This window comes from Stenotrophomonas sp. STEN023, from assembly GCF_056760135.1.
Genome location: NZ_JBRREF010000025.1, coordinates 1 through 57,671, shown reverse-complemented (window position 1 = coordinate 57,671; position 57,671 = coordinate 1). Strand labels below are relative to the sequence as shown.

General features: G+C 63.3%; 40 protein-coding genes (1 of these 40 running past the window's edge). 16 read left to right on the top strand and 24 right to left on the bottom strand.

Annotated features, from left to right (window positions below):
- The 4 genes from ACVOLV_RS09580 to ACVOLV_RS09565 all read right to left on the bottom strand — a co-directional run.
- Positions 1–785: the start of a hybrid sensor histidine kinase/response regulator gene (locus ACVOLV_RS09580; protein ID WP_481554181.1), read on the bottom strand. It extends 2,557 nt beyond the left edge of the window; the window shows 785 of its 3,342 coding nt (coding positions 1–785); its start codon is at positions 783–785; its stop codon lies off the left edge, out of view.
- A 69-nt stretch (positions 786–854) separates the two neighbouring features.
- Entirely contained in the window at positions 855–1,340 is a 486-nt protein-coding gene (locus ACVOLV_RS09575; RefSeq protein ID WP_481554180.1) for a MaoC family dehydratase, read from the bottom strand.
- On the bottom strand, positions 1,337–2,215 hold the full coding sequence (locus ACVOLV_RS09570; RefSeq protein WP_481554179.1) for an alpha/beta fold hydrolase: 879 nt from the start codon (positions 2,213–2,215) through the stop codon (positions 1,337–1,339). The genes ACVOLV_RS09575 and ACVOLV_RS09570 overlap by 4 nt, the downstream gene beginning before the upstream one ends.
- An 11-nt stretch (positions 2,216–2,226) precedes the next feature.
- The gene (locus ACVOLV_RS09565; RefSeq protein WP_481554178.1) at positions 2,227–4,428 is read right to left on the bottom strand and encodes a TonB-dependent receptor; all 2,202 of its coding nucleotides are present in this window, start codon (positions 4,426–4,428) and stop codon (positions 2,227–2,229) included.
- Positions 4,429–4,583: 155 nt separating this feature from the next.
- On the opposite strand from ACVOLV_RS09565, the gene ACVOLV_RS09560 reads away from it, so the two are divergent.
- From ACVOLV_RS09560 to ACVOLV_RS09550, 3 genes are all read left to right on the top strand, one after another.
- On the top strand, positions 4,584–5,987 hold the full coding sequence (locus ACVOLV_RS09560) for a GntP family permease (RefSeq protein WP_481554177.1): 1,404 nt from the start codon (positions 4,584–4,586) through the stop codon (positions 5,985–5,987).
- A gap of 84 nt (positions 5,988–6,071) precedes the next feature.
- The gene (locus tag ACVOLV_RS09555; protein ID WP_481554176.1) at positions 6,072–7,073 is read left to right on the top strand and encodes an extracellular catalytic domain type 1 short-chain-length polyhydroxyalkanoate depolymerase; all 1,002 of its coding nucleotides are present in this window, start codon (positions 6,072–6,074) and stop codon (positions 7,071–7,073) included.
- 207 nt (positions 7,074–7,280) lie between these two features.
- Positions 7,281–9,626 (top strand): TonB-dependent receptor, encoded by a 2,346-nt coding sequence (locus ACVOLV_RS09550; RefSeq protein ID WP_481554175.1) that lies wholly within the window; start codon positions 7,281–7,283, stop codon positions 9,624–9,626.
- 262 nt (positions 9,627–9,888) lie between these two features.
- Here ACVOLV_RS09550 and ACVOLV_RS09545 read toward each other — a convergent pair whose 3' ends face one another.
- Complete coding sequence (locus ACVOLV_RS09545) at positions 9,889–10,251, bottom strand: GFA family protein (RefSeq protein ID WP_481554174.1); 363 nt, start codon at positions 10,249–10,251, stop codon at positions 9,889–9,891.
- 81 nt (positions 10,252–10,332) lie between these two features.
- Between ACVOLV_RS09545 and ACVOLV_RS09540 the strand changes: the two genes are divergently transcribed.
- A complete protein-coding gene (locus ACVOLV_RS09540; protein WP_481554173.1) occupies positions 10,333–10,764 on the top strand; it encodes a hypothetical protein in 432 nt (143 codons plus the stop codon).
- An 84-nt stretch (positions 10,765–10,848) separates the two neighbouring features.
- On the opposite strand, the gene ACVOLV_RS09535 is transcribed toward ACVOLV_RS09540, so the two are convergent.
- The 7 genes from ACVOLV_RS09535 to ACVOLV_RS09505 form a co-directional block, all read right to left on the bottom strand.
- Positions 10,849–11,241 carry a glyoxalase superfamily protein gene (locus ACVOLV_RS09535; protein ID WP_481554172.1) on the bottom strand — a complete coding sequence of 131 codons (393 nt, stop codon included), beginning with the start codon at positions 11,239–11,241 and terminating at the stop codon, positions 10,849–10,851.
- Between the two features lie 85 nt (positions 11,242–11,326).
- On the bottom strand, positions 11,327–11,686 hold the full coding sequence (locus ACVOLV_RS09530; protein ID WP_481554171.1) for a 5-carboxymethyl-2-hydroxymuconate Delta-isomerase: 360 nt from the start codon (positions 11,684–11,686) through the stop codon (positions 11,327–11,329).
- 13 nt (positions 11,687–11,699) lie between these two features.
- Complete coding sequence (locus ACVOLV_RS09525) at positions 11,700–12,491, bottom strand: hypothetical protein (protein WP_481554170.1); 792 nt, start codon at positions 12,489–12,491, stop codon at positions 11,700–11,702.
- A gap of 119 nt (positions 12,492–12,610) precedes the next feature.
- Positions 12,611–13,081: a GFA family protein gene (locus ACVOLV_RS09520; RefSeq protein WP_481554169.1), complete on the bottom strand. Its 471-nt coding sequence runs from the start codon at positions 13,079–13,081 to the stop codon at positions 12,611–12,613.
- 20 nt (positions 13,082–13,101) lie between these two features.
- Positions 13,102–13,977, bottom strand: coding sequence for a PhzF family phenazine biosynthesis protein (locus ACVOLV_RS09515; protein WP_481554168.1), 876 nt, complete (start codon positions 13,975–13,977; stop codon positions 13,102–13,104).
- A gap of 317 nt (positions 13,978–14,294) precedes the next feature.
- The gene (locus tag ACVOLV_RS09510) at positions 14,295–15,155 is read right to left on the bottom strand and encodes a PhzF family phenazine biosynthesis protein (RefSeq protein WP_481554167.1); all 861 of its coding nucleotides are present in this window, start codon (positions 15,153–15,155) and stop codon (positions 14,295–14,297) included.
- A gap of 32 nt (positions 15,156–15,187) precedes the next feature.
- On the bottom strand, positions 15,188–16,057 hold the full coding sequence (locus ACVOLV_RS09505) for a PhzF family phenazine biosynthesis protein (RefSeq protein ID WP_481554166.1): 870 nt from the start codon (positions 16,055–16,057) through the stop codon (positions 15,188–15,190).
- 263 nt (positions 16,058–16,320) lie between these two features.
- Between ACVOLV_RS09505 and ACVOLV_RS09500 the strand changes: the two genes are divergently transcribed.
- From ACVOLV_RS09500 to murD, 3 genes are all read left to right on the top strand, one after another.
- Complete coding sequence (locus ACVOLV_RS09500; RefSeq protein WP_481554165.1) at positions 16,321–18,930, top strand: bifunctional aspartate kinase/diaminopimelate decarboxylase; 2,610 nt, start codon at positions 16,321–16,323, stop codon at positions 18,928–18,930.
- Positions 18,931–19,006: 76 nt separating this feature from the next.
- A complete protein-coding gene (gene murL, locus ACVOLV_RS09495; protein ID WP_481554164.1) occupies positions 19,007–20,392 on the top strand; it encodes a UDP-N-acetyl-alpha-D-muramoyl-L-alanyl-L-glutamate epimerase in 1,386 nt (461 codons plus the stop codon).
- The gene (murD, locus tag ACVOLV_RS09490; protein ID WP_481554163.1) at positions 20,373–21,812 is read left to right on the top strand and encodes a UDP-N-acetylmuramoyl-L-alanine--D-glutamate ligase; all 1,440 of its coding nucleotides are present in this window, start codon (positions 20,373–20,375) and stop codon (positions 21,810–21,812) included. Before murL ends, murD begins: the two co-directional genes overlap by 20 nt.
- A 60-nt stretch (positions 21,813–21,872) precedes the next feature.
- On the opposite strand, the gene ACVOLV_RS09485 is transcribed toward murD, so the two are convergent.
- Entirely contained in the window at positions 21,873–22,466 is a 594-nt protein-coding gene (locus ACVOLV_RS09485; RefSeq protein ID WP_481554162.1) for an SMI1/KNR4 family protein, read from the bottom strand.
- 334 nt (positions 22,467–22,800) lie between these two features.
- Entirely contained in the window at positions 22,801–24,051 is a 1,251-nt protein-coding gene (locus tag ACVOLV_RS09480; protein ID WP_481554161.1) for a hypothetical protein, read from the bottom strand.
- 192 nt (positions 24,052–24,243) lie between these two features.
- Between ACVOLV_RS09480 and ACVOLV_RS09475 the strand changes: the two genes are divergently transcribed.
- Entirely contained in the window at positions 24,244–25,041 is a 798-nt protein-coding gene (locus tag ACVOLV_RS09475) for a dienelactone hydrolase family protein (protein ID WP_481554160.1), read from the top strand.
- Between the two features lie 228 nt (positions 25,042–25,269).
- Here ACVOLV_RS09475 and ACVOLV_RS09470 read toward each other — a convergent pair whose 3' ends face one another.
- Both ACVOLV_RS09470 and ACVOLV_RS09465 read right to left on the bottom strand, forming a co-directional pair.
- Positions 25,270–25,524 carry a helix-hairpin-helix domain-containing protein gene (locus ACVOLV_RS09470; protein ID WP_481554159.1) on the bottom strand — a complete coding sequence of 85 codons (255 nt, stop codon included), beginning with the start codon at positions 25,522–25,524 and terminating at the stop codon, positions 25,270–25,272.
- Positions 25,525–25,529: 5 nt separating this feature from the next.
- Entirely contained in the window at positions 25,530–26,528 is a 999-nt protein-coding gene (locus ACVOLV_RS09465) for a polyprenyl synthetase family protein (RefSeq protein ID WP_282270849.1), read from the bottom strand.
- Positions 26,529–26,732: 204 nt separating this feature from the next.
- Between ACVOLV_RS09465 and ACVOLV_RS09460 the strand changes: the two genes are divergently transcribed.
- Positions 26,733–28,346, top strand: a complete 1,614-nt coding sequence (locus ACVOLV_RS09460) for an alpha-glucosidase (RefSeq protein ID WP_481554158.1) — start codon at positions 26,733–26,735, stop codon at positions 28,344–28,346.
- Positions 28,347–28,827: 481 nt separating this feature from the next.
- Here ACVOLV_RS09460 and ACVOLV_RS09455 read toward each other — a convergent pair whose 3' ends face one another.
- The 3 genes from ACVOLV_RS09455 to ACVOLV_RS09445 all read right to left on the bottom strand — a co-directional run bounded on the left by ACVOLV_RS09455 (position 28,828) and on the right by ACVOLV_RS09445 (position 34,984).
- Positions 28,828–29,559, bottom strand: coding sequence for a DUF6348 family protein (locus ACVOLV_RS09455; protein WP_481554157.1), 732 nt, complete (start codon positions 29,557–29,559; stop codon positions 28,828–28,830).
- Positions 29,560–29,727: 168 nt separating this feature from the next.
- Positions 29,728–32,496: a TonB-dependent receptor gene (locus ACVOLV_RS09450; RefSeq protein ID WP_481554156.1), complete on the bottom strand. Its 2,769-nt coding sequence runs from the start codon at positions 32,494–32,496 to the stop codon at positions 29,728–29,730.
- 421 nt (positions 32,497–32,917) lie between these two features.
- On the bottom strand, positions 32,918–34,984 hold the full coding sequence (locus ACVOLV_RS09445; protein WP_481554155.1) for a glycoside hydrolase family 97 protein: 2,067 nt from the start codon (positions 34,982–34,984) through the stop codon (positions 32,918–32,920).
- Positions 34,985–35,194: 210 nt separating this feature from the next.
- Here ACVOLV_RS09445 and ACVOLV_RS09440 point away from each other — a divergent pair, with 210 nt between their 5' ends.
- From ACVOLV_RS09440 to ACVOLV_RS09430, 3 genes are all read left to right on the top strand, one after another.
- Entirely contained in the window at positions 35,195–36,676 is a 1,482-nt protein-coding gene (locus ACVOLV_RS09440; protein WP_481554154.1) for an MFS transporter, read from the top strand.
- A complete protein-coding gene (locus tag ACVOLV_RS09435) occupies positions 36,676–38,391 on the top strand; it encodes an alpha-amylase family glycosyl hydrolase (protein ID WP_481554153.1) in 1,716 nt (571 codons plus the stop codon). The genes ACVOLV_RS09440 and ACVOLV_RS09435 overlap by 1 nt, the downstream gene beginning before the upstream one ends.
- A gap of 291 nt (positions 38,392–38,682) precedes the next feature.
- Entirely contained in the window at positions 38,683–39,063 is a 381-nt protein-coding gene (locus ACVOLV_RS09430; protein WP_481516101.1) for an SseB family protein, read from the top strand.
- 32 nt (positions 39,064–39,095) lie between these two features.
- On the opposite strand, the gene ACVOLV_RS09425 is transcribed toward ACVOLV_RS09430, so the two are convergent.
- A complete protein-coding gene (locus ACVOLV_RS09425) occupies positions 39,096–40,127 on the bottom strand; it encodes a LacI family DNA-binding transcriptional regulator (protein ID WP_481554152.1) in 1,032 nt (343 codons plus the stop codon).
- Positions 40,128–40,402: 275 nt separating this feature from the next.
- On the opposite strand from ACVOLV_RS09425, the gene ACVOLV_RS09420 reads away from it, so the two are divergent.
- Positions 40,403–40,954 carry a single-stranded DNA-binding protein gene (locus ACVOLV_RS09420; protein WP_481554151.1) on the top strand — a complete coding sequence of 184 codons (552 nt, stop codon included), beginning with the start codon at positions 40,403–40,405 and terminating at the stop codon, positions 40,952–40,954.
- A 311-nt stretch (positions 40,955–41,265) separates the two neighbouring features.
- Here the strand turns inward: ACVOLV_RS09420 and ACVOLV_RS09415 are convergent, their stop codons facing one another.
- Genes ACVOLV_RS09415 through ACVOLV_RS09400 form a run of 4 tightly spaced genes read right to left on the bottom strand, consistent with a single transcriptional unit; the run spans position 41,266 to position 45,586 of the window.
- Positions 41,266–42,132, bottom strand: coding sequence for a sugar phosphate isomerase/epimerase family protein (locus ACVOLV_RS09415; protein WP_481554150.1), 867 nt, complete (start codon positions 42,130–42,132; stop codon positions 41,266–41,268).
- A 19-nt stretch (positions 42,133–42,151) separates the two neighbouring features.
- Positions 42,152–43,276 carry a Gfo/Idh/MocA family protein gene (locus tag ACVOLV_RS09410; RefSeq protein ID WP_481554149.1) on the bottom strand — a complete coding sequence of 375 codons (1,125 nt, stop codon included), beginning with the start codon at positions 43,274–43,276 and terminating at the stop codon, positions 42,152–42,154.
- Positions 43,277–43,288: 12 nt separating this feature from the next.
- Entirely contained in the window at positions 43,289–44,506 is a 1,218-nt protein-coding gene (locus ACVOLV_RS09405; RefSeq protein WP_481554148.1) for a nucleoside permease, read from the bottom strand.
- Positions 44,507–44,533: 27 nt separating this feature from the next.
- On the bottom strand, positions 44,534–45,586 hold the full coding sequence (locus ACVOLV_RS09400; protein ID WP_481554147.1) for a sugar phosphate isomerase/epimerase family protein: 1,053 nt from the start codon (positions 45,584–45,586) through the stop codon (positions 44,534–44,536).
- A 94-nt stretch (positions 45,587–45,680) separates the two neighbouring features.
- Between ACVOLV_RS09400 and ACVOLV_RS09395 the strand changes: the two genes are divergently transcribed.
- The 3 genes from ACVOLV_RS09395 to ACVOLV_RS09385 all read left to right on the top strand — a co-directional run.
- Positions 45,681–46,697 (top strand): LacI family DNA-binding transcriptional regulator, encoded by a 1,017-nt coding sequence (locus ACVOLV_RS09395; RefSeq protein ID WP_481554146.1) that lies wholly within the window; start codon positions 45,681–45,683, stop codon positions 46,695–46,697.
- Between the two features lie 553 nt (positions 46,698–47,250).
- Positions 47,251–48,948: a ShlB/FhaC/HecB family hemolysin secretion/activation protein gene (locus ACVOLV_RS09390; RefSeq protein WP_481554185.1), complete on the top strand. Its 1,698-nt coding sequence runs from the start codon at positions 47,251–47,253 to the stop codon at positions 48,946–48,948.
- Between the two features lie 102 nt (positions 48,949–49,050).
- Positions 49,051–57,671: two-partner secretion domain-containing protein (locus ACVOLV_RS09385; RefSeq protein ID WP_481554145.1), on the top strand; the 8,621-nt coding region annotated here is incomplete at its 3' end.

The window sequence follows — 57,671 nt, the reverse complement described above, 5'->3', positions numbered from 1 at the left end:
CGCAGCTCGACCACGCCGACATGGAACTGATGGGGCAGGGTGAACGCCGCCATCGCGCCCAGCGCGACCATGGTCAGGAAATCGGGGATCACCGCCGGCGGCGGCAGATGCGCCATCTTCTCCAGCAGGGGCGTGCCGGCGCGCTGCACCGAGATTGCCGCATACAGGCCAATCGCCAGCAGAGCGGCGAGTTTGAGCAGCGACTCCAGGCCCAGCGCTACCACGATGCCGCGGTTGTGCTCGGTAGCCGAGGCCTTGCGTGCGCCGAACAGCATGGTGAACGCGGCCATCGTCAGTGCGAACCAGAACGACATGTCCAGCTGCCAGCCGCTGGCGGCGAACGTGTCGCCGAGCAGCGCGCTGAGCCCCTGGCTCACGGCCTTAAGCTGCAGCGCGATATAGGGAATGATGCCGAACAGCGCGACCAGGGTGATGGTCACGCCCAGCCCCTGATCGGTGCGCAGTCGTGCAACCACCAGGTCGGCGATGGTGGCGCTGTTGTGCTGTTTGGCCAGCCTGCCCAGGCGAGCGAGGAAGGGCAGGCCAAAGGCGAAGATCAGCGCCATGCCGATCAAGGTCGGCGGGATCGGGAAGCCCCATTGCACGCCCTGCGAGGCGGCCCCGTAATACGTCCACGCGGTGCAGTGCACGGCCAGTGACAGCGCATAGATGGCTGGCCAGATCCTGCCGAGGCGGTGACCCTGGCGCTCGCCCCACAGGGCGACGCCGAACAGCAGCACGGTCCACGCGATGCAGGCGAACAGGACGATGGAGGGCGTCAACATCGCTCCAGTGTAGAGAGATCCGTGGCCGGGGTGCTGGATGCCGGCCATTGCTGGCCGGGAGGGTTGGCGTCAGGGTGCGATCACGATGAGTGACAGCTGCTCGGCGGCCAGTGCCACCTCGCCGCCGGGCTGCAGCTCAACGCTCTTGTGCTGGGTCAGCAGCCATTGCCCGGGCTGGCGCGGTTCCAGTGAAACCAAGCGTGAGCGCACGCGAATGTCAGAGCCACTGGGCACCGGTGCGAGAAAGCGGACCTTGTTCAAACCGTAATTCAGCACGTGGGCGATGCCGGGAAAGCCGACCAGGGCGGCCACGTCTTCTTCGACGGTAAGCGAGAGCAGCAGGAAGCCGTGGGCGATGGTCTGCCCGCCCGGCAATCCAGTCTTCGCACGGACCGGATCGACGTGGATCCAGTTGTGGTCACCGGTGGCCTCGGCGAAGGCATCGATGCGTGATTGCGCGATGTGGGTGGACTTGCCAAGGCGCTCGCTTGCGGCCCATTGCTGCATTGCCTGCAGGGCTTCTGGCAATTCCCCGGTCTTGTCACCTGCGCTCATCGCAGCCGTCCAAGCAGGGCCAGGATCGCATCACGCGCCTCGGGCTCGGACAAGGTCGGTGCATGGCCGACATCCGGTACTTCGACCAGGCTTGCGGTGGGCGAGCTTGCGGCCATCTGCCGCGCTACGTCGGCAGGAAGAATGTCCGACAGCGCACCACGCACCACCAGCACCGGCACGCGCGCGGTCAGACCACGCACAGCCCGCCACAGCACCGGCCGCAACAGCCACAGCACCCACGGTCGGGTGGTGCGGATGATGGCCGGGTCATAGTCCAGCTCGAGCAGGCCGTCGTCGCGCTGACGGAAGCTGCGCGAGGCCATCGCCCGCCAGTCCTCGGCGGTGAAGCGTGGGAAGGACGCCTTGCCGATGGATTCGGCGTAGGCCGCTGCCTGCTCCAGATCCATCGGTGGCAGCGGCTTGCCGGCGTACTTGCCGATCCGCGCCAGGGCTTCGCGTGGCACTTTGGGGCCGGCGTCGTTGAGCACCGCTGCGGCGATCAGCTCCGGTGCGCGCGAGGCCAGGGTGATGGTGACCAGCACACCCAGCGAGGTGCCGATGAACACCGCCTTGGCGATGTTCTGCGAACGCAGCAGCGTCACCATGTCGTCGGCGTAGGTGCGCGGGTTGTAGCTGGTCGGGTCGGACGCTCGTGCCGAACCCGCACGGCCACGCAGGTCGACCGCGAGCACACGCCAGCCGACCGCGGTCAGCGTTTGCGCCAGTGCATCGAAGTCAGCGGCATTGCGGGTCAAGCCGGGAATGCAGACCACCGTGCCGCGGGGCGATTGCCTCGCGGCCGGTGCATGGTCGCGCGCGTGCAGGCGCAGGCCATCGTTGCTGTTCCAGTACAGATCATCGTATGACCGGGTCATGCAGGTGTTTCCTAGAAATCGTAGCGGACGCTGAGGCTGTACTGGCGCGGCGGGCCATAGAAGCCGATCAGGGTGCCGACCGCCGGGATGTTGTAGCCGGTGGTGCGGTATTCCTTGTCGGCCAGGTTGGTGCCCTGCAGCGAGAAGGTCCAGGCGTCGTTGAGCTTCCAGATCACGCCGGCATTGACCAGCCCGTAGCCATCCTGGCGGATCACCGGGCTCAGGTCGGTGGTTGGCCACACTTCGCTCTGGTAGCTATAGCCCACGCGTGCGGACAGGTTGCTGCCATTGGCCAGCTCGGTGCGGTACTCCACGTTCAGCGCACCCGAGAAGTCCGGTGCATTGGTGAACTTCATCTTGTCGGCGACGTTGACGCCACGGTCCATGTACTCGTCGTACTTGGTGTCCAGCCAGGCCAGGTTGCCGGAGATCAGCCAGTGCGCGGTGGGCAGGTACTGGTATTCGATCTCCAGACCGTTGACGGTGCCCTTGCCGGCATTGGTGAAGTCGCCGAAGAAGGCATCGTTGACGCCGTCGCCATTGGTGTCGATGCCGGTGAACACCGACAGCTGGATGTCCTTGTACTTGTTGTGGAAGGCCGACAGGTTCAGGAACAGGCGCGAATCGAGGAAGCCCATCTTGCTGCCGATCTCGAAGCTGTCGACGGTCTCGTCATCGAACGGCTCGGCCGAGCGTGGCACGGCCACGGCATTGGCGCGGATGTTGTAGCCGCCGGACTTGAAGCCACGGGTTGCCAGGCCATAGACCATGATGTCCGGGGTGATCTGGTAATCCAGCGATACCTTCGGCGAGACGTTCTTGAAGTTGGTGGTCTTGTCGAAGTCGGCAGCGACTGCGATCGGGCGGCTGAAGGTCGCGTCGGAGTAGAAGCGGTTCAACACGATCGCGCGCTTGTCCTCGTCGGTGTAGCGGGCACCGACATCGAGCTTGAGCTTGTTGGTCAGGTCGAAGGTCCAATCCGCGTACAGCGCGATGCTGTCGGTCAGCACCTTGCCGCGGGTATCGCCGAACTGCAGGTTGAAGAAGTTGTTGCGGATCTGGCCGCCGGCTTCGCCGCTGAACTGGTACAGGCCAACCACGCCGCGCACGCGTCCACCGGCGTCGTAGTTGAACTGCACCTCGTTGCTGACCTGGCTGTCCTCGTAGAAGCCGCCGACGTCGGCCAGCTTGACCGGCGTGGTGTCGAAGTCGATGTTGGAGTGGCTGTCCGACTCGCGCTTGGCGACCACATACTTCAGTGCAATGTCGTCGTTCGGACGCCAGTTCACCGTAGCCGAGGCGCCCTTGGTTTCGACGCTGTTGAGGTTCTGCATGCCCGAGCGGATGTCGTAGCGGTCATCCATCGGCGGGTAAGCCGGGGTGAACGGGTTGCGCGCCAGCATCTTCGAGCCACGCATGCCGGACTGATCGTCAATCCAGTCCAGTGCGAACTGCACATCGAAGTCATCACCTGCATAGGCACCCAGGTTCAAGCGCGCGGCATTGATCTGCTTGTCGCTGATCGGCTGGCCGTTGTAGGTGTTCTCGCCGAAGCCATCGCGGTTCATGCTGGCCACCGCGATGCGCCCGCGCAGGCCACTGTCGGCGCCGCCGAGCGGGCCGCCGATCGCCGCCTTGGCATCCAGTTGGTTGTAATTGCCGGCGGTGATCTGGGCATAGCCCTCGACCTGCGTGGGCAGGCCGCGCGAGATGTACTTGATCGCGCCGCCAATGGTGTTCTTGCCGTACAGCGTGCCCTGCGGGCCGCGCAGTACTTCGATGCGCGAGACGTCGAATACGTCCAGCAGTGCACCCTGCGGGCGCGCGATGTAGACGTCATCCAGGTAGATGCCAACGCCCGGGTCCGCACCCCAGGTGGGATCGGACTGGCCGACGCCGCGGATATAAGCGGTGACCGTGCTGCTGGCGCCGCGCGCCGCATAGATGGTCAGGTTCGGCACCTGCGCGTCGAGGTCGGCGATGTCCTGCACGTTCAACTTGTCCAGCGCCTCGGAGGTGAAGGCGGTGACCGCGACCGGCACTTCCTGCAGGGTTTCCTCGCGCTTGCGCGCGGTGACGGTGATGCTGTCCAGGTTGGTGGCCGAAGCGGCCTTGTTGCCCGCTGCCGGTGCTGCTGGTTGTGCTTCCTGTGCCAATACCGGCCCGGAGGCCAACAGTGCGCCGATCATCAGGCTCAAACAATTCCGCTTCATTCGGTCCTCCCCAGGCAAGTACGTTGTAGATGGCCGTATGCCACCCTCGGAGCCAAGGCTAGCGGGGTGGCTGTGTACCAGCGAGTGGACCTAGGTCCAGTCGGCAGCGGCGATCAGATCAGGATACTGAGCGCCTCATCATTCGGAAGCGCCGTATGTCGTTACTGATCGTACTTGCAGCGCTGGGCTTCCTCATGCTGGTGGCCTACCGCGGTTACAGCGTGATCCTGTTCGCGCCGATTGCCGCACTCGGGGCGGTGCTGCTGACCGACCCGTCACTGGTGGCGCCGATGTTCACCGGCTTGTTCATGGACAAGATGGTCGGCTTCCTGAAGCTGTACTTCCCGGTGTTCCTGCTGGGTGCGGTGTTCGGCAAGCTGATCGAGTTGTCGGGCTTTTCCAAGTCGATTGTCGGTGCGGCAATCCGCTTGTTCGGCCCGCAGCGGGCAATGCTGTCGATCGTACTGGTGTCGGGCCTGCTCACTTACGGCGGGGTGTCGTTGTTCGTGGTGGTGTTCGCGGTCTATCCGTTTGCCGCCGAGATGTTCCGCCAGAGCAATATTCCCAAGCGGCTGATTCCGGCGACGCTGGCGGTGGGCGGTTTCAGCTTCACCATGGATGCGTTGCCGGGCACGCCGCAGATCCAGAACATCATCCCGACCACGTTCTTCGGCACCGACACCTGGGCCGCGCCGGTGCTCGGCGTGCTTGGCAGCATCTTCGTGCTTGCGGTGGGCATGGCCTACCTGGAATGGCGCCGTCGCGTTGCCGTGCGCAATGGCGAGGGCTATGGCGACCCGGCAACCCTGGTCAACGAGCCGGTGCCGTTCACCGGCACCAATCTCGCGCATGCCGGCATCGCGGTATTGCCGCTGCTGCTGGTGTTCGTCTCGAACAAGCTGTTCACCCTGGGCATCCCGCACTGGTATGGCGCCGAGCACAGCTTCGTGCCGTCCATCCTCGGCAAGTCCGCGCCGGTGGTGCAGGAAGTGCCGAAGATCGCTGCGATCTGGGCAGTGGAGGGCGCGCTGCTGGTTGGCATCCTGTCGGTGATGGTATTGGCCTGGCGCCCGGTTGTGACCCAGTTTGCCGATGGCACCAAGACCGCGATCAGCGGCGCCTTGCTGGCGGCCATGAACACCGCTTCCGAATACGGGTTTGGCGCAGTCATTGCCGCATTGCCGGGCTTCATGGTGGTGGCCAATGCGCTGGGCTCGATCAAGGACCCGCTGCTGCACGAAGCCGTGACGGTTACCGGTCTGGCCGGCGTCACCGGCTCGGCCTCCGGCGGCATGAGCATCGCGCTGGCGGCAATGTCGGAGACCTTCATCGAAAACGCGCAGGCGGCCGGTATCCCGATGGAAGTGCTGCACCGGGTTGCGTCGATGGCCTCAGGCGGCATGGACAGCCTGCCGCACAACGGCGCCGTCATCACCTTGCTGATGGTGACCGGGCTGACCCATCGCCAGGCCTACAAGGACATTTTCGCCGTGACCATCATCAAGACCCTGGCGGTGTTCGTGGTGATCGGCATCTATTACGCCACTGGTTGGGTTTGACGGCGGCGTCGCAACACCCTGGCGGCTGGCCCGCGAGGATTTCCGGTACGACTTCATCCACGACTCACGCATGAGGATCTGGCTATGAAATCTGGAATCGTTTCAATCAAGGCAGTTCTACTGCTGCTGTGCAGCTGGCTGGCGGCGGGCAGCGCGTTTGCGCAAAGCGCTGCAGGCCATTGGGATTTCGGTGTGTACGGCAACCTTTTCGGCGCCCGCGAGTACCAGGTATGGGTGCCGGCAGGCTATGAAGCGAGCAAGCCGTTGCCGGTGCTGCTGGTACTGCATGGCTGCGTCAACGGGCCCAACCTGATGGGCGAAGCCTCGGGCTTCAATGATGTTGCCGACGTCGAAGGTTTCATCGTGGTCTATCCGCGGCAGAACGTTACCTCCAACCCGACGCGCTGCTGGAACTGGCAGCTGCCGATCAACCAGGCGCGTGGCAGTGGTGAGGCTTCGATCCTGGCCGGCATCGTCGATGCGGTGAAGGCCGGCTACGCCGTTGATCCGCGCCGGGTCTATGTCACCGGCATTTCCGCGGGCGGTGCGATGACCTCGATCATGCTGGCCTGCTACTCGGATGTGTTCGCAGCAGGCGCCATTCACTCGGGTGGCATGTACAAGGGCGCGACCACCGTATCCGGCAGCGCCTACGCGCTACTGGCGGGCAGCATCTATTCGCCGGAAAGCAATGGCAAGCTGGCCTGGCAGTGCTCGGGCTCGCCGTCGCCGCGGCCGTTGCCGGTGCTGGTGTTCCATGGCAGCGCCGATGTCACGGTCAACCCGGTGAACGGCCAGCAGGCGGTGCGTCAGTTCCTGCAGACCAACGACCTGGCCGATGACGGGCTGGACAATGACTCGGTCAAGTACGTGCCGACCAGCACGGTTGCCGGGCAGGTGCCCGGTGGGCGCGCGTATACGGTCAAGAACTACACCTATGGTGGCAAGACCCTGGTCCAGGACTATCTGGTGCATGGCATGGGCCATGCGTGGAGCGGCAGCACCTCCGGCTTGCCGTTCACCGATCCGCAGGGGCCGGATGCAACCCTGATCACCTGGTTGTTCCTGAAGGATCAACTGCGCTGAGCGCTTGCAGCGCAGGAATTGATTGAAGTGTGTCGTCGCCAGCGTGGGGGCCGATTGCTCCCGCGCTGGCGTTCTGCTTCATGGACTTCCAAATCGCCAATGCCATCGAATTGCAACCTTGTGCGGTGATGATCTGCGCGCCTCATGCCGCGCAGTCGGCCCGGTCCGGGCCGAGCGCAATCATCAACAGCCAACCAAGGCCATTCCATGCAGCGTCACCGCACCACTTCTGCAGTTACCCGCGTTACCCATGACTTTCCGCGTCGCTCGCTGCTGGCCCAGGCCTGCGCATTGCTGATCCTGCCGCTGGCCGCGCAGACCGCGCTGGCCCAGGATGCCGCGCCGGCCGAGGCGCGCAGCGCTGCCACGGCGCTGGACACCATCACCGTCACCGCCGAGCGCCGCGAGCAGAACCTGCAGGACGTGCCGGTGTCGGTGGGCGTGGTGCAGGGCGAAGCCCTGCGCAGCTATACCGAAGGTGCCGACGATACGCTGCTGGCGCTGTCCGGCCGCGTGCCCAGCTTCTATGCCGAAACCACCACCGGGCGCATCTTCCCGCGCTTCTACATCCGTGGACTGGGCAATATCGATTTCTACCTCGGTGCCTCGCAGCCGGTCTCCATCATCCAGGACGACGTGGTGCTGGAGCATGTGGTGCTCAAGTCCAACCCGGTCTATGACGTGGACCAGGTGGAAGTGCTGCGCGGCCCGCAGGGCTCGCTGTTCGGCCGCAATACCACCGCCGGCATCGTCAAGTTCGATACCGCCAAGCCGAGCCAGGACCCGAGCGGTCGAGTCAACGTAAGCTACGGCAGCTACAACACCGTCGCCATCGACGGCGGCATGGGCGGCGCGATCAACGACGTGCTGTCCTATCGCATATCGACCCTGTACCAGCACCGTGACGATTGGGTGGACAACACCTATCGCGGCCCCAGCGCCGATGGCACGGTGACGCCGAAGAACGACACGATGGGCGGCTACGACGACCGCAACCTGCGCCTGCAGCTGCTGTACAAGCCGAACGAGCAGTTCTCCTTGCTCGGCTCCGTGCATACCCGCGACTATGAAGGCACCTCCACCTTGTTCCTGCGCAATGCGCTGGTGAAGGGCAGCAATCGCACCGACGCGCCGCGCGACAAGGTCGCCTTCGACGAGGCCGACAACAACCCGCAGGCCTACAAGACCCATGGCGGCTCGCTGAAGGCGACCTATGACTTCGGCAACACCACGCTGACCTCGATCAGCGCCTACGAAACCACCTCCGGTTACAGCCGTGGTGATACCGACGGCGGTGCCGCGGCGAACTATCCGGTCAATGGCCTGCCCAATGGTTATGGCCAGTCGATGGGCCAGGTGCAGGACCTGGACCAGTTCACCCAGGAGCTGCGTCTGGCCTCCAATGCCACCGATCCGCTGTCGTGGCAGGTTGGCGCCTTCTACTTCGATGGCCGTGATACCACCGATTTCTACCAGCGCGCCTGGTTCCTCAACACGCCGGCCCGCAACCCGAACAACTGGGTGCGCCTGCGCAACATCAATACCTCGTGGGCAGGCTTTGGCCAGGTGAGCTGGAAGGCCACCGATGCGCTGACCTTGACCGCGGGTGTCCGCGCGACCAAGGACGAGAAGAGCACGCGTCTGCTCAAGACTGCCGATACCGCCGCTGGTCTGGTGACCTACAAGGGCCGCCACAACGTCGAGATGTCGGACACCCAGCCGAGCTGGGACCTGAGCGCCATGTATGAAGTCAGCCCCGAACTGAGTCTGTACGCACGCGTGGCACGCGGCTTCCGTGGCCCGACCATCCAGGGCCGCTCGGCGGTATTCAATGCCGACTTCACCACTGCCGATTCGGAAACCATCCTGTCCTGGGAAGCCGGCATCAAGAGCAGCCTGTTCGACAACCGCCTGCGCCTGAACGTCAGTGGCTTTACCTATACGGTCAACGACATCCAGCTCAACGGTAATGACTCCAACGGCAACGGCGTACTGTTCAATGCCGACAAGGCGCGCGCCTACGGTCTGGAAGCCGACATGGATTGGCGCCCGATCCCGAACCTGTCGCTGACCGCCGGCCTGAGCCTGCTGCACAGCGAGATCCAGGACAAGCGCGTCTATGCACAGGTCTGTGCGTTGAATGGTGTGGTGGTGTGTACGGTCAACGACCCGACCATCAAGATCGGCAGCAATGTCTACGCCCAGATCGACGGCAACCCGCTGCCGAATGCACCCAAGTACAACCTGAACCTGGCCGCGCGTTACGACATTCCGGTGGGTGATGATGGCGCAGTGTTCTTCGCCACCGATTGGAACAAGCAGGGCGAGACCCAGTTCGTGCTGTACGACAGCAAGGAGTTCTACTCCAAGGGTAATTTCGAAGGTGGCCTGCGCGTTGGCTATACCGGCGGCTACGGCGCCTGGGAAGTGGCGGCGTTCGCCCGCAACATCACCAACGAGAAGAACCTCAAGGGTGTGATCGAGAACTACATGGCGGCCGTTTACAACGACCCGCGCATCATTGGTGTTTCGTTCAACTACAACTGGCGCTGAGCCGCTTTAGCTTTGCTTGGAGCCCCTCTCCCGCGAGCGGGAGAGGGGTTGGGGTGAGGGGGCGGCGCGTAGTGCCGTGTCTTTTCGTTTCGCGTTGCTTCGGTACGTAGCAGGCAAAGCAGAAGCTACAAGCCAAGAACTGCCCTCATCCGCTCCTGCGGCGCACCTTCTCCCGCATGCGGGAGAAGGGAAAAGGCCAGGGCCAAAGCCAAAGCCAAAGCCAAAGCCAAAGCCGAAGCCGAAGCCGGCTCCGGATGCCTGATCAGGCCATCCCCGCACCCACCGTCGCCCGGACCGGAATCCCCGCCGGATCAAACTCCTCCAGGCAGAACACGTTCACCCCAAAGTAGTCCGGGGTGACCCGCTTGCGGTGGAATGGATAGTTGCCACAGGTGCCGCAGAAGTAGTGATGCGCGGTCAGGGTGTGAAATTGATACTCGACCAAAGCCTCCTGTCCGGACAGCAGCTCGAACGCGGACTCATGCACCTTCACCATCAACGCGTTCTTGCGCCTGCAGATCGAGCAGTCGCAGGTGGTCAGCTCCGGGAAGTCGGTTTCAATACGGAAGCTGACAGCGCCGCAATGGCAGCTGCCCTGGTAAGTCTGCAGGGGGCGGTGGGACACACGGATCTCCAAAAGGAAGGCGAGCGACAAGGCAAGGCTTGGATCATACTCAGCCCATCATCAGACGGGTGGGAGAGGGTGATGCGCGCATTCCTGAGAGGCTTGCTGGCGGTGGTGCTGGGCTTGATAGCCGGCAGCGCGGTCAACATGGGGCTGATCGTGCTTGGCGGGCAACTGGTGCCGCCACCAGCTGGCATGGATCTCACCACCACTGAAGGCTTGCAGGCAGCGATGCCCTTGCTGGAGCCGCGACACTTCCTGTTTCCATTCCTGGCCCACGCGCTGGGCACATTGGCAGGTGCGCTGCTGGCAACCTGGATTGTCGGACGGGTCAGCAAGATCCCGGCTTTGCTGATCGGCCTGCTGTTCCTGGCGGGCGGCATCGCCAGCTGCTTCATGCTGCCCGCGCCACGCTGGTTCGAAGTGCTGGACGTGCTGCTGGCCTACATCCCATTCGCCTGGTTTGGATACGCAGTAGCGAGGAAGCCGGCTGTGGTTGTGGGAGCTGCGTAAGCCGCGAAGCTGAAGCGCCATCCGCAGCCGCTTTGTGTGCAATCGCAGGCGATGGTCTGGCGGGCCCGGTACGAGCTTCACGGCTTACGCCGTTCCCACAGGCCCCTCGGTTTGCGGCAGCGCCTGCCCGAAACACAGCACGTTCCCGGCCGGATCAACAACGCTGAAATCGCGCATGCCATACGGCCGGTCAGCAATGGCAACGGTGATGATCACGCCTGCGGCTTGCAACTGCGCGTGATAGCTGTCGATTCCATCGATATGCAGGTACAACCGGCTGATACCACCGGGCTTGGCATCGGCGCGGCTGGCGATCGTCAGCTCAACCTCATCGCGACACACAGCCGCCAATTCGGCAGGTTCGCCCCATTCCCATGCCTGTGCGAAGCCAAGCTTCCCGATGTAGAAAGCCAGAGTCCCAGGCAGATCGTTGGTGCCCAGAAAGGGTGATACAGCGTGGAAACGGGTTGCGTTCATGATGGTGATCCAGTTGATGGAACGGTGGCCGCGACCTCAGGCGTAGACGGCTGACAAAATCGGATCGACAGGACGTGCAAGGGCTTCAACCGCCGCGTATCGTCTTTGCGTAGCTGTCACGGTCAATGTCGACAATCTCAACGCTGATCTGCGTTGTCGGTTGTGAGGCGTCGATTGCCGTTTCCAACGACGCCAGCAGAGTGGTGGCGATATCGCGTTTGACTTCGGCACTGCGACCACTGAGTACTGCCAGCCGCGCAGCCACAAAGCCGCGGGGGCTGTCTTTGGTGCCAACGGCAAAGCAATCAAATGGCAGGGCGCGGGACTTGATGTCCGCTTCCTCGAATTGGCCAGTGCCGAGCAGCGCGTGATTGACGGCACGCAGCAGCGCCGGGGTGATGGCGGCGCTGAGATTGCTGCTGAATTCGATGGTCAGGTGAGGCATGGCGAGCTCGTTGTCAGGGATGCGTGGATGGCAGCAGCGCATTGATGCGCTGGATCATCGCATCAGGGTAGTCGATATGGGTTGGTGTATCGGCGAGCGGCGCACCGGCGTCGGCATTGCGCAGGCCTGCATCAAGCCCGCTCTTGGGCAGATAGATCGGCGCTTCCACCGAGAAGCCGTGCTCAGGCAGCCGGTCGTGGATTGCACGATAGATATGGATCGCATCAAGCAGGGTCAGCGCCGGGCCAGGATGCATGCCGTCAGCATCATACCACTGCAGGTCGGGTGCAGCGGCCGAGGCAGTGCGCAGCGCTTCGGAGATCGCTACGTAAGGAATGCCGGCCTGCTGCGCAGCCGCCGCCTCCTTGGCAATCAGACGGGCGGAAGCCGCCGGCTGCGATTGGTAGCTGCCAAGCAGTAGTACGCGCGCCCCGGCGTCGCTACCGGCTTTTGCGAGCGCCTTGATTGCCGCCTGCGACTTTGCGCACGCCGATTGGTCCGGCCAGCACAGCAGGGCGCCGCCTTGTTCCTGCAGGATCAGAAGCTGCGGTTGATGTTCGCTCAGTGCGCGTTGTACTGAGCCATCGGTAACCCGCTGGTCGAGGACGGCGCCGCCTTTGACGATCATCTGGCTGTGTACTGGATGACCATTGGCGGTGCTCAGTGCCGCGTACGTGGCGGGCAGGTTGCCCACGTAGATCAGGCTGTTGCCGACGAACAGCGCCTTTGTCGACTGCGGAGCGGGTTCAGCGGTGCAGCCGGTGGACGCAAACAACAGCATCAGCAGCAAGATCCATCTGCGCATCTCTGGGCCTTTTGTTATTGGCTGGCAATTGAAGGCGGTGTGACCCCGGTTGCCCGCGAATGGTTCCCTTTCCGAGCTGCTGTGCGATGTTGCGGGTATTCGTGCCGCATCGCAGGCAATCAAACAGCCGCAGTTGGGATGGGGCAGCTCGCTGCCTGGTGAAGCGGACCGTCCCAACCCTCGCTGTACTTCGGCAGCGCATCGGCAATATCGAGCACACGGTGCGCATAGAAAATATGCAATGTAGGTGCGTGCTCTTCGGGGAGATGGCCGCCATGCGCCTGAGCGATCAGGTTGGTGCGGATCACCGCCATATCCAGCCGGTTGCTGCCGTACAACGTTTGCCCGCAGCTGTTGCAGTAGTGCCGTCGCATCTGCAGGTGCGGATGCTGGTGGGTACAGAGCAGAGCGTGACCTTTGACGATGCTCAAGGCTTCGCTGGGCCAGGCATTGGCAGACAGTACGGGCAGTCCGTAGAACTGCTGGCACGCGCGGCAATGGCAGTACGCGCGCGCTGCGGGTGCACCCTCCACGCGTACGCTGACCTGGCCACAATCACATTCAATATCGAACGGCTGCTTGTGCTGCACGGGCGTTTCCTCTCGATGGTTTACCAATCAATGCTGCCGCGGATCACCGTTTGCACCTGGCCGCCGGACCAGACATCACCGTGCTCGTCGATGTGCAGTTCCAGCAGCGCATCGTGGCCGACTTCGCGGCCCTGACTGGCGGTGTAGCGCTTGTTGCTGCCTGGCAGGGCATTGCGTTCGTCCAGCCAGGCGGCCAGCACCGCATTGGCGGCACCGGAGGCCGCATCTTCGAATCGGCGGCCATTGCCGACGAAGGCGCGGACTACCAGCTGGTAGCCGTCGCCAGCGGCGCGTGCATAGGCGAATACGCCCATCGCACCGGTGGCTTCCGCGAGCGTGGCGATTGCATCCCAGTCAGGGCTGAGCGCACGAAGTGTTGATTCATCGGCGACCTCAACTACCCACCAACGGCGGCCGCCGTCCATCAATGCCGGTGGCAGTTTGCCCAACGGCCAGCCGGCGATGGCTGGTTGCAGGCGCGGATCGTCTGCGGTGACGACTTCGGCCACCGAAGCGCGCGGGGTGCGAATGGCGATGGTGCGGATGCCGTTGTGCTCGCTTATCTGCAGTGGCAGCTGGCCGGCGATGCCGTCCTGCACCAACTGCCCGTCAATCGCCGCCGCCACGCCGCTTTCAAGCACGGCATGCGCGCTGCCGACGCTGGGGTGGCCGGCGAACGGCACTTCCTTCTGCGGCGCGAACATGCGGATGCCGTAGCTGCTGCCGGGTTTGGTCGGGGCGAAGATGAAAGTGGTTTCTGGCAGGCGGGTCCAGCGGGCGATGGCCTGCATGGCGGCATCGTCCAGACCATCGGCATCGAGTACCACGGCCAGTGGATTGCCGGTGCCGGGGCGCGGGGCGAAGACGTCGAGTTGCAGGAAGCGGCGGGTGGTCATGGGAGAGTCCGAGTGCTGTGAGGCTGTTGCTGCAGCTGCAGCTGCAGCCGTGGCTGTGGCTGTTGCTGTTGCTTTGGCTTTGGCTGTGGCTTTGGCAGTTGCAGTTGGCTTTTGCTTCAGCCCCTCTCCCGCTTGCGGGAGAGGGGTTGGGGTGAGGGGAGGCGGACGAAGTCCGCTTGCTTGGTGTTTTTGGGTGGTTGCTGTCGGCAAAGGCAACGACAAAGGCGTGCGTGCTTCGCACGCTTCCCCTCATCCGCCCCTTCGGGGCACCTTCTCCCGCGAGCGGGAGAAGGGAATAGCGGGCATGGCTTGCGCTGTCACCACTCAATCTGCCCAGCAATAACCTGCTGCACCTCACCACCAATCCAGATGTTGGAGTCCGCATCCACTTCCACCCGCACCTCGCCATTGCGGCCGAGCTCGCGGCCCTGGCTGGCCAGGTACTGCTGGAAGGGTTTGATCCGGCCCTGCGCCAACAACTGCGCGGCAACCAGTGCGTTGGCGCTGCCGGTGACCGGGTCTTCGTTGACCCCAACGCCGGGTGCAAAGGCGCGCACCACATACTGGTAGCCCACATCCGGTCGGTCGGCAGGTGCATACACCGCCAGCTTGCCGCGGCCCGGCATGGCGCCAATGGCAGCCAGCTCCGGCTTGTAGCGGCGCAGGGCGGCCTCGCTGCCGGCTTCCAGCAACCACCAGTCCGGGCCGTTGTTCCAGAGTTCCGGGCTGTGGCCGGGCTTGGCCAGCGCTGCCAGGCCTTCGGGCAGGGCAGCGAGGGTGGTATCGCGGCGCTCCGCCTGCGGACTGCGCACATGGATCTGGCGGAACCAACGGCCGCCCTGTACCCGTACTGGCAGCAGACCGGCTTTGCATTGCTGGATCAGCCCGCCGTTGTCGTCGGGTGTGGCCAGACCCAGTTCCACCGCGGCCCAGGCGGCGCCCACGCTGGGATGGCCGGCGAAGGGCAGCTCACCCTTGGGGGTGAAAATGCGGATGTGGTAACTGGCGCCTTCGTCCGGCGGCAGGAAGAAAATGGTCTCGGACAGATTCAGCCAGGCGGCGATGGCCTGCAGGGCGGCATCATCCAGACCTTCGCTGTCGACGATGACACCCAGCGGGTTGCCGGTGCCCGGGCGGGCTGCGAACACGTCCAACTGCAGATAACGGCGTACAGACATTGCGAATCGGTTCCAGACGACGGCTGGGCAGCTTACCAGTGCATCAGACCGGCGATAACCGGCTGCACCTGACCGCCGATCCAGACCGTGTCTTGCGCGTCGATTGAGATGTGGACGCGGCCATCGCGCCCGACTTCACGGCCCTGGCTGACCACGTAGCGGCCATCAGTGCCCGGCAATTGCCCTCGCTGCTGCAACCACGCAGCGATAAGCGCATTGGCGCTGCCGGTGACGGGATCCTCGGGGACGTCGGCTGCATCGGCCGGGCAGAACGCCCGGGTCACCAGCGCGTGGTCGGGGCCGGCGTCGGCAGCGAACACCGCGACGCCGGTCGCGCCGGTGGCAATGCTCCAGTCGCGGATCGCGGGCATGTCTGGAACCAGTGCACGGAGGCTGGCGGCATCGCGGGCAGGCAACAGCCACCAGCAAGGGCCGTTGTCCCAGAGCTCCGGGGTACAGCCGGCGGCCATCAACGCCTGTAGCTGTTCCGGTATAGCGCCTGACGCGGTTGAATGCTGCTGGGCCGGTGGACTGGCCAACAGGATGGTGGGCGCGTCTTCCGGTCCGCTTACCTGTACCGGCAGCAGGCCTGCAGCGCATTGTTGTATCAGCCGCCCGGCTTGTGGTCGCGCCAGCCCTGAGGTGACTGCTGCCCACGCCGCGCCGACGCTGGGGTGGCCGGCAAAGGGGAGCTCGCTGCTCGGGGTGAAGATGCGGATGCGGTAGCTGGCGCCCGCGTCCGGCGGCAGGAAGAAGACCGTCTCGGAGAGGTTCAGCCAGGCGGCGAGGGCCTGCATGGCGGCGGTATCCAGGCCTTCGCTGTCGAGGATGACGCCGAGCGGGTTGCCGCTGCCGGGGCGGGCGGCGAAGACGTCCAGTTGCAGGTAACGGCGTTGGCGCATGGGTTTTCGGGTGGAGCAGGGCCGCTCAGCTTAGGCATGAGCGTGCGGAATGTCGTCATTGCCAATCCCCGATCCGCTCCCCCCATTCACCCAAAGATGACCCGAATCGTTGCAAATGCTACTTTCTCCGCCCCGGGAAGGGAGGCCGGGTGGCGATGGTATCGCCGGTAACTCAGCCGTCCCGGCACAGCGGCCTTGGCATAGAATCGGTAGTTCCGCCCGCATTGCCGGGTCTTTCTCCCACTAGTGAATCCACAAAGCCAATGTCTGCTTCCCCAATCGCTGATCGCTGGATCGTCCTCAAGTTCGGTGGCACCTCGGTGTCGCGTCGTCATCGCTGGAACACGATCGGTCAGTTGGCGAAAAAACGTGCGGACGAGACCGGCGGCAGGGTGCTGGTGGTGGTGTCGGCCTTGTCAGGCGTCACCAACGAGCTGACCGCGATTGCCGACGGCGCTGCCGACAGCCGCGAGCGCGTGGCCGCGCTGGTCACTCGCCACAATGAATTCCTCGCCGAGCTGGAGCTGGGCGCCGAAGTCCTGGCTGAACGCCTTGCCGCGCTGCAGGCGCTGCTGGACGACCCGCGCGCTGCCAGCCGTCCGCTGGACTGGCAGGCCGAAGTGCTGGGCCAGGGCGAACTGCTGTCCTCCAGCGTCGGTGCCGCCTACCTGCGCAGCAACGGCCTGGACTTCGGCTGGATGGATGCCCGTGAGTGGCTGGACGCACTGCCGCCCGCACCCAACCAGACCGAGTGGTCGCAGCGGTTGTCGGTGAACTGCCAGTGGCAGGGCGGCGGCGACTTCAAGCAGCGCTTCTCGGCGCAGCCGACCCGCATGCTGATCAGCCAGGGCTTCATCGCCCGTCATGGCGACGGTGGCACCGCCATCCTCGGCCGTGGTGGCTCGGACACCTCGGCCGCTTATTTCGGTGCGCTGCTCGGCGCCAGTCGCGTCGAAATCTGGACCGACGTGCCGGGCATGTTCAGCGCCAATCCCAAGGACGTGCCCGACGCACGCCTGCTGACCCGCCTGGATTATTACGAAGCGCAGGAAATCGCTACCACCGGCGCCAAGGTGCTGCACCCGCGCTCGATCAAGCCCTGCCGCGATGCCGGCGTGCCGATGGCCATCCTCGATACCGAGCGTCCGCATATGCCAGGTACCAGCATCGACGGCGCCGCCGAGCCGGTGCCGGGCGTCAAGGCGATCAGCCGTCGCAATGGCATCGTGCTGATCTCGATGGAAGGCATCGGCATGTGGCAGCAGGTCGGCTTCCTGTCCGACGTGTTCAACCTGTTCAAGAAGCACGGCCTGTCGGTGGACCTGATCGGTTCGGCCGAAACCAACGTCACCGTGTCGCTGGACCCGTCCGAGAACCTGGTCAACACCGACGTGCTGGCTGCGCTGTCGGCCGACCTGTCGCAGATCTGCAAGGTCAAGGTGATCGTGCCGTGCGCGGCCATCACCCTGGTCGGTCGCGGCATGCGCTCGCTGCTGTACAAGCTCTCCGACGTGTGGGCTACGTTCGGCAAGGAGCGCGTGCACATGATTTCGCAGTCCTCCAACGACTTGAACCTGACCTTCGTGATCGACGAGGCCGATGCGGATGGCTTGTTGCCGATCCTGCACGCCGAGCTGATCGACAGCGGTGCGATGCCGGTTTACGAAGAGCAGGTGTTCGGCCCGCGCTGGCGTGAAATCATCGGCAGCATCCGTCCGCGGCAGACGCCGTGGTGGCAGGCGCCGGCCAAGCAGAAGAAGCTGCTGGAGCTGGCTGCGCAGGGCACGCCGGCCTATATCTACGATCTGGACAAGGTGCGCGAGCGGGCCCGTCAGTTGAAGGCGATTCCGGCGATCGACCGCCGTTTCTACGCGATCAAGGCCAACTCGCATCCTGAGATCCTGCGCACGCTTGCTGCTGAAGGTTTCGGCCTGGAATGTGTATCGCAGGGCGAAGTGGAGCTGGTGTTCGCCTCGGTGCCGGGTATCACCCCGGAGCGCGTGCTGTTCACCCCGAGCTTCGCGCCGATCACCGAGTATCAAGCGGTGCTGGCACTGGGCGTCAATGTCACCGTCGATAACGTCGAGCTGCTGAAGCATTGGCCGGAAGTATTCCGTGGCCGCTCGCTGTGGCTGCGTATCGACCTGGGCCACGGCGATGGCCACCACAAGAAGGTGAACACCGGCGGCAAGGATTCCAAGTTCGGCCTGTCGGCGCTGCGCGTGGATGAGTTCATTGCCGCCGCGCGCGCGCTGGATATCCGCATCACCGGTGTGCATGCGCATCTGGGCAGCGGCATCGAGAACAGCGGCCACTGGAAGCAGATGGTCGATGAGATGGCCGGCTTCGCGCGCCGCATCGGCAGCGTTGAAATCCTCGATATCGGCGGCGGTCTGCCGGTGCCGTACAGCGACGACGACGAGCCCTTCGATCTGGACGCCTGGGCCGCTGGCCTGGCCGACATCAAGGCCGTGCACCCGGCCTTCCAGCTGGCGATCGAGCCCGGCCGTTTCATGGTGGCCGAGTCTGGCGTGCTGCTGACCCACGCCACCCAGGTGGTGGAGAAGGATGGCGTGCGCCGCGTTGGCCTGGATGCCGGCATGAACGCCTTGCTGCGCCCCGCGCTGTACGACGCCTGGCACGACATCGCCAACCTGTCGCGCCTGGATGCCGAGCGCGATGTTGATTTCAGCGTGGTCGGCCCGATCTGCGAATCCAGCGATGTGTTCGCCGAGCGGGTGAAGCTGCCGGCGGCGACCGCACCGGGCGATGTGATGGTCATCGCCGATGCTGGCGCTTATGGTTTCAGCATGGCCAGTACCTATAACCAACGCGCCTTGCCGCGCGAGGACGTCATTGATGAAGTGCAATGACGTCTGCTTTTTGCGAAAACCTTTGTCGTCCGTTGCGCGCTGATGCGCCACGGCCAGTTTGATTTCCGGATACGCCATGACAGCTTTTGATAAAGACCAGGTTTCCCGTTTCCGCTTCGTCCGCTGCGATTTCGCCGCGGACACCGGTGTGGCGCGGCTGGTATACGCCTTCGACGACGGTCCGGAATTGACCGAGACCGTCACCGTGCCGGGCGCGCCGTTCCAGTTGGACGACGAACGCGCAGCCGCGGTGCAACGCGCCCTGCAGCTGCTGCACCTGATTGCAGGTGTCAGCTACTACAAGGCAGCGGTGCCGGCGCAGGTAAGCATCGACAGCTACGCCATCGACGCGGCCACCGCCGCGTTGGTGGAAACGGTGTACTTCAACGGCCTGGGCGAATTCGCCTACCGCAACGGCCTGAACCTGCGCGACCGGTTCAAGCTCCCAGCTTCGCTCCCCTCGCCCGTTTACGGGAGAGGGGCTGGGGGTGAGGGCGCTTCTGCTCCCGAACTTGGCCTGGCCCACCACGCCCTGGTAGCCATCGGCGGCGGCAAGGACTCCCTGGTCAGCATCGAAGCCCTGCGCAACGCCGGTGTCGCCGAAACCGTCACCTGGATCGGCGGTTCGCAGCTGATCCGTGCCTGCGCCGAGCGCACCGGCCTGCCGACCCTCAACATCGGCCGCACGCTGGCACCGGAGCTGTTCGAGCTCAATCGCCAGGGCGCGTGGAACGGCCATATCCCGGTCACTGCGGTGAACTCGGCGATCATGGTGCTGGCCGCCGTCGTGCAGGGCGTGGATCAAGTGGTGTTCTCCAACGAGCGCTCGGCCAGCTACGGCAGCCAGATCGCCGGTACCGGTGAAGTGAACCACCAGTGGTCCAAGGGCTGGGCCTTCGAGAAGGCGTTCGGCGAATACGTGCAGCGGCACATTGCCGCCGACCTGAACTATTACTCGTTGCTGCGTCCGCTGTCGGAGCTGGCGGTTGCCCGTCAGTTCGCCAAGACCGATTTCTACGACGCGCATTTCTCCAGCTGCAACCGTAACTTCCACATCCTCGGCGAGCGTCCGGTGAACCGCTGGTGCGGCGTCTGCCCGAAGTGCCACTTCGTGTTCCTGGTGCTGGCCCCGTTCATGCCGAAGATCCGGCTGGTGCGCATCTTCGGTCGCAACCTGCTGGACGATATGGAACAGGCTGGCGGCTACGACGCGCTGCTGGAGTTCCAGGACCACAAACCGTTCGAGTGCGTGGGCGAGGGCAAGGAGTCGCGCGCGGCCATGGCGACCTTGGCATCGCGTCCGGACTGGAAGGAAGACGTGCTGGTCAAGCGCTTCTCCACCCTGATCCAGCCGACCCTGTCGGCGGACGAGCTGCAGATTGAACCGTTGCTGGTATTTGATGGCGAGCACCGCATCCCGGCAGCACTGTGGGAGCGTCTGCGTGCGAATTTCGCAGCTTGAGGGCAAGCGGGTCGCGCTGTGGGGTTGGGGGCGTGAGGGCCGTGCGGCCTATCACGCGCTGCGTGATCGGGAATGGGGAATCGTCAGCGGTGACTCGCAGGAGCGGTTTCCTGCGCGTTTGACGGTGCTTTGTTCTGCTGCTGAAGCAGAGGAAATTCTTGCGCTTGGCGACGCACACCTGCGCGTTGAAACCGAGCTCAGTGGTGAGCTGCTGGCTTCGTTCGACGTGGTGATCAAGTCACCGGGTATCAGTCCGTACAAGCCCGAGGCGCAGCATGCACTTGCCCAGGGCACGCAGTTCATCGGCGGCACCTCGCTGTGGTTCAGCGAGCACGCCGATGCCGATGGCGCGCTGCCGAACACGGTCTGCGTGACCGGCACCAAGGGCAAGAGCACCACCACCTCGCTGCTGGCCCATCTGCTGCGTGCGGCCGGGCATCGCACCGGCCTGATCGGCAATATCGGTCTGCCGCTGCTGGAGGCCCTGGACCCAAAACCGGCGCCGGACTACTGGGCGGTGGAACTGTCCAGCTACCAGACCGGTGAAGTCGCCCGCAGCGGTACGCGGCCGGACATCGCCATCGTGCTGAACATCTTCCCTGAGCATCTGGACTGGCACGGCAGCGAGCAGCGCTACATTGACGACAAGCTGTCGTTGGTGACCGGCGGGCATCCGCGCGTGGCGGTGCTCAACGCTGCTGACGAACACCTGCGCGCGCTGCAGTTGCCGCATAGCCAGATCGTCTGGTTCAACCAGCCCGAAGGCTGGCACATGGTTGGTGAGGTTGTGCATCGCGGTACGCAGGCGGTGTTTGATACCTCGAACACGCCGCTGCCGGGCCGCCACAACCGCGGCAATCTGTGCGCGGTGTTGGCTGCACTGGAAGCCCTCGGACTGGACGCGGTTGCCTTGGCGCCTGCGGTGCAGAGTTTCCGACCCTTGCCGAATCGCCTGCAGTTGCTGGGCGAACGCGATGGCCTGGGTTGGGTGAATGATTCGATCAGCACCACGCCGCATGCATCGCTGGCCGCCTTGGATTGCTTCGCCGGCCAGCGCATTGCGCTGCTGGTTGGCGGACATGACCGCGGCGTGGATTGGCAGGACTTCGCCGAACACATGCGCGACAACGCGCCGGTCGAGATCGTGACCATGGGCAACAACGGTCCGCGCATCAATACGCTGCTCGCACCGCTCGCCGAGGCTGGCGTTTTTGGCTTGCACGCCGCGACCGATCTGCCGCATGCCGTGGAACTGGCGCGTGCCGCGTTGGGCGGGCAGGGCGGGGTAGTACTGCTGTCGCCGGGCGCGCCCAGCTTTGGTGCCTACAAGGACTATGTGGCGCGTGGGCGACACTTCGCCGAGCTGGCCGGGTTTGATCCGGACAGCATCAGTGCGATTCCGGGTATCGGCATCCTGTAAGGCCTTGGCCGAGGCCGAAGTGGCGCTGACTGTCAGTCGGCGCCACCCATTACCTGCAGATCACTCTTCTTCGTCGGTGAAAGCGTAACCGCCGTCGATCAGCTGCTGCAGGTAGACATCGAAGCTGGGCGCGATCACCGCATAGCTGTCCGGGTCGTGCAGGTAGCGCACGACCTGGCCACTGATGCCGCCATCGGCAGGGTCGAAATCCAGGTACAGCATCGAGGTGCCGCCGTTGTTCATGCAGTGCGAGAAGCACAGGCGCCTGCCCATCGGCACGTCGGCATCGATGCCGGCACCAAGAATCTCCGGCTCATCGTCCAGCCATTCTTCGTAGATGGAACGGATACTGTCGTCCCATTGCGCGCTGTCCTCGAAGATCTGCTGTACCGACCGCAGGTAGTAGGGGTAGCTGCCGTCGCCTACGTCGGAGCCAAGCATCAGTACGTTGACCTCACCTCGCGGGTAGTCCCGGTAGTGGCTGCCATCCACCCGCGCCAGCAGCTCCAGCAGGCTTGCTGGAACCTGTGGCCATTGCAGTTGCAGACGTTGCAGGTCGTACTGGCTTGCACCTTCTACCCAGCGCCACATCGGGGCATCGTCTGCTGGCAGGCGCGGCACAAGGCCGGAAAGGAAGGTGTCGACAAGGCTCATGGGGCAGTGGCTGCGTGGGGGATGCCTATCCAAGCACACCTTGGTAACGCAGCCAATAAGTGATGGGCCAAGGCAGGCGCGCTGCCTTTGTGACTCTGTCCGTTCTCTCCGCAGGAACACAGCTGCGCGTGAGTTGAGTGGCTTGCAGTGTCGAAGCTTCCGGGACAGTAGCGATAACAGCAGGCCTTCTGGAATGGCCGTATGTATCGCGCCAGGGCAGGGCTCTGGTCAGCTCTTGTGGATGACGGCATCGGCGGCGGATCACCATCGAACCAATTGGTCCGATGGTGATCGATATGCAGCTTTCAGATTGAGAGCGACAAGCTCGCGAACATCAGCGCACCACTTTCAGTGCAGTGATCCGATTTACGCTGCGGCCACGCTCCGAAGTGGATTCCAGTGGGATTGCCAGGCCAAGATCCTCGATATAGGCCTCGATGCTTTGGCGGCCACCGTGGTTGCACGAAAGCCTGATGGCATCGCCGGGAAGAGAGGGGAAGACTTCAGTTGCAGGATAACGCGCGCCGATAGTGCAGCTGGCCGCGGTTTCATTGGTCTTTTCCCGCGGCTTGAGCGGGGCATAACGGGTGGTTGTGTTGAAGCGAAGTATCTGCCCTTCATTCCAGCCGGTCGGGACTACAGGCGCTAGGGAATCGGTAAGCAATACGCGTCCAGCAAATGAACCTTCCATCTTCGATTTCAGTTGAATGAGGTTGGCTTTCATGAGGCGCTGAACGGTGAAGTTCCTGCTGTATATCTCCGTCCTATGTATCAAGCCATGCTGGGCCACAAGCTCGACGGTCACGGTTGACGGCTTTTGCTCAGCCACGGAGGTATAGGTGTAAGTAAGGCGGTCGAAATGCGGCGCAAGTAGTGGTGTGTCGAGGGCATCGACAATATGGGGGGGCACGGCAACTTCATCAAACCCAAGCTCCTGTGCGGAGACGGGATGGTCAGCGACGGGGATGTCCGGGCGGATGCTCGCCAGTACTTTTGCGTCAACAGCCCCCTGCAGCGAGCAACTGATACGCGTCTGGTTCGAGCCATGAGGCTCCAGCAGAAACACCCGCTCAAGCTTGCGGGTGCCTGGGATTGTCCCGGAGGGTGTGAGTGAGGCTGACCACTTCCCGTCTTCCCACACTTCCGCACGTGCGTGTAGCGATCCCATCTTTCGAAGTGCTTCCGGATGATCGAGAAGCGGAGCGAATTGTCTGGCGACCTGATCAGGTGTCCCTTCGGCGATGAAGCCCCAGTACAGGTATCGGCCCATCTTCTCCATATCGGTGATTTCGTCGAAGTAGGACGAAAGGACCACCCCACCCACAGTTGGTGGATCCTTCAACAAAACCGAGTTCTTCGAATCTTCGTACCGGTCGGGTACCGGGATCCATGTGGCACTGGCTGAGCTGGATAGCGATACGTGCCGCTCCCAAGTGGCAGCGTTGGTCTGCAGACTTTTGAAAAAGCCTGCATCGCAACGCGAAAACGCGCTGATACTGTCCTCGATCGAGGTCTCTGTTGCTTGGGCCAGTGGGGCTGACAGCAGTGCCGCGACACACAGCAGGCTCGGTGTGAACTTCTTCATTGAGTACGATCTTCCTTGCAGATACTCGTTCTTAGTGTTGTTTGCCCCAATGGGGCCAGTAGGCACGCATTGTCCTGTTTCTTGGGGGGCTGGAGCCAGCGTTTGCAGGAAGGGCAGGGAGTGCGCCACGTTTCGACGAGCAAGCCGGCTTTTGGCCTTAGACTCACCCCAAACCAAAACCGGAGCAGTCCCATGCGAGCAGCGCGGAAATTGCAGTTGGCGGTCCTGGCACTTTGCATGACAACAGCCCTGCCGGCCTTCGCAAAGATGCAGCAACGCCCCGTTGAATGGCAGCTGGAAGGCATCACCTACAGTGGCGTTCTGGTTTATGACGATGAAGGTGAGGCACGCCGCCCCGGGGTGGTGATGGTGCCGAACTGGCGTGGCGTCAACGCTTCAGCTGTCGCCAAGGCCGAGCAGATTGCCGGCGATGACTATGTGGTGCTGGTTGCCGATGTTTACGGCAAGAGCGTGCGCCCCACGGACAACGATGCCGCCGCTGTGGCTTCCAAGCCCTTGCGTGAGGACAGGGCAGTGCTGCGCGCCCGCGCGGCTGCGGCGCTGGATGCCTTGAAGGCACAGGCTGGCAAGGTGCCGCTGGATGCATCGCAGATCGCCGCCGTGGGTTTCTGCTTCGGCGGCACCACAGTGCTGGAAATGGCCCGTGCCGGCATGCCTTTGGCGGGCGTGGTGAGCCTGCATGGCGGCTTGTCGACCCCGGCCCCGGCAGCAGCCGGCAGCGGCAAAGTGCCGATCCTGGTGCTCAACGGCGCGGCTGATCGTGGCATCACCGCCGAGGACATCGCCAGTTTTGGCAGCGAGATGGATGCGGCCAAGGCCGACTGGCAATTCGTCAATTTCAGCGGCGCGGTGCATTGCTTCGCCGAGTCCGACGCCAACAGCCCGCCGGGCTGCCTGTACGACCCGCGTGCAGCCAAGCGCGCCTGGAAGATGATGGACAACTTCCTGGAAGAGCGGCTGGGGGAATAACCGCACGGTAGTGCCGAGCCATGCTCGGCAGGGGCTTCAGCAGCAGCCCCAAAACCGTAGTGCCGAGCCATGCTCGGCAGAGGCTCCACAAGCAATCCACCACGTTTGTAGGAGCGGCGTAAGCCGCGAAGCTGACTATCTGTCAGATCGCGGCAAATACTGTCCGCACGGGATGCGTTGCTGGTAGTTCGCGTTCGGCGGCGCCGGGAACAACTATGGCTTCGCGGCTTACGCCGCTCCCACAGACTTGGCCGCCGCGATCGCCCCACTGATCGCCGCCCGCGCCTGCGGGCTGTTGCGCCAGCAGCTGCTGCCCAGCATCGCTGATGCCTGGCTCAGCACATCACCGGCTTCGGCCTCAGCCAGCTGCTGCAGGGAATGAAACCCCAACTGCTCCAGGCGCGAAACCACGGTGGCACCCACGCCTTTCACCGCCAACAGCACAGCGCGTTCGTCCTCGTTGAACTGCTGCAGGCCTGCCATCGCGATCAGTGGCTGCGTTCGATGGCGTAACGGGCCAGGCCGCGCAGGGCGGCAACGGCGTCGGTTTCCGGCAGGCCATCCAGCGCCTGCTCGGCGGCGTTGGCATATTCAACGGCGCGCTTGCGGCTGTATTCCAGGCCGCCAGTGGCGTGGATCGCAGCCAATACTTCCGGCATCGCGCTGGCATCGCCGTCCTGCACGATCTCACGCAGGCGATTGCGGACTACTTCGTCCGAGTGCGCCATCGCGTGGATCAGTGGCAAGGTGGCCTTGCCCTCGGCCAGGTCGTCGCCCAGGTTCTTGCCCAGCTCGTCGGCATTGGCGGAGTAATCCAGCACATCGTCGGCGATCTGGAAGGCATAGCCCAGGTGCATGCCGTAGTCGTAGAGCTTCTGCTGCACGGCCTCGTCGGCGCCGGTGGCCAGCGCGCCCAGGCGGGTGCCGGCGGCGAACAGCACCGCGGTCTTGCGCTCGATCACGCGCAGGTAGGCGGCTTCGTCGGTATCCGGGTTATGCACGTGCAGCAGCTGCAGCACTTCGCCTTCGGCGATGCGGTTGGTGGTGTCGGCCAGGATTTGCATCACTGCCATGCGCTCCAGCTCGACCATCAGCTGGAAGCTGCGCGAGTACAGGAAGTCACCGACCAGCACGCTGGGGGCATTGCCCCACAAGGCGTTGGCGGTGCTGCGGCCACGGCGCAGGTCGGATTCGTCGACCACGTCGTCGTGCAGCAGGGTGGAGGTGTGGATGAACTCGATGATCGCCGCCAGTTGGTGGTGCTCGGGACCGGCGCCGCCGACCGCATGGCCGGCCAGCATCACCAGCATCGGCCGCAGGCGCTTGCCGCCCGCCGAGACGATGTGGTCGGCGATCTGGTTGATCAGCACCACGTCCGAGGACAGGCGGCGGCGGATCAGGGCATCGACGGCAGCCATGTCCGCTGCGGCAAGGGTCTGGATGGCAGGCAGGCCCAGCGCGGGGCGGATATGTTCAGCGATGCTCATAGGAAGACTTCAGGGGGTACCCTGGGGATTATAGGCGGTGTGGGCGCAGGCGGCCCGTCGGGGCCGAAAACCGAACAGAACCGGGCCTTTGCGCAGTGAATACGTATGCAAGCAACACCGCCGGCAAAGCACCAACGCTAAGCTGGCCGGCATACATTTCGCGGCCCTGAAACAGGGGCTCTGAGGCCCGTAGGGGGGCGTTCGATGTCCAAGACTCCATGGTGGCGCGGTGCCGTCATCTACCAGATTTACCCGCGCAGCTACCTGGACACCAATGGCGACGGCGTCGGCGACCTGCCGGGCATCATCGATCGCCTGGAGTACGTGGCCTCGCTGGGCGTGGATGCGATCTGGGTGTCGCCGTTCTTCAAGTCGCCGATGGCCGATTTCGGCTATGACATCGCCGACTACCGCGATGTGGACCCGCTGTTCGGCAACCTGGCCGATTTCGACCGCCTGCTGGCCAAGGCGCATGCGCTGGGCCTGAAGGTGATGATCGACCAGGTGTTCAGCCATACCTCGATTGACCATGCCTGGTTCAAGGAAAGCCGCGAGAGCCGCGACAACCCCAAGGCCGATTGGTATGTGTGGGCCGATGCGCGCGACGACGGCAGCCCGCCGAACAACTGGCTGTCGATCTTCGGCGGCGTGGCCTGGCAGTGGGAGCCGCGGCGTCGGCAGTATTTCCTGCACAACTTCCTGGCCTCGCAGCCGGACCTGGATTTTCATAATCCGGCGGTGCAGCAGGCAACGCTGGACTACGTGAAGTTTTGGCTTGATCGTGGCGTGGATGGCTTCCGCCTGGATTCGATCAACTTCTGCTTCCATGACGCGCAGCTGCGCGACAACCCGCCCAAGCCAGAGAACGAGCGTATTGGCCGTGGTTTCAGCCCGGACAACCCGTATGCGTTCCAGTACCACTACTACAACAACACCCGGCCGGAGAACATTGGCTTCCTCGAGCGCCTGCGTGCCTTGTTGGACCAATACCCGCAGGCGGTGACGCTGGGCGAAATCTCGTCGGAAGATTCGCTGGCCACCACCGCCGAGTACACCGCACCGGGCCGCCTGCACATGGGCTATAGCTTCGAGCTGCTGGTGGACGATTACAGCGCGGCCTATATCCGCGGCACCGTCGAGCGGCTGGAAGCGGCGATGGGCGAGTCCTGGCCGTGCTGGGCGGTTTCCAATCATGACGTGCAGCGTGCGGTGACGCGTTGGGGCGGGCATCCGGCCAAACCGTCGCTGGCGAAGATGCTGGCGGCCTTGGTGTGCTCGCTGCGTGGTTCGGTCTGTATCTACCAGGGCGAGGAGTTGGGTCTTGGTGAAGCGGACGTGCCGTTCGAGGCGTTGCAGGATCCCTACGGCATTACCTTCTGGCCGAATTTCAAGGGCCGCGACGGTTGCCGTACGCCGATGCCGTGGACCGATGAAGCATTGGCTGGGTTTACCAGTGGCAAGCCGTGGCTGCCGATTCCTGCCGAGCATCAGGCCTTGTCGGTGCAGGCGCAGGAAGTGGATGGCGATTCGGTACTGCATGCCTTCCGCAGCTTCCTGAGCTGGCGCAAGGCGCATCCGGCCCTGGTCGAGGGTTCGATTCGTTTCCTTGATAGTGCTGAGCCGGTGTTGCTGTTCGAGCGTCAGTCTGGCGATGAAACCTTGTTGCTGGCGTTCAATCTTTCGGGCGAGACCGTGCGGCATGCGTTGCCGGCGGGTGAGTGGCAGGCCTTGGCGCTGCCGGGTCCAGTGGCCGGTGCTGTAGAGACCGGCGAGTTGGTACTGCCTGGGCACGCGGTGTACTGCGCGCGTCGCAGCTGAGTTTTTGTTGCTCTCTCTTTGTGCAGGCGGAGATAACATCTCCGCCTTTTTTTGGGCTTTTGCTTTTGCTAAAACCCCTCTCCCGCCTGCGGGAGAGGGGTTGGGGTGAGAGTGCTTTCAAAGGCAAGCCAAAGCCAAAGCCAAAGCTCCCCCCCATCCGCCCTCCGGGCACCTTCCCCCGCAAGCGGGAGAAGGGAAATTCCAGAGCAATAGTGCAAAGCGAAATCTAAAGCCAAAGCCAAAGCCAAAGCTCAAAGCTCAAAGCCAAAGCTCAAAGCCAGAGCCAAAGCCAGAGCCAAAGCCAGAGCCAGAGCCAGAGCCAAAGCCAAAGCCAGGACCAGAGCTCAGAGCTCAGAGCTCAAAGCCGAAGCTCAAAGCCAACGCCCCAAAGCTGGAGCCCAGTCTCAATGCCAGATCCCCAAGGATTTGCTGTGGAGCATGCACTTGCGTCACCTCGAATGTGATCGTCAGTGAACTACGCTCAAGGCCTATCGCGGATAACGACATATTGCTTGCGGAACTCATTGCCTTCGCCAGGCCAGCTTCTGGCGTACTCGATCAGCAGGGGTAGGGCTTCGGGGTGGTCTTGTCCATTGATCCGGCAGTCCGCCGTGAACTCTCCGTCGCTGTCACGATTCACGAAAATACGGATGCCGAGTACACCGTCCGCGGCCAGGCTTGATTGGAAAGCTGCACGGCTGTTGGTGAACAGGCAGCACGGACAGAATCCATGGTCTGCTTCCTCCGCAGCAGGGCTGGCGGCGTAACGGGCAGTGGGCCCGAACACGACTTGCCGGCAACGTGGACCTTGCTTGGTGTCGCTGGGCAAGTCGAGCTCCATCGTCGTGCAGTGTTCCGGCTGTACTGCCAGCGCATCGAGAATGGCAACCAGATCCGTTCTGGCCCAGGTATCAAAACCATTGTGCAGTGCGCTCTCCACGTCCGCACCACTTGCATGCTGGTACTCGTATAGACCATCAGGGAAGGCAGTGCCATGCGACGTCAGCGTGGCTGTAGCCGTCCTGACCCCACCGTTGGAGAAAGCATGGGTTTCGATCAACTGAGTCCGCACCCTGACGCCGTTGGCGAGACGGACGTGATCGGCTTCGATCCGGGCGGAGCGGTGATGGGCCTTGAGGGCAGCATGCAGCTGACGTAGCTCTACAGGGTGCTCGTTGTGCTGTTTGCGCAGCAGCCGGCGCAGAAAATCCATGGGTCAGCGTCCTTGTTGACGGTTGGTTTGATTAGGGACAACGCAGTGACGTTAGCTGAAAGCCCGTTTTGCTGCCAAGCTCCCTGCGGTGCCGGCTAGCACTTCAGCGAACACAAAAAAGGCCCGCTGCGTTGGCAGCGGGCCTTGGTTATATCGCGATATGGCAGATCAGAACTTGTAGTTCACACCCACCTGGTAGGTGCGGCCCCATTCCACGGTTTCCAGCGGCCTGTCCTTGGTGCCGGCATAGGTTTCGTACTTGGAGTTGGTCAGGTTGCTGGCTTGCAGGAACAGGCTCAGGCCCTTGAACATGGTGCTGTCGCCGAAGCTGTAGCCCAGCTGTGCATCCAGCACATCCTCACCCTTGACGTAGCGCAGGGTGCGGGCGCCGTTGAAGTTGCCGATCTCGCCGATGAAATCCGAACGCTTGCGCTGGTTCAAACGCACTTCAAAGCCGCTGTTCTCGTAGTAGGCGGTGAAGTTGTATACGCGCTTGGACAGGCCCGGCAGCATGATCGGCTCGCTGCCAACACTGGAGGTGTTGGCCGGGTCCGGCTTGATCATGATGTCGCTGTCGTTGAAGCTGGCGCTGGCCACAATACCGAAGCCACGCAGGGCATCGGAGAGCATTTCCAGCGGCAGCGAGGCGGTCAGCTCTGCGCCGCGCAAGGTGCCGCCGGTGCCGTTGAACGGTGCGGTGTAGTAACCGATGGACTGTGCCGGCACCTGCAGCTGTGCAGCATTGGTGCCAACCTTCAGCCACTCCGCCACCTGGTTGGTGAAGTCGTAGCCGTCACGCTTCTCGGTGTAGATGTAGCTCTTCAGGTCCTTGTAGAACACCGCGGCGGCCACATAGGCCTTGTTGCCGAAGTACTTTTCCCAGGACAGGTCAACGGCGTTGGCTACCCACGGATCCAGGGTCGGGTTGCCGCCACTGGAGCCGGGCTTGCCGGTGTTGGTGTCCATGCCGAACTCCATCGAGGCGCGCAGTTCGTCGACGCGCGGACGCGCGACCTGGCGGGCCACGGCGAAACGGATGGTGTTTTCCGCAGGCAGTTCGAAGGCCAGGTTCAAGCTCGGCAGGAAATCCAGATACGACTTGCCGGCGTTGATCGGAATGACCTGGCTGCCAACCGGCTGCGAGCCATCCCAGTAGTTGGAGTGCGAGGACTGGTCAACGTGCTGGGCCTGGATACCGACATTGCCGCGCACCGGGATCGAGCCGATCTGGGTGCTGATGTTGGCACGCAGGAAGGTGGTGGTGATCTTCTCATCCACCGTCCACTGCTTCGGGATCAGGTAGCTCTCGGTGGTGGTCGGGTTGAACGTCATGTAGCGGCCAACTGCAGCAGGTACATTCCAGGCCGGGATGTAACCGGCGCCGGCAAAGCCGAGGTTGACCGGCTTGTACTGCAGGTCGGCGGCGATGCTGGTGATGCCTTGTGCACCGAGGTTGATGTTGCCTTCGGCCTGGGTCTTGTTCTTGCTGCGGTCGGCGTAGTTCATGCCGACGTCGAAGTCGGAGAACCAGGTGAAGCCTTCCGGCACCGGGAACGTGGCCGCCAGCTTGAAGCCCTTCAGTTCATCGTCCACATGCGGGGTCTTGCCGTAGCCCGAGCCGTAGATGGTGTTGGTGAGATAAAGCTTGCTGAAGTCGGAGTAGTCGCGGCCCGGGGTGAACTGCGGGAAGTTGCCGCCGGCGAAATTCAGCTTCACCGAATCCAGCATCGGTGCCGGCAGCAACTGCAGGTTGTTTTCCAGGTTCAGTTCGTCGCGCTCGGCCTTGGACCAGCTGACGTCGGCGACAACGCGCACATCACCGAAGGTGAATTCGTTGTTCCAACCGATGGCCTTGATGGTGTCTTCGCGGTTGTTGTACATGCCGCGAACCAACGGGTAGACGTTGTTCGCCGTGCCGCTGACGAAGCTGCCATTGCTGTTGACCACCACGTCGGTGACGTTCAAACGGTCGTAGCCGCCGTTGTAGTCGCCCAGATGGATTTCCATCTGGTTGGCGGTGTCGTGTTCCTTGGCCTTGGTGTAGAAGGTGTCCAGCGTGCTGGTCCAGCTGTTGTTCGGCCGGAACTGCAGGGTCGCCATCACGCCGTCACGCTTGGCATTGCCGGTACGGCGCAGGGCCTTGATACCGTCGGAATAGAAGGTGCCAGCGGCAACGCCCGGGCGCCAGTTGTCGCCGATCGCCTGCCACGGCTCGTACAGGCCGACCTGGTTTTCCTGCTTGGACATCTCCGAGTGGGAAATGCCGATGGCCAGGCCGATGGTGTTGTCGGCGAACTTGTCGACATAGCTGAAGTTGAGGCGGTTGCCGTACGGATCTTCGCCGGCGGCTTCACCCAGCGAGTTCTTCTGGTAGCGGCCGCTGACGGCGATGACGCGCTCGTTGTAGCTGAGCGGGCGCACGGTCTGCAGGTCCAGGGTGCCGGACAGGCCCTGGCCGACCAGGCCGGCATCCGGGGTCTTGTACACGGTGACGCCGCTGATCAGCTCGGACGGATACTGGTCGAATTCCACCGAGCGGTTGTCGCCGGTGCTGACCATTTCGCGGCCATTGAGCAGGGTGGTGGCGAAGTCGGGCGACAGGCCGCGCACGCTGATGGCCTGGGCACGGCCGGCGACGCGCTGGGCGGCCAGGCCGGGCAGGCGGGCAATGGATTCGGCGATGCTGACGTCCGGCAGCTTGCCGATGTCTTCGGCCGAGATGGCTTCGACGATCGAGGTCGAATCACGCTTGACCGAGATCGCGCTCTCGATGCCGCGGCGGATGCCGGTGACGGTGACGGTGTCCAGGTCGACTGCTTCGGCCTTCGCTTTCGCCTTTGCTTCGTCGTCCACGGCCTGTGCGTGCACGCCGGTGGCAGTCAATGTGATGGCTGAGGCCAGTGCAACGCTCAGCAGATTGCGCTTGGTGTTCAACATACTCCCCTCTCCCAGGTGATGTCGTTTGGTTGTTTTTTGTGCTCCCCCGGTTTTTTTGTGTGGGGGATGCATCGCTGTTTTTTTGCTGCTTGCGACTGACTCGCATGGTAATCAGCAGGCAAGCCCGTGGCGCTGGGCTGCATACGTATTCAATGGGGGTTTGCGGGGGCAGATAGGTCTGAAAACGCTTTCTGGGGTGGTTCTGCCTTCACGTGGTCATTTCCGCGCAGGCGGGAATCGCTTTGGCCGACGCTTTGGTTTTTGCTTTATGCCGTCATTCCCGCGAAGGCGGGAATCGCTCTGCGCTCTGGATTTTCCGCGCGAAAGTCAAAGACAAGAGCGATTCCCGCCTACGCGGGAATGACGGCATTAAAAAGCAAAGCCCGAAGCCCGAAGCCATTGGCTTCAGGCACCAGAGCCTTTACTCCACTGGCACAAACCGCACAGCAGCACCGCCACCAGCCGCCAACTGAAGTTTGATCCGGTCGCCACTGCCAACCTCGCGTGCCTCACGAACAAACGCAAACGGCGCAGTCTCCCAATTGGCACCGTCACCATCGCGGTAGATCTCCGCGCGGTAACGCTTGCCCGGGGTCAGGAAGGACAAGCCCACATCCAGCGCCTGTGGCTTTTCGCTGCCAACGCTGCCCACAAACCATTCCTCACTGCCACGCGCCTTGCGCGCAAACGTTACGTACTGGCCGACTTCGCCATTCAGCACATGGCTTTCCTCCCAATCCACCGCTACGTCCTTGATGAACTGGAAGGCTTCCGGGTGCTGGGCGTAGTGCTCGGGCAGGTCGGCGACCATCTGCACCGGGCTGTACAGCACCACGTACAGGGCCAGCTGCTTGGCCAGGGTGCTGCGCAGGGCCAGGCCGTTGCGGCCCTTCAGGCTGACGATGCCGGGGGTGTAATCCATCGGCCCGCCCAGCATGCGGGTGAACACCAAGGTGGCTTCATGGCCAGGCGGGTTGGGCGGATTGCCCCAGGCGTTGAATTCCATGCCACGTGCGCCCTCACGCGATACCCAGTTCGGGTAGGTGCGGCGCAGGCCGGTGTCCTTGATCGGCTCGTGCGAGTTGATCGCGATGTGTTTGGCGGCGGCCTGCTTGAGCACGCGCAGGTTGTGGTTGCTCATCCACTGGCCTTCGTGCCATTCGCGGGTGATCGGGCCACCAGCCTGATCCTGGCGGTGGATATCACCGGCATCGCAGACATAGCCGGTCTTGACCACATCCACGCCGTTGCGCGCATACAGGTCCAGGGCGGCCGGTAGCTGGCGTTCGTAATGGCTGACTGCGCAGGCGGTTTCGTGGTGACCGATCAGGTGCACGCCCTTGCCGGCAGCGTAGCGGGCAAGGCCGGGCAGGTCGAAGTCCGGGGTGGCGCGGGTGAAGTCAAAGGCCTCGCCGTTGGCGAACCAGTCGCCATCCCAGCCGATGTTCCAGCCTTCCACCAGCACGCCACGGAAGCCATTGGCGGCGGCGAAGTCGATGTAACGGCGGGTGTTCTCGGTGGTGGCGCCGTGTTTGGGACCGGTCGCCCAGGTTTCGGTTTCAAGGTGCAAGGACCACCACACGCCGGCATATTTGGCCGGCTTGAACCAGCTCACATCGCCGATGGCGTTGGGCTCGTTGAGGTTCAGGATCAGGCTGGATTCGGCCAGATCGCCGGCCTTCTCGCCGATGGTGATGGTGCGCCACGGGGTGTTGAAGGGCAGGGTGCGCACCACCGGCGCGCCGCTGCTGGACGGGGTCAGCGTTGCGCGCAGGATGTCGCCATCACCACGCGCCAGGTTCATGCCGGCGTAGTCCACCAGCGCGGCTTCGTGAATGGAGATATGCAGGCCGTTGTCGCTGCGCAGGGTCAGCGGGGTCTGCGCGGTGCCGACCTCCTTCAACGGGGTCTGGTGATACAGGTATTCCTCGCGGTTCCACTCGAAGGCGGGAATCCACCATGCTGTCGCCGGGCGCGCCAGCGCGAATTCGGTCAGCTCGGCGTGGATCTGCGCCTGCTGCATGCCCGCCTGCTGCGGGAATTCGTAGCGGAAGCCGATGCCGTCGTCGTAGACGCGGAACACTACGTCAAAACGACGCTCGTAGTTGCGGCCAGCGCCGGGCTTCTCGGTGAAGCTGGCGCGCAGTTCGTTGTAGTGATTGCGGGTGAGACGGCGCTCGCCCCAAGGCTGCTCCCAGGTCTCATCGAAGCTGCGCTGCGATTGCCCGGTCAGGGCGACATTGCGCTCCAGCCGGCCATCGCCAAGCAGCATGCCCAGCCGCGACGGCGCGATCACCGCCTGGCCATTGCGCTCCACCCGATACGAGGGGCGGCCTTCGTGTTGGGATTCGACGATCACCACCAGCTGCTTGTCGGGTGAGGTGACGCGCGCCAGATCGGCGGCGTAGGCCGGCAGGCAGCTGATCAGCAGCAGCGCGAAGGCAGCTTTCAGCGACAGGCGGGCAGGGGTGGGACGTGTATCGGCCATGCGGGTCTCAACTCCGGGTTCTGGTCGGCGCACCGCCCTTCAGGGTTGGCACGTGGCGCCACTATTCCCCGGTGGAGGCCGCTGTGGGCGCAATGCCGCATTGAATACGTATGCAACAGCGGTGCAGATCACAGGTGCGCCCTCTAACATGACCGCAGCGCATCCGCGCCCAACATCGCATCCGTGATTCCCGGAGGGGGGAAGCGCTTGATGAATAGCAAACCGCAGCTGTCGTTCTGGCAGATCTGGAACATGTGTTTTGGCTTCCTGGGTATCCAGTTCGGCTTCGCGCTGCAGAACGCCAATGCCAGCCGCATCTTTGAAACGCTGGGCGCGCCGATGGATGCGGTGCCGGGGCTGTGGATCGCCGCACCGCTGACCGGGCTGCTGGTGCAGCCGGTGATCGGCTATCTGTCCGACCGCACCTGGACGCGCTGGGGCCGCCGCCGCCCTTATTTCATGATCGGCGCGGTGCTGACCACGCTCGCCCTGCTGGTGATGCCGAACTCGCCGACCCTGTGGATCGCCGCCGGCACGCTGTGGGTGCTGGATGCCTCGATCAATATCTCGATGGAGCCGTTCCGTGCCTTCGTCGGTGATCAGTTGTCGCCCAAGCAGCGCCCAGCCGGCTTCTCGATGCAGAGCTTCTTCATCGGCGTGGGCGCGGTGGTGGCCAGCTTCCTGCCCTTCATCCTTGCCCACTTCGGTGTGGCCAATACGGCGGGCCTGGGTGAAGTGCCGGATACCGTGCGTTACGCCTTTTACTTCGGCGCGGCGGTACTGCTGCTGGCAATGAGCTGGACGGTGTTCAGCACGCGCGAGTATTCGCCGGCCGAGCTGGCCGGCTTCGATGATGCGGAGCCGTCCGCTGTGCATTCGACGCAACGCGTCGGCGGCTTGCCGCAGTGGAGCCAGATTGGCCTGTGGCTGGGTCTGGGCGTGTTGCTGGCAGCGTTGATCGCCTGGCGCCAAGGCGACCGCATGCTCTACGTGCTGGCCGGCCTGTGCGCTGCTTACGGTTTGCTATTGGGAATAGCGCGGGTGCTGCCGGGCACGCATATGCTGGCCACCATCGTCGATGACCTGCGCAGCATGCCGGGCACGATGCGGCGCTTGGCATGGGTGCAGTTCTTCTCCTGGTTCGCCCTGTTTGCGATGTGGATCTACACCACCGCAGCGGTGGCGGGCACGCACTTCGGTTCCACCGATACGCAGTCGGCCGCGTACAACGAAGGCGCGAACTGGGTAGGCGTGTTGTTTGGTGCCTACAACGGCTTCGCCGCCGTGGCGGCGTTGGTCATTCCGCTGATGGTGCGCGCCATCGGCCTGCGCTGGAGCCATCTGGTCAATCTGTGGCTGGGCGGCTTGGGCCTGATCTCGCTGATGCTGATCAAGGACCCGCATTGGCTGCTGCTGTCGATGGTTGGCGTCGGCTTTGCCTGGGCCTCGATCCTGTCGCTGCCGTACGCACTGCTGTCGGACAGCGTGCCGGCGGCGAAGATGGGCGTGTACATGGGCATCTTCAATTTCTTCATCGTGATCCCGCAGTTGGTTGCCGCCAGCGCCTTGGGCTTTGCCCTGCGCAACTGGCTGGGTGGCGATCCCATCCATGTATTGGTGCTGGGCGGTTGCAGTCTGTTCGTGGCTGGCTTGTGCGTGCTGCGGGTTCCGTCGCAACAGGAGGTGGTGTGATGCGTAGTCGATTGGCCGTAGCGGTTTGTCTGGCGCTGGTGGCAGGTTCTTCCTTGGCTGATGACAGGCCGGACTACATCGGTACCACCGAGCCATTCGCCAGTGATGCGGTGTACTTCGTGGTCACCGACCGCTTCGTCAATGGCGATACCAGCAACGACCACCGCGACCAGGGCGGCGAGCATCCCACCTTCGATATCCCGGTGCCGTGCCCGGACAAGATCGACGGCAACATCGGCTACCTCGGCGGTGACTTCAAGGGCGTGCTGGACAACGCCGACTACATCCGCCAGCTCGGCTTTGGCGCGGTATGGATCACGCCGATCATCGACAACCCCGATCAGGCCTTCACCGGCAGCAAGCCGATCAGCTGCACCAGCACGCTGACCGATCGTGGCAAGACCGGTTACCACGGCTACTGGGGCATCAATTTCTACAAGCTGGACGAGCATCTGCCGAGCGCTGATCTGGATTTCGCTGGGCTGACCAAGGGCCTGCACGACGCCAAGCTGAAAGTGGTGCTGGATATCGTCGGCAACCACGGCTCACCGGCCTGGACCATGCCCAAGCGACAGCCGCAGTTCGGGCAGATCTTCGACAAGGACGGCAAGCTGATTGCCGACCATCAGAACCTCGCCCCGGACAAGCTCGATCCGAAACACAGCCCGCTGCATGCGTTCTACAACAACATCGGCCCGGTCGATGGCAGCAAGGGTTCGATCTTCGACGGCAACCTGGCCGAGCTGTCGGATTTCAACGAGCACAATCCGGCAGTGATGGATTACCTGGTGGGTGCCTACCTGCAGTGGACCGCGCAGGGCGTGGATGCCCTGCGCATCGACACCATCGGCTGGCTGCCGCATCCGTGGTGGCATGAATTCGTAAACCGCATCCGTGCCGAGCACCCGGGCATGTTCATGTTCGGCGAAGCCTTCGATTACGACGCTGCCAAGATCGCCGAACACACCTGGCCGGCGAACGCCAACGTCAGCGTGCTGGACTTCCCGCTGCGTGGTGCGTTGTCGTCGGTATTCGGCAAGGAGCAGAAGGGCTTTGAAACGTTGGCCGAAGCGCTGCATCTGAGCGGCGGCCCGTATGCCAATCCCTATGCGTTGATGAGCTTTTACGACAACCACGACATGGCGCGTCTGGATGCCAGCGATGCCGGTTTCATCGACGCGCACAACTGGTTGTTCACCGCCCGCGGCATCCCGGTGCTCTATTACGGTTCGGAAACCGGCTTCATGCGTGGCCGCGCCGAACATGCCGGCAACCGCGCGTACTTCGGTCAGCAGCGGGTAGATGAAGCAGTACAGAGCCCCATCTTCGCGCCGCTGCAGCGCATCGCCAAACTGCGTGAAGCCACGCCGGCATTGCAGCGCGGTCTGCAGGTAAATGAACGACTGCAGGGCGATGAGGCGGTGTTCTACCGCGTGCTGCAGCATGGTGATACCGCGCAGACGGCGCTGGTGCTGCTGAACAAGGCCGATGCTGCACGTTCGTTCGAGGTGAGCCAGTACCTGCAGGCCGGGCAGTGGCGTGATGTGCTGGGTGGTGGTTCATTGAAGGTGAAGAGTGCGCTGAAGACTGAAGTGCCGGCGCATGGCGTCAAGGTGTTTGTGTTGGAAGGGCAGGTCTTGCAGCCGGAGCTGCGTGCGCAGTTGGATGCTGCTATGGCGGATCAGCAAGCAAGGGATAAGCGACTCGCGCAGTAATCTGCTTTAGCCCCTCTCCCGCTAGCGGGAGAGGGGTTGGGGTGAGGGCAGCTTTAGCTCGCTAATCCAACCCCGCGCAAAGAGCACCCCTCCCCAACCCTCCCCTTTGCTGCGCAAAAGGGAGGGGGCCGTTCACGTGCAGCTGGAGGCTTCGCTTGTCTCCCTCCCTTTGCCGAAGGCAAGGGGAGGGCCGGGGAGGGGTAGCTTTCGCTACTGTCTCACCTCCAGCCTCTGCGACTCCCAAAGCCCCACCCGCTACAATCCGCCCCCAGGCATTCCCGGCGGCACCGCATGAACCAGCTTCCCCCGCAAACCCCCATCGAAACCCTGTTGCAGACCGCAATGGACGGCAAGCTGCCGATCCGCGCCTTCATGCAGGCCTTCGTCGCCTCCGAGGTGGTGCTGCTCACCGGCAGCCTGGTCACGGCCGATGGCAGTGGCTTCGACCCGCTGCTGTTCGACAAGCAGGGCGTGCTGCATGTGGCGGTGTTCACCGATATGGCGCGGGTTGGCTTCCACCAGCAGCAGGCACCGCACAACATCCGCATGCTGATGCTGGACGTGCTGCGTCGCGTGCCAGGCGGCTACGGCGTGGTGATCAACCCTGGCACGCCATTGGGATTTGAAATTTCGCCATCCGGCGTGGGCGAAATCCTCAAGGATTTCAGCTGAGCCAAGGCATGCAGCGGCACTGGCTGCGCGAATCACACGCCAATCGATGATTCCCGCACCACCAGCTTCACCGGAATGGTGAGGCCTTCCACCGGTTCACCGGCAATCAGACTCAGCAGCTTGTCGACCAGCAGCTGACCGGCCTGCTTGGTGTCCTGCTGCACCGTGGTCAGTGGCGGCGATACCGATGCCGCCAGCGGAATATCGTCAAAGCCGGTAACCGCGATGTCCTGCGGCACGCGCAGGCCGCGCTCGCGCAGGGCGCGCAATGCTCCAATTGCGATCAGGTCACTGGCCGCGCAGATCGCATCGAAGTCCTTGCCACTGTCGAGCAGGGCGATGCAGGCGGCGTGGCCGGAGTCTTCGGTGGTGATGGCGTCGTGCTGCAGCGAGGGATCTGCCTTCAAACCGCGTGCGGCCAAGGCTTCGACATGGCCGCGGTAGCGCTCTTCGAATTCGGGATAGTGGCTGGACGCGTGGCCGAGGAAGGCGATGCGCTGGCGGCCCTGCTCAAGCAGGTGCGCGCTGATATCAAAGCCGCCCTGGAAGTTGTCGCTGCCGATCGATACGCCAGGCTGCCCCGGCAGGGCCGCACCCCAGCGTACGAAATGGGTGCCTTGCTCCACCAGCCGCTGCAGCCGCTCCACCGATTCGTGGTAGTCGCCATAGCCGAGCAGGATGATGCCGTCGGCCTTGTTGCTGTCCTCGAAGTCGGCATGCCAGTCGCTGGACAGCTGCTGGAACGAGACCAGCAGGTCCAACCCCTTCAGCGCACAGGCGCGGGTGATCGAGCCCAGCATCGAGTGGAAGAACGGGTTGATCAACGAGTCATCGTTGGTCGGGTCTTCGAAGAACAGCAGTGCCAGCGTGCCGGACTGCTGGCAGCGCAGGCTGGAGGCGTTCTTGTCGACCTTGTAGTTCAGCTGGCGGGCGATATCGAGGATGCGCTGGCGGGTTTCGGCATTGACCATCGGGCTGCCACGCAGCGCTCGCGACACCGTTGGCTGCGAGACGCCGGCCATGTGCGCGATATCCAAAGAGGTGGCTTTGCCCTTGATGACCATCTTGACCAGCAATATGAACGACGTCTGGCATCATGCCATGCGGTCGTCGAAACGGGGCAGGCTGGGGCCAGTATGCCCCGCCAGCCGGGCGATTCCGGCGCTGGCGGGCGAACCCTCCGGACCTCGTCCGGGCCGCTGGCAACCCCGGCTGGGCCAGCGCAAGCCTTACGCCACAAGGGCTGCAAGGATTGGCTGCTATCTGTCGCCGGACAGATATAATACGTCGGCTATTGCCCGCATCCGGCGGGTGGACCCCAACGGAAGAGTAGGAACCTATGGCCCGCGGCATCAATAAAGTCATCCTCGTCGGCAATCTCGGCAACGACCCGGACACCAAGTACACCCAGGCCGGCATGGCGATCACCCGCATCAGCCTGGCGACCACCAGCGTGCGCAAGGACCGTGATGGCAACCAGCAGGAGCGTACTGAATGGCACCGCGTGGTGTTCTTCGGCAAGCTCGGCGAGATTGCCGGTGAATACCTGCGCAAGGGCAGCTCGGTCTACGTCGAAGGCGAACTGCGCTACGACAAGTACACCGGCCAGGACGGTGTGGAAAAGTACACCACCGACATCGTCGCCAACGAAATGCAGATGCTCGGCGGCCGTGGTGAAGGCGGCGGCGGTGGCATGGGCGGCGATCGTCCGCAGCGCCAGTCGGCCCCGCGCCAGCAGCAGGGTGGCGGCCAGGGCGGTTACGGTAACCAGGACCAGGGCGGCGGTGGCGGCTACGGCGGCGGTCAGCGTCAGCAGCAGCGCCAGGCTCCGCCGCAGCAGCAGTCGGCTCCGCCGATGGACGACTTCGCTGACGACGATATTCCGTTCTAAGACATACACGCTTGTTGGTAGTGAAATAGATCCAAGAGAAGGCCCGCTTTTCAGCGGGCCTTCTTTGTTTCAGTGATTGTTCTGTTCAAAGCGCCATTACATGGGTCGGTGCGCAGGCTCCATCGAGCGTGAAGGTAGGCTCCCGCACGCAGCGGCGATAGTGGTGTCACTGCGTGCGATGCAGTTCATTGTGTAGAGCTGTGCACCGGCTGCAGGGTCGTCCTCTTGCGCCACGCCGGAGTCACAAGCGTCCTCCGGCAGAGAAACACGGCCACCCAGCGGATAGTTCTGAAGCTGGGCTGCTTCGCGCGTTAGTGCTGTTTACTGGCTGGCTGAGTGGCGGGCAGGTATTCACGCAGGTAGTCCGCACCGGTCTGAATGACCTTGGCCGGGTCACGTGGCTGGTCGTGCTCGATGATGTACCACTGCACGCCGGCCTCAGCTGCGGCAGGCAGGATCGAGGGCCAGTCCAGCACGCCCTGGCCGACCGCAGCGAAGCCGCCTTCGTCTTCTGCCTGGCCTTTCGGCGCATTGTCCTTGGCATGCACGGCAAACAAATGGCCCCGGAACTTGCCCAGCATCACTGCCGGGTCCAGGCCAGCACGCGCGACCCAGGCCAGGTCCAGTTCGGTCTGCAGGTCAGGTCCGGCAGCTGCGAACAGCAGTTCCAGGCCGGTTGTGCCATTGAAATCGACCAGCTCGAAGTTGTGGTTGTGGTAGGCCAGGCGCATGCCCTTGTCGCGCACCTGCTTCGCGAGCCGGCCCAGTTCCTGGCCCAGTGCGGTCCAGCCTGCGGCATCGCTTGGGCGACTGTCCTCGAACAGATAAGGCACCACCAGCATCGTGTTGCCGATCGACCGGTTGTAGGCCACCACACCGTCCAGGTCCTTGCGCAGATCGGTCAGCAGTACATGAAATGAAATCGCCTCGATCGAATACTTGTCCAGCAGCTGCTTGAGTTCCGAAGCGCTGACGTTTTGTGTGCCAGCTATTTCCACCGCGTGCACGCCCGCGTCGTGGACGATCTTCAACTGCTGCTCGAACGAGCCGGCATTGCGCAGTGTGTACATCTGTACCGCGATGGGCTTCTGCGGGCTGACGGCTTCGCGCGCGAAGGCGGGCAGGGCAGCGAGCAACAGGAGGGCGAGAGTTACAGTTTTGCGAGCACAGATGTTCATCAAGAGATCCTCGTGGAATTCAACCGATGGTGGTCCAGGCGCGTGTCCTGGCCGATGTGACAACGTGATCAACGATGCGCGCTGAGCGCAATCCGTCTTCGAAGGTGGGCAGGCCGTGCGGCTGCTCCCCCTCGATGGCGCGATAGGTGTCGGCGACAAACGCCTCGAAGCAATGGTCGTAGCCCTGTGCGTGCCCGGCCGGCAAAACCGACAGCCTGCGTTGTTCGGCACTGCCGGCGCCGGGCCCACGTACGAAAAACTCTTCGCGCTGGTCGGGCAGGCCGATCCACAGCCGCTCGGCGTCCTCTTGGTTGAATGCCACGCTGGCCTTGGCGCCATCGATCTCGAACCAGAGGCGGTTGCGGCGCCCTGCCGATATCTGGCTCACCGTCAACGATGCCAGCGTCCCGGCGCTGGTCCTGAACATTGCCGCAGCCACGTCCTCGCTCGCTACCGTCTGCATTGCGCCATGGGCCGCAGGTGTGGCGAAGCTCTTGCCGGTGAGGGCGCCGCGTTCGGGGATAACGGTGTTGAAGGTGGCGCTGACCTCGGCGAAGCGCTCGCCGCTGGTCCATTCCACCAGATCGCACCAGTGCGAACCGATGTCGGCGAACACGCGCGACGCGCCGCCCAGCACCGGGTCCACGCGCCAGTTGTTGCTGGCAGGGTCCAGCAGCCAATCCTGCAGGTAGCTGCCGTGGATCAGGTGCAGCGGCCCCAGCTCTCCTTGTGCGATGCGCGCGCGCGCCTCGCGGATTACCGGGTGGTAGCGGTAGACGAACGGGACCGTGGCGACCAGTCCGGTCGAGGCGGCCAATGTTGCCAGCGCCTGCGCGTACTCCAGGGTCGTGGCCAGTGGCTTCTCGCAGATCACGTGCTTGCCGGCCTCCAGCGCAGCCTGCGCCATCGGGCGGTGCAGATGGTTGGGCGTGCAGATGTGCACGACCTGTACCTGTGGATCGGCGACCACCTCCTCGATGTTCCGATAGGCGCGGGGGACATTCCACGACTGCGCCATTTCGCGTGCGCGCTGCGAAGAAGAGGCCGCCACGCCGCGCACTTCGGCGCCGGCCAGCAGTGCAGCGCGGCGGTGCACGGCACCAATCATGCCGGCGCCGACGATGGCGATTCCAAGCTTTTGCATCGGTTGCGGTCCTCAGGGAGTGGAAGGTGCGGCCACGACTAGCGGCCGGTCGCGGAACAACAACAGGAAGGCGATCAGTACGATCAGCGCGACGCCTGCGGGGAAAAACCAGATCCGCTGCCAGTCCGGTCCTGCCGCAGTGGTGAAGTGCTCCACCACCGCACCGGACAGAAACGTGCCGATCAGCATGCCCACGCCGTACGTGGCCAAGGTAATGAACCCCTGTGCGCTGCTGCGCGCGGCGGGGCCGGCATGCGCATCGGTGTAGATCTGGCCGGTGACGAAGAAGAAGTCGTAGCAGATGCCATGCAGCACGATGCCGATCACCAGCAGGGAGAAGCCGCCACCCGCATCGCCAAAGGCGAACATGAGGTAGCGCACCACCCACGCCGCCATGCCCAACGCCAGCATCGTCTTGACGCCCAGTCGCAGGAACAACAAAGGCATGGCCAGCATCAGCAGCACTTCGGAGACCTGGCCCAGGGATTGCAGGCCGGCCGCACCGTGCACGCCCAGATCGTTGAGGTACTGATTGGTGAAGTTGTAGTAGAACGCCAGCGGTATGCAGATGGCGATGGATGCAAGGAAGAACACCAGGTACGAGCGCGACTTCAGAAGCCGCAGCGAATCCAGGCCCAGGATCTGCCCCAGCCCGACCTCACGCTGTCGCGCCAACGGCGGCGTATGTGGCAGGGTGAATGCATACAGGCCCAGCGCCAGCGACGCCATCGCTGCCATCCGGAACGTCAGCTCGAGATGGTGCGACTGCTCCCAGCCCAGCCAGCCGATCAGCACGCCCGCTACGATCCAGCCGACGGTGCCGGCCACCCGGACCAGTGGGAATTGCTTCTCGGCTGAGTGCATGTGCCGCATCGCCACGCTGTTGGCCAGTGCCAGGGTCGGCATGAACAGCAACATGTAGCCCATGATGCAGGCGGAGAACATGCTGAAGTTGCTTGCTGTGGACGCCAGCCACATGAATAACGCGCCGGCCAGATGCAATACCGCGAGGATGCGCTGCGCCGCGAAGTAGCGATCCGCGATCAGGCCGACCAGGAAGGGGGCGACGATGGCGCCTATGGATTGGCTGAGGAAGGCCGTCGCCACCTGGCTTGGGCTGGCCAGCAGCGGGCCATGCACAAGATAGGTTCCCAGGGTCACGAACCACGCTCCCCAGATGAAGAACTGCAGAAACATCATCGCGCCCAAGCGCGACATGGTGTGCGTCATGGCTTGCCCTCCCAGGGCAGTAGTGGCTCAGAGTCCCAACATGTGGCGCATTGATTCAGATTCGGTAGCGCTGTCGGCAAAGTCGTCGAAGGCGCGCTCGGTCACACGGACGATGTGGTTGGCGATGAAGGCGGCGCCCTCGCGCGCGCCGTCTTCCGGGTGCTTCAAACAGCACTCCCACTCCAGGACTGCCCAACCCGGAAAGTCGTATTGCGCGAATTTGGAAAAGATCGCCTTGAAATCGATCTGGCCGTCGCCGAGCGAACGGAACCGCCCGGGACGATCGATCCAATCCTGGTATCCGCCATAGACGCCACTGCGCGCACTGGCGCGAAACTCGGCGTCCTTGACGTGAAAGATGCCGATACGCTCGTGATACCGGTCAATGAAACCCAGGTAGTCGATCTGCTGCAGCAGCAGGTGGCTGGGGTCGTACAGGATCTTGGCGCGAGGGTGGTGGTCCACCACATCGAGGAAGCGCTCGAAGGTTGCACCGTCGTGCAGGTCTTCGCCGGGGTGGATCTCAAAGCACAGGTCCACGCCGCAGGCATCGAAGGCATCCAGGATGGGCCGCCAGCGGCTGCCGAGTTCGGCGAAGGCTGCTTCCACCAGGCCTGGTGGGCGTTGCGGCCAGGGATAGAAGTAAGGCCAGGCCAGCGCGCCGGAGAACGTGGCATGCGCGGTCAGCCCCAGGCGCTGGCTGGCCTTGGCGGCCAGCAGCAGTTGCTGCACTGCCCACGCCTGGCGGGCTGCAGGATCGCCGCGCTTGTCCGGCGGTGCGAATCCGTCGAACAGGGTGTCGTAGGCAGGATGGACGGCGACCAGTTGCCCTTGCAGGTGGGTGGACAGCTCGGTGATCTGCAGGCCGTGCGCGGCCAGCGTGCTGGCGACATCATCGCAGTAGGCCTGGCTCTGCGCTGCCTGCGACAGATCAAACAGTTGGGGAGCGTTTGTGGGTACTTGTACGCCAGAATAGCCCAGGCCCGCAGCCCAGGCGGCCAGCGTGTCCAGCCGATCGAACGGAGAACTGTTACCGATGAACTGTGCCAGGAACAGGGCAGGACCTCTAAGCGTTTTCAACGGAATTCGCCTTGATGCAATCGATTGCATCACCCTAGCACGGGTCTCCCGCAGACGCGTTGTGCATCGCGCCACGAAAGGAAATACGTAAGCCATGGCAACCATCTACGACATTGCAAAGCACGTCGGCGTTTCTGCCGGCACGGTGTCACGCGCGCTCACCCGGCCCGACAAAGTCCTGCCGGCCACGCGCAAGCGCATCGAGCAGGCGGCCGCCAAGCTGGGCTATGTCCCCAACACGGTCGCCAGGACACTCAAGACCCAGCGCAGTGGCAAGATACTGGTCACCGTCCCTGATATCGCCAATCCGTTTTTTGCACAGATACTGCAGGGCGCGGAGGAAGCAGCGCAGGCGGTCGGCTATGCCGTACTGCTAGGCGATACCCAACATCAACCCGACCGTGAGGAACGCTACGCGCAGATGCTCCGTCGCAATGAGGCCGATGGTCTGATCGTGCTGGGGCATCGCCTTCCGCCAACGGCGCGCGAAATCGTCCAGCAGCAGGGTGACGCCGCGCCGGTGGTCAATGGATGCGAGTTCGACCCGACCTTGGGCATCCCCAGTGTCCACATCGACAACGCGGCTGCCGCCCGTGCTGTGATGGAGCATCTGTATGGACTGGGGCATGAGCGGATCGCCGTGGTGGGCGGGCCGTCGGACAATCCCCTGCACCAGCAACGGATGGAAGGGGTTCGCGCCGCGGCCAGGACGCGCGGTCGGCTGCGTCACCTGCGCATCGTGCCGGGCGACTTCTCCTTGGAATCTGGCCATGCCGCCGCGCTGGCGCTATTGGCCCACCCGCAGGCGCCGGCTGTGCCGACGGCGATCTTCTGCTTCAGCGATCAGATGGCATTGGGCGCGCTGGCAGCCTGCCGGGATAGGGGCATCCGTGTGCCGGATGAGCTGTCCATTGTTGGCTTTGACGACCTCGCGTCCTCCAGTTTTCTCACGCCGCCGTTGACGACCATCAGACAGCCCATGCGGGAGATCGGCGTCCGCGCGGTCAACCTGCTGCTGGCCATCATCGAGCGTGCCGATGTGCCGCTTCAGCAGACGCTGGATTTCAGCTTGATGGTACGAGGCTCGACTGGCGCGCCGAAGGGGGGATGAGGATAGCGGCGGCCATGATTTGGCGCAGTTCTCAATCAGGGGGGAGGTTTCAACCGGCCTCGTTTTGACTGATTTACCCGTTTGAGCTGAAGTCCAAACCATTGGAGGTTCTAGCAACACACTGGCGTCAAGCCACTCAAGCGCTCTGGATCACAGACTCGGGTCACCGGAAATGTGCACAGCCGTCTCAATCATTGCTGGAGGCGGGCGTTGTTCTAAACGCAATGCATTTGCATGGCCTTCTCTGTGCCTGTGTGGGCGAAGTTCGATAGCTTGGTTATGACTAAATGTCAATTGGAACTGGCCTGAAAAGTACATCAAGTTTCTTGTGAGACAGCAAAAGTTGATGTTTTGCTAAACTAGGCACCGAAGTTTTGCTCATTGGGGGCAGATGCAGTCGGGGGAGAACGGGATGTTGCCGCTCTCGACTACAGGGCCGATGTTTCCCGGAATGGCGCGCAAGCCCCGGCCATTTCGTGCAGCAGGATACTGCGGTTACTCAAGGACAGTGGTTGCTATGGGGTGCAAAGGATTGCGGGTGCGTGGCGCGTGGATGACGCGCCAGCGGGTTTTGGCGGGTGCATGCGCGGCCTTGCTTGGAAGCAGCGCTGTGCAGGCGCAGACAGCTGATGCAAACGCTCAGGAGCTGCTGCGGCAGCAGGAACGCGAGCGCGTGCTGCGCGAGCAGCAGGAAGCGCAGCCGGATGTGCGCTTGCAATCAACATCGGAAGCGATGGTAGGACGCTTGCCCGCAGACGAAGCGCCGTGCTTCGTCATCAATCATATCTCCCTGGAAGGCGACGATGCGCAGCATTTCCGCTGGGCCTTGAAGGCTGCCGATCCCAAGGACGATCCTGCCATTGGCCATTGTCTTGGCACGGCTGGCGTCGACATCGTGATGAAGCGCGTGCAGAACGCGATCATCGCCCGTGGCTATGTCACTACCCGTATCCTCGCCGCGCCGCAGGATCTGAAAAGCGGCAAGTTGGTATTGACGGTGGTGCCGGGTCGTATCCACGCCATCCGTTTCGCCGACAGTGCACAGTCGCACCCAGCGCTGTGGAATGCCATGCCGGCCGGCCCTGGTGATCTATTGAACCTGCGTGACATCGAGCAAGCGCTGGAGAACTTCCAGCGTGTACCAACGGCGAGGGTGGATATCCAGATTGCCCCGCCTGCCGAAGGCGCAGAGGCCAAGCCTGGCGAAAGCGATCTGCTGATCAGCTGGAAGCAACGCTCCAAACTGCGGACAAACCTGACCCTCGACGATTCCGGCAGCCAGTCCACCGGCAAACTGCAGGCCGGCGCTACCGTGTCACTGGACAATCTCGCGGGCTTGAATGACCTGTTCTATTTGAACCTCGGCAAGTCGGTGTTCAACGGCAGTGGCCGCGACACCGACAGTTGGGCCGCGCACTACAGCGTGCCGGTTGGCAAGTGGCTGTTAGGCGTCAATGCGAGCAAGTACGACTACAGCCAATCGGTTGCCGGCGCCTACGAAACCTATGTGTACAGCGGCGCCAGCCGCAATGCGGAAGCGCGGCTGACACGCATGCTGTTCCGCAATGCCAGCTTCAAGACCAGCGGCTATGTGCGGGCCTGGTACCGTGACTCGAACAACTTCATCGATGACACCGAGATCGAGGTGCAGCGCAGACGCATGGCCGGTTGGGAGCTGGGGCTTGCGCACAAGCACTTCTTTGGCAACAGCACGCTGGATGCCGGTGTTGCCTATCGGCGCGGAACTGCAGCATTCGATGCGCTGCCTGCACCGGAAGAAGCCTTCGGCGAAGGCACCGCGCGTGGCCGGGTGATAACCGCTGATGCGCAGTTGATGGTGCCGTTCAAGCTGGGCAAGCAGCCGGTGCGTTACACCAGCAGCTGGCGCGCGCAGTGGAATCGGTCACTGCTGGTGCCACAGGACCGCTTCTCCATCGGCGGCCGCTACACCGTGCGTGGCTTTGACGGCGAGATGTCGTTGAGCGGCGAACGCGGCTGGCTGCTGCGCAACGAGCTGGGCTTTGCGCTCGGTGGCGGGCAGGAGGCCTATCTGGGCGCTGATTACGGGCGTATCGGTGGTCCGTCCGCGCGCTGGCAGATGGGCGATTACCTGGCTGGTGCGGCCATCGGCCTGCGAGGTGGCGTTGCGCATGCGCAATGGGACTTCTTTGTCGGCAGCCCGCTGCACAAGCCCGCCGGTTTCCCAACCGCTTATACGACGTTCGGCTTCAGCCTGAGCGCCTCGTTCTGATACCCGGCGGCCACGCTGGCCGCACGCATATGGAACTTGCCGCCTGCATCCACATGGACGGGCGGCATGTCACACATCCAAGGATAGAAAGGAAGCAATGCCATGAATCGTATTTACCGTCTGGTCTATAACCGTACCCTCGGCGTGTGGCAGGTAGCGTCGGAACTGGTGAAGGCGGCGCGCGGCGGCCGTAGCAGCAGCGCTGGTCTGTCGATGGCGGCATTGCATCCGGTGAGCTTTGGTTTGTGGCTGGCGTTGGGCTGGGTTGGCCTGGCACAGCCAGTCACCGCGCAACAGGCGCCCGGCGCACAGGCTGGCCGCATCATTGCCGATCCCAGCGCGCCGGAGCGGCAGCGCCCGACGGTGGTGACATCGGCCAACGGCACGCCGCAGGTGAATATCACCACGCCCAGCGCGGGCGGTGTATCGCGTAACACCTATAGCCAGTTCGACGTAGGCAGCGAAGGCGCCATCCTCAACAACTCGCGCGGCAATGTGCAGACCAAGCTTGGTGGCTGGGTGCAGGGCAATCCGTGGCTGGGCAAGGGCACGGCGCGGGTCATCCTCAACGAGGTCAACAGCGCCAACCCCAGCCAGCTGCACGGCTACGTGGAAGTCGCCGGTGATCGCGCGCAGGTGGTCATCGCCAACCCGGCCGGTATTTCGGTGGATGGCGGCGGCTTTCTCAACGCCAGCCGGGTCACCCTGACCACCGGCACGGCCATCGTCAATGGCGGTGTGCTGGATGGTTACCGCGTAGATGGCGGAGCGGTACGCATCAGCGGTGCCGGCCTGGATGCCAGTGAGGCCCACTACACCGACATCATCAGTCGTTCGCTGGAAGTGAATGCCGGCATATGGGCCCAGCAGTTGCAGGCCAGCCTCGGCAGCAACGTGGTCAGCGCCGATCACGGCCAGGTCAGCGCACAGGCAGCAAGTGGCAGCGCACCGATGTTCGCACTGGACGTGGGCGCACTCGGCGGCATGTACGCCAACAAGATCTGGCTGGTCGGCAACGAACACGGCGTGGGCATGCGCAATGCTGGCAAGATCGGTGCGCAGGCGGGTGAGCTGGTGGTGACGGCCGAGGGCCTGCTGGAGAACCGTGGCACGCTGCACGCGCAGGACAACGCACGCATCTCCTCGCAAGCTGGCATCGCCAACAGCGGCACCATCAGCGCTGCCAATGAAGCCAAGCTCAGCACTGCGGCACAGCTGGACAACAGCGGCGGCATCATCAATGCCCGTCGGGTGGAGGCCAACGCGCAGTCGCTGCGCAACCATGGCGGCAGCATCGAGCAGACCGGATCGCAGTCATTGCTGATTGCAGCGGGCGGTCTCAGCAACCGAGCTGACGGGCAGATCGGCAGCGTTGAAGTTGCAGACGCAGGTAACGGCAATGGCAATGGCAATGGTAGCGGTACAGGTGGTGGAAACACCGGTGGCGAGAACGGCGCCGGTAACGGTAACGGTGGCACAGAGGGCGGCACCGGTAGCGGTACGGGCAATGGCAATGGCGACACGCCACTTGCTTCGGGTGCACTGAACATCGCCCAGTCGTTGGACAACGACGCGGGACAGATCAACGCACTTGGCTCGCTGCAGCTGGCGGTAAGCTCCGGCCTGGACAACAGCGGCGGCAAGCTGGGTGTTGATAGCCTGCAGGTCAACGGTGGTGACCTGCGCAACGTAGCCGGCACCTTGCGGGTACAGGGCAAGGCGACGGTGGATGTGACCACCATCGACAACGCAAAGGGCACGTGGAGCGTATCGGATACGTTCGCCCTGAACGCGCTTTCCCTGTTCAACCAAGGCGGCAGCATCGAGCAGGCCGCCAAGCAGGCGGCGACCTGGACGGTGCGCGGTTTGGTGGACAATAGCGCGGGCACTTTCCACAGCAACGCGCAGTCGCTGACGCTGGTATTCGGTAACCTGATCAACCCCGACGGCAGCCTCAGTCATGCGGGTAGCCAAGGCCTGACCCTGCACACGGCCGCAGTTGATGGCCAAGCCGGTGTCATCACCACCGCGGGTGCTTTGAACCTGAGCGCCACGAATGTAGACCATCGCGACGCAGTGCTGCAGGCACAGCAGTTGAGTGTTGATGCGACGAACTTCAATAACCGTGGCGGCACGGTCGTGGCGACCGGCCAGCAGGGCAACCGCATCACCGTGCAGGGCACGCTGGACAACAGCAGTGCTGGCACCATTGCCAGCAATGGCGATCTGTCCCTGAAGGCAGCCACGCTCGGCAATGCCGGTGGCACCGTGCAGAACGCCGGCGCCGGCGCGCTCGATATCGATGCCGACAGGCTGGACGGTCAGGGCGGCACCTTGTTGAGTAATGGCACGCTGAATATTTCGGGTCGGGACACCGATCTGAGCAAGGGCAGCACGTCCGCGCAACGCATCAGTATCACCAGCCAGAATCTGAGTACGGCCGATGGGCAGCTCTCGGCCACCGGCAATGAAGCCCTGCGCTTGAACGTTGGCAACCGTCTGGACAACAGCGGTGGCAGCATCGGCAGCAATGGCGCCATCAATCTGGTTGCCGGCAGCCTGTTGAACCAGCAAGGCAAGCTGATTGCCGTGGGCAATGCAGAAACCACCCTGCAGATCAGCGGCAAGCTGGACAACAACGGTGGCGCCATCTCCAGCAACGGCAATCTGCATGTGCAGGCAGGGCAGGTGAGCAACATCGACGGTACGCTGTTGGCCGCGGAGGACACAGACCTGCTGTTGCAGGTGGACGGCAAGCTGGACAACAGCGGCGGCGGGCGCATTGCCGCCGGTGGCGAGCTGACCCTGCAGGCCGACGTGCTAGACAACAAGGGCGGTGCGATTGAGCACGCGGGCGATGGCCTGCTGGATATCGCCGTCAACACGCTGCACGGTGCTGGCGGCAAGATCATCGGTAATGGTGATCTTGAACTGCAAGGCGAAATCCTCGATCTGCAGGGCGGAACCACGCAGGCCAAGCGCCTGCAGGTGCAGGCCGGTAGCCTGAACACGGCCGGCGGTAGCTTGGTCTCCACCGGCAAGGACGTCCTGCGACTGCAGGTGCACGACGTGCTGAACAACGATAGCGGAACCATCGCTGCCAACGGTGCGCTGGCACTCGCCGCTGGAACGGTATCCAACCGCGGCGGTACGCTCAGCGCGGCGGGTACGGACGAGAGTTCCGTGCAGGTGGATGCAGCGCTGGATAACAGCGGCGGCACCATCGCCAGCAACGCGGATACATTGACGCTGGGTTCGGGCGTCCTGGTCAACGAGGACGGCACCATCAGCCATGCCGGCGCAGATGCCTTGGTTCTGCAAACCGGCCAGCTTGATGGTCAGCGCGGCACGATTGCCAGTGCAGGTAGGTTGACGCTGACCGCTGCGAAGGTGGATCACCGCGACGCCACGCTCAGTGCCACGCAGCTCACGGTAGATGCACGCAGCTTCGACAACCGCGGTGGCACCTTGGTCGCAACCGGGCAGCATGCCAGCACTATTACCGTGCAGGATGCGCTGGACAACGGCGACGCTGGCACCATCGCCAGCAATGGCGATCTGTCATTAAAAGCGGCGACCCTCGGGAATGCCGGCGGCACCGTGCAACATGCCGGCAGCGGCACACTCAGCATCGATGCCAATACCTTGAATGGCCAAGGTGGCACCTTGCTCGGCAACGGCACCCTGAATATCAGAGGCCAGCATACCGACCTGAGCAAGGGCACCACTTCGGCCCAGCGCATCAGCATCACCACCACGGACCTGAGCAATGCCGCGGGCCAGCTCGCTGCCACCGGAGCCGATGCACTGCATCTGCAGGTGGGCAACCGCCTGGACAACAGCGGCGGCAGCATTGGCAGCAATGGTGCTGTCGAGTTGAGCGCCGGTCAGTTCATCAACAGCCAAGGCAAGCTGGTTGCCGCCGGCAACGGCGCCAGTACGCTGAAGGTCGACCAGCTGCTCGACAACAGCGGCGGTGCGCTGTCCAGTAACGGTGATCTGAGAGTAATCGCTGGTCAACTCAACAACGCCGGCGGCACGGTGTTGACCGCAGATGAAGCAAGCCTGCAGCTCACAGTAGGCGGTCTTCTGGATAACAGCAACGGCGGCCGTGTTGCAGCCGGTGGTGACCTTGGCGTGGCAGCAGACGTCCTCGATAACCGGACCGGTACGATCGAGCACGCTGGCGAAGGCACGCTGGATATTGCGGTAAACGCGTTGCACGGCGCGGGCGGCAAGATCATCGGCAACGGCGATCTCAAGCTGCAAGGTGAAACGCTGGATCTGCAGGGTGCAACCACCCAGGCCAAGCGTCTGCAGGTGACCGCCGGCAGCCTGACAACGGCTGACGGCGTGCTGGTCTCGACCGGCGTTGATGTGCTGCAGCTGCAGGTTCGGGATCTCCTCAACAATGATCGCGGCACGATTGCCGCAAACGGCGCTTTGGCGCTTGAGGCTGGCCGCTTGTCCAATCGAGGCGGAACGCTCAGTGCGGCTGGCAACGGCAATAGCCTTCTGCAGGTAGATGGTGAGCTGGACAATAGTGACGGCACCATCGCCAGCAATGCGGAATCGTTGACGCTGACATCGGGTAGCCTGGTCAATGAAGACGGTACCATCAGCCACGCTGGCGAAGGTGCTTTGGTCCTGCAGACAGGTAAGCTCGACGGCCAGCGCGGCACCATCACCAGCGCAGGGGCGTTGCAGTTGACTGCAGGCCAGGTGGATCACCGCGACGCCACGCTCAATGCCAAGCAGCTGACCGTAAATGCTGCTGGCTTCGACAACCGCGGCGGTACCGTGCTCGGCACGGGCCAGCAACTCAACAGCATCACGGTGCAAGGCGCGTTGGACAATCGCAATGGCGGCACCATCGCCAGCAACGGTGATTTGTCGTTGAAGGCTGCCACGTTCGGCAATGCCGGCGGTACGGTACAGCATGCTGGCACCGGCACGTTGAGCATCGATGCCACTACCTTGAATGGTCAAGGCGGCACGTTGCTGGGCAACGGGGTGCTGAGCATCACCGGCCAGCACACCGACCTGGGCCATGGCACCACGTCGGCACAACGCATCACCATCACCACCACGGACTTGAACAATGCCGGTGGCAAGCTATCGGCAACCGGTAGCGAGGCGCTGCGGCTGCAGGTTGCCAACCGTTTGGAAAACAGCGGTGGCAGCATCGGCAGCAACGGCAACTTTGATGTGAGCGCAGCTGCCTTCATCAACAACCAGGGCAATCTGCAGGCCGCCGGTTCCGCCGGCAATCGGCTGGATGTAGCGGGGGCGCTGGATAACCGTGGTGGCAGTATCCTTGCCGCCGGCGACACCCGCATCGATGCCGGTAGCGTCGACAACCGTGGTGGAACCCTGCATGCAGCAGGCGATTCGCAGTTGATCCTCGCTGTTGATGGCCTGCTCGACAACAGCGACAAGGGCACGGTCTCCAGTGGCGGCGACGCCAGCATCGGCGCAGCAACGCTGAACAACGCAGGTGGCAGCATTGCGACCGGCGATGCGTTGACCGTGACCACCAATAACGCAGTCAACAATACCGCGGGTCTGCTACAAGGCGGTAGCTCGCTGCAACTGGCCAGCAATGGCCTGCTCAATAGTGGCGGCACCGTGCTGGGCAACAGTGTCAGCATCGATACGCGCGGCCATGTGCTCGATAATCGCGACGGCGCGCTTGCCAGCCTGGCCGGAGCATTGGACATACGCAGTGGCGTACTGGATAACAGCGCGGGTCTGATCCAATCAGCAGCGGCGCTGAGCATTGATACCGCCGGGCAGCAACTGAGCAATCTCAATTCTGGCAGCGCGGGTGGCATCGTCAGCGCGGGAACGCTGGATATCAGCAGCGGCAATCTCGACAATCGCGCCGGTGTCGTGTTCGCGCAGGGTCAAGCGCAAGTGCGTGCTGGTGCCGTCGACAACACCAGCGGTGGTTCGCTGGTGAGCGCAGCCAACCTGCTTGTCCAGGCACAGGAGCTTGCGAACAGCGGTGGCGAGGCAAAGGCTGGTGCCGATGCGACCATCAATCTACAGGGTGCGCTGGATAACAATGCGGGCTTGATAGCATCCAGCGGCAGCTTGCAGGTAACTGCAGCAACGGTGGACAACCGCAATACCGCCGGCACCCCGACCTTGGGGCTGCAGGCTGGGAATTTGCAGCTCACTGCACAGAGCCTGGACAACCGCCAAGGCCAACTGATCGCCGACAACGATGCCCGTCTGCAGCTAAACGGGCAATTGAACAACAGCGGTGGCCAGATATCCACGGGGAGCAGCCTGGTGGTAGGCGCCGATGCCGTCCTCAACACCGGCGGCACGCTGGTGTCTGGTGGCAATCTGCAGCTGGAAGCCCGTCATCTGTCCGGCGACGGCAAGGTGTGGTCGCAGGGCGACGCCACCTTGAACCTGGTGGAAGGCTTCACCAACACCGACGAAGTGGCAGCCAACGGCAAGTTGACCCTCAATACCCAAGGCGCGCTCGATAACCAGGGCAAGCTGCAGGGTGGCGGTGTGGAAGTGCACGCCAGCAGCATCAACAATGCCTTCAACGCTGAGATCAGCAGTGCGGGCACTACCCATCTGGTTGCCGACGGTGCATTGGTGAACCGTGGGCTGCTGGATGGCGTGGTGAACCATCTGCAGGCTGGGCAGCTGGAGAACGTAGGCAGCGGGCGCATCTACGGCGACCACGTCGCCATCGAAGCCGGTAGTTTGAACAACCGCGCCGAAGTGCTCAATGGCATCACCGCTGCGGCCACCATCGCCGCCCGCGAGCGTCTGGATCTGGGCGTGCAGGGGGTACTCACCAATAGTGGGCAAAGCCTGATCTTCAGTGACGGTGATGCGGCCATCGGCGGCGCCCTGGATGCCAACCGGCTTGCTACCGGCGCTGCGCAGAAGATCGACAATCTGGGCTCCACCATCGAGGTGTCCGGCAACCTGGATATCGCCGCGCTGGCTGTGAACAACATTCGTGAGAATGTGGTGGTCACCCAGGAATCGAGCTCCAGCACCGCGCAGTTGAATCAGCCGAGTTGGTGGAACAACGGGGGCAACAACACCAACAACATCCGCAATTCGTCCAATTACCAGGCACATGAAATCTACTACCTGAGCCCGGATGACATTCTGGAAGACACGCCGTACATCACCCCGGACGGCTATGTGCTGCGCAAGGCGGTGGTCAAGGTAAACGCACAGACCACAGCGTACTTCTTCGGTCGTGGCGCGCTGAACGGTGCCAAGGGCGAGCGTTCGCGCATCGATCTTGCAGACGGCACCATGACCATTTATTACAACGGCCGCCAGGACAACCAGAGCAATCCGGATCAGGTGACCAGCGGTGCGGATGATCCGTTTGCCGAACTCAGCGGGGTTGGGCCGGGCTCGCCGGCCTTCAGCTATGTCAGCGACAACCTGACCTACAGCAATGCCTATGGCACCTGCACCACCAACTGCGTGCAGCTGACGGCATGGCATGCCTACACAGACCCGGACAGCATACTGATCTACCCCAATCGGTACTCTACGAGCAACACCAGTGGCAACGAGCGCTACCGGTTGGCTACGCACAGCATCGTGGAGGATGTAGTGCAGTCGGCCGGCCCCGACGCCATCATCCATGCCGGTGGCAATATGCGCATCGACACCGATGCGCTGACCAACAAGTACGCGCGCATAGCTGCCGGTGGAAACCTGGCCATTGTTGGTTTGAACAAGGCCGAGTCCAGCGTGGAGAACATCGCGTTGGAGTTGTACCGCACGCATTCGTTCAAGAATGTGTCGGTTACCTTCGGTGGCGCCCGCCACAACTGGACCAATCCGGATATCTCCGAGAAAACTGGTCAGCTGGGTGGCCAGATCACCGCTGGCGGCACTTTGACGGTGGATGTGGGCGACCTGAGCAACCTCAATGACGGTCGCAACCCGCCAAACGTGCAGGAGGGCCTTCAGTTCGGCAACGTGAACACTGGTGGGCCTGCCGGTGGCAACCTCGGCCCGGGTGCCGGCCAGGTGCAGGGGCCGGGCGCAAGCAACGGACAGAGTGCAGGTGTAGCGGTCGGCAACGGCCCGAAAACGGTGGCGGACAGCGGTGGTAGTGGCGGCGTCGGCACTGGCCGTCTGCAGGACGTGCTCGGCAAGATCGCCGCAAAGGTCGCATCTGACGCGCCTGATGCCGCCCAGCAGGGCGGGCAGGGTGGTGCCAACGTTGGCGACGGCGCCTCGGCGGTGACCGGTGCAACTGCTGTAAAAGCCAATGGCGATGACCCGGCGCTGATTATTGCCGGCACGTTGGACAACACGGCACCCAACGCCAGTCTGTTCAAGGTTGACGCCAATCGCGGTCAGCACCTGGTGGAAACCGATCCGCGCTTCGCCGATTACCGCAACTGGTTGAGCTCGGACTATCTGCTGACGCAGATGGGCTTTGACCCGGTCCACATGCAGAAGCGCCTGGGCGATGGCTTCTACGAACAGAAGCTGGTGCGTGAGCAGATCGGTGAGCTCACCGGTCGCCGCTTCCTCGACGGTTACGCCAGTGACGAGGACCAGTACCGGGCCCTGCTGGAAGCCGGTGCCACCGCCGCCAGCAAGTGGGGCTTGCGTCCGGGCATTGCCCTGACCGCCGAGCAGATGGCGCAGCTGACCAGCGACATCGTCTGGCTGGTTGAGCAGACCATCACCCTGGCCGATGGCTCCACCAC

What these genes read in the sequence shown, in the direction of transcription:
- ACVOLV_RS09570 (WP_481554179.1), bottom strand. Translation starts at nt 2,215, where the DNA reads ATGACCCGGTCATACGATGATCTGTACTGGAACAGCAACGATGGCCTG.
- ACVOLV_RS09575 (WP_481554180.1), bottom strand. Translation starts at nt 1,340, where the DNA reads ATGAGCGCAGGTGACAAGACCGGGGAATTGCCAGAAGCCCTGCAGGCA.
- ACVOLV_RS09435 (WP_481554153.1), top strand. Translation starts at nt 36,676, where the DNA reads ATGCGTAGTCGATTGGCCGTAGCGGTTTGTCTGGCGCTGGTGGCAGGT.
- ACVOLV_RS09530 (WP_481554171.1), bottom strand. Translation starts at nt 11,686, where the DNA reads ATGCCTCACCTGACCATCGAATTCAGCAGCAATCTCAGCGCCGCCATC.
- ACVOLV_RS09425 (WP_481554152.1), bottom strand. Translation starts at nt 40,127, where the DNA reads ATGGTCATCAAGGGCAAAGCCACCTCTTTGGATATCGCGCACATGGCC.
- ACVOLV_RS09535 (WP_481554172.1), bottom strand. Translation starts at nt 11,241, where the DNA reads ATGAACGCAACCCGTTTCCACGCTGTATCACCCTTTCTGGGCACCAAC.
- ACVOLV_RS09430 (WP_481516101.1), top strand. Translation starts at nt 38,683, where the DNA reads ATGAACCAGCTTCCCCCGCAAACCCCCATCGAAACCCTGTTGCAGACC.
- ACVOLV_RS09505 (WP_481554166.1), bottom strand. Translation starts at nt 16,057, where the DNA reads ATGCGCCAACGCCGTTACCTGCAACTGGACGTCTTCGCCGCCCGCCCC.
- ACVOLV_RS09395 (WP_481554146.1), top strand. Translation starts at nt 45,681, where the DNA reads ATGGCAACCATCTACGACATTGCAAAGCACGTCGGCGTTTCTGCCGGC.
- ACVOLV_RS09555 (WP_481554176.1), top strand. Translation starts at nt 6,072, where the DNA reads ATGAAATCTGGAATCGTTTCAATCAAGGCAGTTCTACTGCTGCTGTGC.
- ACVOLV_RS09465 (WP_282270849.1), bottom strand. Translation starts at nt 26,528, where the DNA reads ATGAGCATCGCTGAACATATCCGCCCCGCGCTGGGCCTGCCTGCCATC.
- ACVOLV_RS09560 (WP_481554177.1), top strand. Translation starts at nt 4,584, where the DNA reads ATGTCGTTACTGATCGTACTTGCAGCGCTGGGCTTCCTCATGCTGGTG.
- ACVOLV_RS09500 (WP_481554165.1), top strand. Translation starts at nt 16,321, where the DNA reads ATGTCTGCTTCCCCAATCGCTGATCGCTGGATCGTCCTCAAGTTCGGT.
- ACVOLV_RS09565 (WP_481554178.1), bottom strand. Translation starts at nt 4,428, where the DNA reads ATGAAGCGGAATTGTTTGAGCCTGATGATCGGCGCACTGTTGGCCTCC.
- ACVOLV_RS09440 (WP_481554154.1), top strand. Translation starts at nt 35,195, where the DNA reads ATGAATAGCAAACCGCAGCTGTCGTTCTGGCAGATCTGGAACATGTGT.
- ACVOLV_RS09415 (WP_481554150.1), bottom strand. Translation starts at nt 42,132, where the DNA reads ATGAACATCTGTGCTCGCAAAACTGTAACTCTCGCCCTCCTGTTGCTC.
- ACVOLV_RS09455 (WP_481554157.1), bottom strand. Translation starts at nt 29,559, where the DNA reads ATGGATTTTCTGCGCCGGCTGCTGCGCAAACAGCACAACGAGCACCCT.
- ACVOLV_RS09540 (WP_481554173.1), top strand. Translation starts at nt 10,333, where the DNA reads ATGCGCGCATTCCTGAGAGGCTTGCTGGCGGTGGTGCTGGGCTTGATA.
- ACVOLV_RS09525 (WP_481554170.1), bottom strand. Translation starts at nt 12,491, where the DNA reads ATGCGCAGATGGATCTTGCTGCTGATGCTGTTGTTTGCGTCCACCGGC.
- murL (WP_481554164.1), top strand. Translation starts at nt 19,007, where the DNA reads ATGACAGCTTTTGATAAAGACCAGGTTTCCCGTTTCCGCTTCGTCCGC.
- ACVOLV_RS09445 (WP_481554155.1), bottom strand. Translation starts at nt 34,984, where the DNA reads ATGGCCGATACACGTCCCACCCCTGCCCGCCTGTCGCTGAAAGCTGCC.
- ACVOLV_RS09470 (WP_481554159.1), bottom strand. Translation starts at nt 25,524, where the DNA reads ATGGCAGGCCTGCAGCAGTTCAACGAGGACGAACGCGCTGTGCTGTTG.
- ACVOLV_RS09480 (WP_481554161.1), bottom strand. Translation starts at nt 24,051, where the DNA reads ATGAAGAAGTTCACACCGAGCCTGCTGTGTGTCGCGGCACTGCTGTCA.
- ACVOLV_RS09450 (WP_481554156.1), bottom strand. Translation starts at nt 32,496, where the DNA reads ATGTTGAACACCAAGCGCAATCTGCTGAGCGTTGCACTGGCCTCAGCC.
- ACVOLV_RS09475 (WP_481554160.1), top strand. Translation starts at nt 24,244, where the DNA reads ATGCGAGCAGCGCGGAAATTGCAGTTGGCGGTCCTGGCACTTTGCATG.
- ACVOLV_RS09420 (WP_481554151.1), top strand. Translation starts at nt 40,403, where the DNA reads ATGGCCCGCGGCATCAATAAAGTCATCCTCGTCGGCAATCTCGGCAAC.
- ACVOLV_RS09515 (WP_481554168.1), bottom strand. Translation starts at nt 13,977, where the DNA reads ATGACCACCCGCCGCTTCCTGCAACTCGACGTCTTCGCCCCGCGCCCC.
- ACVOLV_RS09390 (WP_481554185.1), top strand. Translation starts at nt 47,251, where the DNA reads ATGACGCGCCAGCGGGTTTTGGCGGGTGCATGCGCGGCCTTGCTTGGA.
- ACVOLV_RS09405 (WP_481554148.1), bottom strand. Translation starts at nt 44,506, where the DNA reads ATGACGCACACCATGTCGCGCTTGGGCGCGATGATGTTTCTGCAGTTC.
- ACVOLV_RS09485 (WP_481554162.1), bottom strand. Translation starts at nt 22,466, where the DNA reads ATGAGCCTTGTCGACACCTTCCTTTCCGGCCTTGTGCCGCGCCTGCCA.
- ACVOLV_RS09550 (WP_481554175.1), top strand. Translation starts at nt 7,281, where the DNA reads ATGCAGCGTCACCGCACCACTTCTGCAGTTACCCGCGTTACCCATGAC.
- ACVOLV_RS09510 (WP_481554167.1), bottom strand. Translation starts at nt 15,155, where the DNA reads ATGTCTGTACGCCGTTATCTGCAGTTGGACGTGTTCGCAGCCCGCCCG.
- ACVOLV_RS09410 (WP_481554149.1), bottom strand. Translation starts at nt 43,276, where the DNA reads ATGCAAAAGCTTGGAATCGCCATCGTCGGCGCCGGCATGATTGGTGCC.
- ACVOLV_RS09460 (WP_481554158.1), top strand. Translation starts at nt 26,733, where the DNA reads ATGTCCAAGACTCCATGGTGGCGCGGTGCCGTCATCTACCAGATTTAC.